The sequence below is a fragment of the Micromonospora sp. CPCC 205561 genome (assembly GCF_036906775.1).
GTDB lineage: Bacteria > Actinomycetota > Actinomycetes > Mycobacteriales > Micromonosporaceae > Micromonospora.
On the sequence record NZ_JBAKHV010000023.1, the window covers coordinates 1 to 57,671 of the forward strand.

The following is a 57,671-nucleotide window of genomic DNA, read 5'->3' on the forward strand; positions in this document are numbered from 1 at the left end:
CGGCGCACGCCGCCGGCGCACCGGCGGCGCTGGCTGGCCGCCGGGGTGGCCCTGGCCGTGGGCGGCGCCGTGCTGGCCGCGGTCGGGGCCGCCGGGACGGCGCCGACGGTGATCCTCGCCGGCCTGGCCCTCGGCGAGCTGGGGCTGGTCTTCGCCACCCCGACCCTGGTCGGTCTGCTCGCCCGCCTCGGGCGCTCGCTGCCGCTGGCCCCCCGGATCGCGCTGCGGGACGCCAGCCGCAACCGGTCCTCCACCGCCCCGGCGATCTCCGCCGTGATGGCGGCGGTGGCCGGCAGCGTCGCCATCGGCGTGTACCTGGCCAGCGACCAGAGCCGGACGAGCGCGATCTACCAACCGACCCTGCCGTCCGGCACCGTGCTGGTGACCTGGTACGGCCCGGACGGTCCACCGCCCCTGGCCTCGATCGCCGGGGCGGCGCGCGCCCATCTGGGCGCCCGCACGGTGGCGCCGCTGGTGGAGGCCGGGTGTGGCACCGCCGAGAAGTCCTGCGCGGTCTCGCCGGTGCTGCCGCCCGAGCGCGCCTGCCCGTGGACGCCGGGCGACCGGCTGAGCCCCGCGGAGCAGCGGCAAGCCCGCGCGGACGCCCGCTGCCGGATCGGCCCGGAGGACCGCCTCGGCCTGTACTTCCAGGTGGTGGTGGACGACGGGACGGCGCTGCCGGCGCTCACCGGGGCGGACCCCGCCGACGTCGCCGCCGCGACGGCGGTGCTGCGGGCCGGCGGCGTGGTGGTGACCAACCCGCGCTACGTGGTGGACGGACGGGTCGACGTCGCGGTGACCCGCTCCGGGCAGTCGTCGCCCGAGGCCCCGGCCGTCACGACCGTCGCCGGCCACCCGCTGCGCACCGGGCTCGGCGTGAACCGGCTGCTGCTCTCCCGGCCGGCGGCCGAGCGGCTCGGCCTGACCGTCCAGCCGCTCGGCTGGGCGATCACCGCCGACGGCGTGCCCGACGAGCACCGGGAGGAGCGGTTCCTCGCCACCGTACGCCCGACCGGGGCGCAGGTGGAGATCGAGCGGGGCGAACCGGTGAACCCCCAACGGCCGCTGCTGCTCCTGCTGGCCGCCGCGGCCGGGGTGATCACGGTGGGCGCCGCGGGCATCGCCACCGGCCTGGCCGCCGCCGAGGGCCGCGCGGACCTCTCCACCCTGGCCGCGGTCGGCGCCGGCCCTGGGCTGCGCCGGTTGCTGTCGCTCTGCCAGTCGGGAGTCATCGCCGTGCTGGGATCGGCGCTCGGCATCGTCGCCGGCCTCGGCTCGGCCCTGATCATCCTGACCGCCGTCAACCGCCGCTACGCCGGGCTCTGGCCGGTCGCGGAGCCGTACCCGGTGGTGGTCCCGTGGGCCACGCTCGGCGTCCTGGTGGTGGTGCCGCTGGTCGCGATGCTCGGCGCGGGGCTGTTCACCCGGTCCCGGCTGCCGGTCGAGCGACGTCTCGACTGACGGGCCGCGAGCGGGCACACTGGTGCCGTGCCCGTACTGGGAGCCCTCACCCGCCGGGTCGGCCACCACCGCTGGTTCGGCGCCGCCGTCCGGCTGCTCGTCCCCGCCGACCGGCTCGTCGGGCGGCTCACCAGGGGCCGGGTGGTCGCGCTCGGGCTCGTCCCGTCGCTCGTCATCACCACCACCGGCCGCCGCTCCGGCAAGCCCCGCAGCAACCCGCTGCTCTACGTGCCCGACGGCGGCGCGTACGTGGTGGTCGGTTCCAACTTCGGCCAGGCCCACCAGCCCGGCTGGGCGATGAACCTGCGCGCCGATCCCACCGCCGAGGTCGCGGTCGCGGGCCGCCGGGTGCCGGTGCGCGCGGAGGTCGCCGCCGGCGCCGAACGGGACCGGCTCTGGAAGCTGCTGGTGACCGAGTGGCCCGCCTACCGGACGTACGCGCGGCGCGCCGGCGGCCGCGAGATCCTCGTCTTCCGGCTGGTGCCCGCCGGGCGCGGCGCGCCGGGCGGGCCGACCGCCCGCGAATAGGGTGGTGCGGTGACCGGCGCCGACGGCGAACTGCACCCGGACGATCCACGGTGGGCGGTGGCCGGACGCGTAGCCGACGCCGTCCGCCGGCGCTTCCCGGCCGACGTGCTCGCCGTCGCGGTGCACGGCCCGCTGGCCCATGGCGACGACGACGGCGGCGGGGACGGCGAGGTCGGGCTGCTGGTGGTCACGTACCGGTCCGGGGGCGGGCCGCCCCCGTCCACCCGGCGGGTCGACGGCGTACTGGTCGACCTGACCGTGGCCGGCGCCGACGACTACCTGCGCCAGGCCCGGATGATCTCGCCGCTCTGGCCGCTCACCGCCGACCGGTACGTCAGCACCAGGGCGCTGCACGACCCGACCGGCTGGCTGCGCACGCTCCGCGACGAGCACCTGGGCCGGCTGGCCCGGGCCCGGCCGGCCGAGTTCAGCACGGCGGCCCGGCGGGCCTGGTACCGGGGCGGCGCGGCGCACGCTCGGGCGGCCCGGCTCGCCGAGTGGTACGAGACCGACCAGGCGCTGCTGATGCTCGGCGAGGCACGGCTGGCGGCGGCCACGGTCACCGGCCTGCTCAGCCGCACCTACTTCCGGGACCCGGGCGACGCGGTGCGCCGGACGGGCCTGGCGGGCGCGGACATGACCGAGGTGGGCGCCGTCCTGACCCGTCAGTCGGACGAGCTGGCGGCGCGGGGCCGCCCCGTCGACGGCACGGTCGACGACCTCCTCGACGGCTGACCTTCCCCGCCCCGGGCCGGAGCGCCGGGCCCGCGCCCGGCGGGCGACCGGACGCGCCGGGCCCGGACGCCGCGCTCAGCCCAGGCCGCCCTGGACGCCGATCAGCGTGCCGACGAGATAGGTGGCGCCGGCAGCCGCCGCGCCCAGCAGGAGCTGGCGCAGGCCGCCGGACCACCAGGCCCGGGCGGTGAACCGGGCGACCACCGCCCCGGCCGCGAAGAGCCCGAGCCCGCCGACGGCGAGCGCCAGCCACAGGCTCGTCGCGCCGAACAGGTAGCTCAGCAGCGGCACCAGCGCCCCGACCGAGAAGAACAGGAAGGACGAGAGCGCCGCCGCCCAGGGGCTGGGCCGATCGTCGGGGTCGACGCCGAGCTCCTCCCGGACGTGCACCCGCAGCGCCTCCTCCGGGTTGCGCCGGACGGCCTGGGCGACCTCCGTCGCGAGGTCGCGCGGCAGGCCACGGGCCATCCACGCCTCGGCCAGCTCGCGCGCCTCGGCCTCGGGGTGCCGCTCCAGCTCGCGGCGCTCCTTCGCCACCTCCGCCGCGACCTGCTCGTTGGCGGAACGGACGCTGGTGTACTCCCCCAGCCCCATCGAGATGGCGCCGGCCACCAGGCCGGCCACGCCGGTGAGCACGACGCTGCGGGGCGACACGCCGCCGCCCCCCACGCCGGCGATCAGGGCGATGTTGGTGACCAGGCCGTCCATCGCGCCGAACACGGCGGGGCGCAGCCAGCCGCCGGAGACGTCCGCGTGGTGCGCCTCACGCAGCGCCGCCGGGCGGTCGGTCACGGGAGGGTGAGGATCTCGTGGCCGTCCTCGGTCACCACGATGGTGTGCTCGAACTGGGCCGTCCACCGGCGGTCCTTGGTGACCACGGTCCAGCCGTCGTCCCACATGTCGTACTCGTGGGTGCCGAGGGTGATCATCGGCTCGACGGTGAACGTCATGCCCGGCTCCATCACGTCGGTGGGGCGGGGGCTGTCGTAGTGCGGCACGTAGAGCCCGCTGTGGAACGCCTCGCCGATGCCGTGGCCGGTGAAGTCGCGTACGACGCCGTAGCCGAAGCGCTTCGCGTACGACTCGATGACGCGGCCGATGACGTTGATCTGGCGGCCGGGGGCGATCGCGCGGATGCCGCGCATCATCGCCTCGTGGGTCCGCTCGACCAGCAGTCGGGCCTCCTCGCTGACCTCCCCTACGCAGAACGTGGCGTCCGTGTCGCCGTGCACCCCGTCCAGGTACGCCGTGACGTCGACGTTGATGATGTCGCCGTCGGCGAGCACGGTGGAGTCGGGGATGCCGTGGCAGATCACCTCGTTGAGGCTGGTGCAGCAGGACTTGGGGAAGCCCCGGTAGCCAAGCGTCGACGGGTAGGCGCCGTGGTCGCAGAGGAACTCGTGCACCACCCGGTCGATCTCGTCGGTGCTCACACCGGGCTTGCAGTGCTCGCCGGCGAGCTGCGTGGCCTGCGCGGCCAGCCGACCGGCGACCCGCATCTTCTCGATGCTCTCCGGGGTCTGCACGTGCGAGCCCTGCCACGGCTCGGGACGCTTCTTGCCCACGTACTCCGGGCGGACGATGTGGGTGGGCACGGGCCGCAGCGGGGAGAGCGTGCCTGGGGTCAGCGGCGCACGGACGGTCATGGCCCAAGCCTATCGCCGCGCGGGCGGTGACCTCCGCCACCGCCCGCCGGTACCGGTTGTTGCCGTGCCGGTCCCGCTGTGCAATTGTGGCTTCCGTGGATCAAGGGGGTGGTGTGTCTCCCGTCTTCTCCGCCAGCGCGGAGATCGACGACGGTCACCTCCACGTCCTGATCACGGGCGAGGTCGACATGGCCACCGCCGACACCATGTTCCAGGCCGTCCTGCGGGAGCCGGCCGAGCGGGTGACGCTGGACCTGCGGGCGGTCACCTTCTTCGACTCGGCGGCGATCCACGCCGTGGTCCGGCTGGCCCAGCAGTTCCCCGGCGCGCTCACCGTGCTTCCGTCGCGGCAGGTCCACCGGGTGCTGGACATCTCCGGCCTGGGCGACCAGGCCTGGCTCCGCCCGGCCTGAGCCCCGCGCCCGGGGGCGGTGGCCCCGGCGCCGGGCCGTGGCGGGCTCAGTCCGCCAGCCGCCGGCGCAGCGTGACCTCGGTCCCCTCGGCCGTACGGCGCACCGACAGCTCCCCCAGCGCCTCGATCAGCGACAGCCCGCGCCCCCGGAAGCCCGACCCGGTCGACTCGCGCCACCGGCCACTGTCCCGCACGGTGGCGACGACCGTGCGGTCGACGATGGTCACCTCGACGCCGATCGTCGGCTCGGCCGGCTCCACCGGGTGCTCGATGGCGTTGGCGGCGGCCTCGGAGACGGCGACCGTCAGGTCGAACAGGTCCGTCTCGGTGACCCGGTGCGCGACGAGGAAGTCCTCCAGCCGCTTGCGCAGGACGCTGAGCCGGGTGGGGTCGGCCGGCAGCCGCAGCGCGAACCGGTTGAGTTCCGTCGCCTCCAGGGCGAGCACCGCGACGTCGTCGCGCAGCGGCCGCCCGGCGACCCGCCGCACCACGGAGTCGATCAGATCGGTGACGTGCTCGCCGGGCGCGGCCGCGTCGTGCCGCAGCGTGGTCAGGGCGGCGTCGATGCCGAGCTGCCGGTCCTCGATCAGCCCGTCGGTGTAGAGCAGCAGCCGGCTGCCCGGGGCCAGCTCCCCCTCCACGGTCCGGTAGGCGGTGCCGGGGATCGCCCCGACCGGCGGCCCGAGCGCCCGGTCGTGCAGGAACGCCACGTCGTCTCCTCGGATCAGCAGGGGGGACGGGTGACCGGCGCTCGCGTACCGCAGCCGGCCGGTGCGCGGGCTGAACCAGAGGCAGACCACGGTCGCGAAGGAGCGCCCCTCGCCCTCGCCCGTGCCGACGAGCCGGTTGAGCCGGCTCAGCGACTCCCCCGGGTCGAAGCCCTCCAGTACGTACGCCCGCAGCGCGTTGCGGAGCTGGCCCATGGCGGCGGCCGCGGGGACGCCCTTGCCGACCACGTCGCCGATCGCCAGCACCAGCTCGTCGTCGCCCAGCGCGATGACGTCGTACCAGTCCCCGCCGACCTCCACCTCGGCGCTGCCCGGCAGGTAGCGGCTGGCGACCACGGCGCCCGGCAGCTGCGGCAGCGAGCGGGGCAGCAGGCTGTGCTGCAACGTGGTGGCGATGCGGTGCTCGGCCTCGTAGAGCTGGGCGTTCTCCAGCCGCACCCCGACCAGCCGGGCGAGCTGGGTGAGCGCGGCCTCGTCGGTGCGGGTCCCGTCGCCGTCCGGGCGCCAGACCCGCAGCTCGCCGAGGCGCTCGCCGCCGGTGCCGGTCAGCGGCTGCACGAACGACGGCTCGATGGAGGCCAGGCCGCCGCCGTCGGCCTCGAAGCGCATCCCGGTGGCCGAGACCACCACCCGGGCGGCCTCGGCCAGGCTCAGGGCGTGCCGGGCGGCGACCTGGAGCACCTCGGCCGTGGAGCGGGCCGTGTTGACGGCCACCGCCGCGTCGGCCAGGGCCCGCAGCCCGCGGATGATCTGGCCACGGAGCTGACCCAGCTCGACGTTGGCCCGGACGCGGGCGATCAGCTCCTGGCCGGAGAAGGGCTTGGTGAGGTAGTCGTCGGCACCGACCGCGAGCCCGGCGACCGCCTCGGCGGAGCCGGCCCGGGCGGAGAGCAGCACGATCGGCACGTGCCGGGTACGCGGGTCCGCGCGCAGCGCCGCGACCAGTCCGAACCCGTCCAGCCGGGGCATCATCACGTCGGTCAGCACCAGGTCGAACGAGCCGTCGACGGCCAGCCGCAGCGCCTCCACCCCGTCGGCGACCGTGACCACCTGCCAGGACGGGGAGAGCAGCCGGCTGACGTGTTCGCGCAGGTCGGCGTTGTCGTCGGCGACCAGGATCCGGCCGGCGGCGCCGCCGGACCGGGTCGGCGCGGGCCCCTCGGCCGGCTCGACGGCGCCGGTCCAGAGCGCCGTCTCCGCCACGAAGAGATCGGCCTGCGTCAGCTCGGCCGGCTCCGGGCGGCCCGTGTCGGCGACGACCCGCTCGGCCGGCAGGTGCCCGGTGCCGAACGGCACGGTCACCGTGAACGTGCTGCCCTCGTCGACGCGGCTGCGTACGGCCACCGTGCCGCCGTGCATCTCGACCAGCTCGCGGACCAGGGCCAGGCCGATGCCGGTGCCCTCGTGGGTGCGCGAGCGCACCCCGGGCACCCGGTGGAAGCGTTCGAAGATCTGCGGCAGCTCCTCCGGCACGATGCCGACGCCGGTGTCGGTGACCTCCAGCCGGGCGACCCCGTCGACGGCCCGGATCCGCACCCGGATCTCGCCGTCGAAGGTGAACTTCACCGCGTTGGAGACCAGGTTGAGCACCACCTTCTCCCACATGTCCCGGTCCACGTGGACCGGGCCCGGCAGCGGCGGGCAGTCCACCACCAGGCGCAGCCCGGCCCGCTGGGTGGCCGAGCGGAACGTACTGGCCAGCCGGGAGGTGTAGTCGGCGAGGTCGGTGGCCTGGTAGCGGGCGGCCAGCCGGCCGGACTCCAGCCGGGAGAAGTCGAGCACCGTGTTGACCAGTTTGAGCAGCCGCCGCGCGTTGCGGTGCATGGCGTTGAGCCGGTCGGTGTAGGCCTCGGGCAGCGCCGGGTCGGCGAGCAGGTCCTCCAGCGGGCCGAGCACCAGCGTCAGCGGCGTGCGGAACTCGTGGCTGACGTTGGCGAAGAAGTTGGTCTTGGCCCGGTCGAGGGCGGCTAGCTCGGCGGCGCGGGCGCGCTGCTGCTCGTACGCCCGCTGCCGGCCCACGGCCCGGGAGATCTGCGCGGCGACCAGGTCGAAGAAGTCGTGGTACTCGTCGGTGAACGCCTGCCGCCGGGCGACGCCCACCGTCAGCGTGCCGACGGTCTCGTTCGCGGCGGTGATCGGCAGCACCAGTGCCTGCTCCGTCGCCTCGGCCGGGGCCTCGGCGAGCAGTTCCGTCACGGCGACGGTGCCGGCGGTGCCGGTGCCGACGACCTCGGCGAGGCGGGCCGGCGAGGCCACGGTGACCGCCGCGGGGTCGACACCGCTGCACCCGGTCATCGCGAGCGCGCCGTCGTCGTCGGGCAGGTGCACCAGCGCGAACGGCACGTCCGGGCGGTACCGGTCCAGCACCGCCGCGGCGGTCCGGCCGAGTTCGGCCCGGCCGTCCACCTCGGCCAGTTCGCTGCCCAGCTCCGTCAGCAGGCGCAGCCGGCGCTCCCCGACCACCCGGCCCGTGGTCTCGTTGACGATGCAGTAGATGCCCTCGACGTCGCCGCCGGGGCCCAGCACCGGGTCGTAGGAGACGTCGAAGTAGGTCTCCTCCAGGAAGCCGTGACGGTCCAGCGGGAACGGGTGGTCCTGCGCGCGGTACGACCGGCCGTCCCGCCGCACGCCCTCCAGCAGCGGCCCGAGCACCCCCCAGGTCTCCACCCAGTACTCCCGGGCCGGGCGGCCCAGCACGTCCGGATGCTTGCCGCCGATGGTGGGACGGTAGGCGTCGTTGTAGAAGGCGAACTCGTCCTCGCCCCAGAACATGACGATCTGGGCGCTGGAGGCGAGCATCATGCCGAGCGCCGAGCAGAGCGCCGCGGGCCAGCGATCGGGGGTGCCGAGCGGGTGGGCGGACCAGTCGTGGCGGCCCAGCATCTCGCCCATCTGCCCGCCGCCGGCGAAGGCGGCGGCCAGCAGCGGAGGGAGTTCCACGTCCCGGACACGGTCGGACGGGGAGCTCGCGTCCACGTCCCCCTGTGCCGAGTTCATGCTGCCTCCCGCTCCGGCCGTCACCGCCTCGGCCCGGTGATCGAACCGTGTCCCGCTTCGTACCCCGACGGTCCAGCGACGTAACGCATACTGCCCGGCCGGCGCTGGTTATGTGCACCCGGCCCGGCCGTCGGCGCCGCGACCGGCGCGCGGATCGCCGGCGCGGCCCTCGTCCGCGGGGCTGACCAGCGCGGACGCTCGGTCCCGTGTACGGGACCATACCGGCGCCGGCCGGACGGCGCCGCGCCGCCGACGGTGATGTGCGACACCCGCCGGACGCGACGGAAGTGCCGTCACCCGCGCCGGGGAGCGGGTCCGCCGCCCCGGGCGGCCCGGACCAGCGCGGCGATCGGCCGGGGGTCCGGCTCGTTCTCCGGGTGCCACTGCACGCCGAGCAGGAAGCGCCGGCGCGGGTCCTCGACCGCCTCGGCCACCCCGTCGTCGGACCAGCCGGTCACCGTCAGCCGGCCCGGATCGGCCACCGCCTGGTGGTGGTAGGAGTTGACCCGCCGCACGCCGGCCATCACGGTCGCGGCCAGGCTGCCCGGGGCGAAGCGCACCCCGTGCCCGCCGTAGACGCCGGGGGCGGGGCGGTGCCGGTCGTGGCCCACCACGTCCGGCAGGTGCTGGTGCAGCGTGCCGCCCGCGGCGACCGCGAGCAGCTGCATTCCCCGGCAGACCCCGAGCACCGGCAGGTCGGTGTCGAGCGCGGCGGAGAGCAGCGTCAGCTCGCCCGCGTCGCGCCCGGGCCGGCTCTCGGTGCGCGGCGCCGGCGGCTGACCGTACCGGGCCGGGTCGACGTCCGCGCCGCCGGCCAGGAGCAGCCCGTCCAGCACCCGCAGCACGTCCGCGTCGCGGTCGTCCGGCGGCAGCACCACCGCCCGGCCACCGGCCGCGGTGACCGCCCGCACGTACGCCTGCGGCACCAGCACCGCCGGCACGTCCCGCCAGACCGCCCAGCCGGCCGGTTCGACGTACGCGGTGACCCCGATGACCGGGCGGCTCACAGCGGAGTGACGTAGGCGCCGGTGATGCCGCCGTCCACCACGAACTGCGCGGCGGTCATGAAGGACGAGTCGTCGCTGGCCAGGAACGCCACCGCGGCGGCGATCTCCGCCGGATCGCCGAACCGCCCCATCGGCACGTGCACCAGCCGGCGGGCGGCCCGCTCCGGGTCGGCGGCGAAGAGTTCCAGCAGCAGCGGGGTGGCGACCGGGCCCGGGCAGAGCGCGTTGACCCGGATGCCCTCCCGGGCGAACTGCACGCCCAGCTCGCGGGTCATCGCCAGCACCCCGCCCTTGCTCGCCGTGTACGCGATCTGCGAGGTGGCCGCACCCATCAGGGCCACGAAGGAGGCGGTGTTGATGATCGAGCCCCGGCCCTGCCGGCGCATGTGCGGGATGACGTGCTTGCAGCAGAGGTAGACGCTGGTGGTGTTGACCCGCAGCACCCGCTCCCAGGCGTCCAGCCCCGTCTCCAGGATGGAGTCGTCCTCCGGCGGGGAGATGCCGGCGTTGTTGAACGCGACGTCGATCCGGCCGTGCCGCTCGGCCACCCCGTCGAAGAGTGCCCGCACGGCCGCCTCGTCGGCGACGTCGGTGGCCACGAACTCGCCCCCGACCTCGTCCGCGGCCCGCCCGCCGGCCTCAGCGTCGATGTCCACGCAGACCACCCGCGCCCCCTCGGCGGCGAACCGCCGCACCGTGGCCAGCCCGATCCCGCTGCCCGCTCCGGTGACCACCGCCACCCGGTCCGCAAGACGATCCCGCACCTGAATCACTCCTCCGTCGAGATGAACACGTTCTTGACGTCGGTGAAGGCGTGCAGCGCGTCCGGACCCAGCTCGCGGCCCAGCCCGGAGCGCTTCATGCCGCCGAACGGCGTCCAGTACCGCACCGAGGAGTGCGAGTTGACGCTCAGGTTGCCCGCCTCCACGCCCCGCGCCACCCGCACCGCCCGGCCCACGTCCCTGGTCCAGATCGAGCCGGAGAGCCCGTACTCGGTGTCGTTGGCGAGCCGGATCGCGTCGGCCTCGTCGTCGAACGGCAGCACCGAGACGACCGGGCCGAAGATCTCCTCGCGCCAGTGCCGGTCCGCGGGCGAGTCGGCGAGCAGCACCGTCGGGGCGTACCAGAAGCCGGGCCCGTCGGGGCGGGAGCCGGTGAACGCCACCTTCGCCCCGTCGACGTACCCGGCAACCCGGTCCCGCCGGGCGGCGGAGATCAGCGGGCCCATCTCGGCGCCCTCCCGGGACGGGTCCTCCACCCGCAGCGCGCGCACCGCCGGTTCGAGCAGTTCCAGGAAGCGGTCGTACACCGATCGCTGGACCAGGATCCGCGACCGGGCGCAGCAGTCCTGGCCGGCGTTGTCGAAGACGGCGTACGGCGCGGTGGCCGCCGCCCGCTCCAGGTCGGCGTCGGCGAAGACCAGGTTGGCGCTCTTGCCGCCCAGTTCCAGGGTCAGCCGCTTCACCTGCGCGGCGCAGCCCGCCATGATCCGGGCGCCGACCTCGGTGGAGCCGGTGAAGCAGACCTTGCGGACGGCGGGATGGGTGACGAACCGCTCCCCGACCACCGAACCGGCGCCCGGGAGTACGGTGAAAACGTCGTCGGGCAGCCCCGCCTCGCGGGCCAGCTCGGCCAGGCGCAGCGCCGTCAGCGGGGTCAGCTCGGCGGGCTTGAGCAGCACGGTGTTGCCGGCCGCGAGCGCCGGCGCGAAGGCCCAGGCGGCGATCGGCATCGGAAAGTTCCACGGCACGATCACCCCGACCACGCCGAGCGGTTCGTGGAACGTCACGTCCAGCCCGCCCGACACCGGGATCTGCCGCCCCGTCAGCCGCTCCGGCGCGCCCGCGTAGTAGTCGAGGACGTCCCGGACGTTGCCCGCCTCCCACCGCGCGTTGCCGATCGTGTGCCCGCTGTTGCGCACCTCCAGCCGGGCCAGCTCCTCCAGGTGCGCGTCGACCACGGCCGCGAACCGCCGCAGCACCCGGGCCCGCTCCCCCGGCGCGACCTCCCGCCACCGCGCGAACGCCGCGTGCGCCCGCCCGATCGCCGCGTCGGTCTCCTCGACCGACGTCGGCTCCACCCAGCCGAGGGCCTCCCCGGTCGACGGATCGACCACCTCAGTCACGCGCCCCACCCCTCTCCCCGCGATCCCGGTCGTCGCCCCGGCGTGCCGCCCACCCCGGCGCGGACGCCGCCGGCCGGACCACGCGGCGCGGGTCAGAGCCGCTCGAAGCCACGGAACAGCTCCCAGTCCGTGACCGCGGCGTCGTAGGCCGCCACCTCGACCCGCGCCTGGTTGGCGTAGTGCGCGGCCACCTCGTCGCCGAACGCCTCGACGGCCAGCGCCGAGCCCTCCCAGAGGGTCAGGGCGTCGCGGAGGGTCGCCGGCACCCGCTCGGCGTCCGGGTCGTCGTAGGCGTTGCCGGTGCACTCCTCGCCCAGCTCCAGCTCCCGCTCGATGCCGTGCACCGCCCCGGCGACCAGTGCGGCGATCGCCAGGTACGGGTTCACGTCCGCCCCCGGCACCCGGTTCTCCACCCGCATGCCCTGCCCGTGCCCGACCAGCCGCAGCGCGCAGGTGCGGTTGTCGGTGCCCCAGCGCAGCGCGGTGGGCGCGAACGACCCGGGCTGGTAGCGCTTGTACGAGTTGATGTTCGGGGCGAACAGGAGGCTGAACTCGCGCATGGTGGCGAGCAGCCCGGCCAGCACCCGCTGCCCCGTCGTCGACAGGTGCGCCGGCCCGTCGCCGAGCATCGCCGAGCGGCCGTCGGCGTCGCGCAGCGAGAAGTGGATGTGGCAGGAGTTGCCCTCCCGCGCGTTCGGCTTGGCCATGAAGGTGATCGACATGCCCTCCTGGGCGGCGATCTCCTTCGCCCCGTTCTTGTAGATCACGTGATGGTCGGCGCAGGCCACCGCCTCGTCGTAGCGGAAGGCGATCTCGTGCTGGCCGAGGTTGCACTCCCCCTTCGCGCTCTCCGGCGTCAGCCCCGCCCCGGCCATCTCCCGGCGGATGCGGCGCAGCAGCGGCTCCACCCGGGCGGTACCCAGCAGCGAGTAGTCCACGTTGTACTGGTTGGCCGGGGTCAGGTCCCGGTAGCCGCGCCGCCACGCGTCCTCGTACGAGTCGCGGAAGAGCACGAACTCCAGCTCGGTCCCGGCGTACGCGGTCAGCCCGTGGGCGGCCAGCCGGTCGAGCTGACGGCGCAGGATCTGCCGGGGCGAGGCGACCACCGGGGAGCCGTCCAGCCAGGCCAGGTCGGCCAGGAGCAGCGCGCTGCCCGGCTGCCAGGGCACCCGGTGCAGGGTGTCGAGGTCCGGCACCATGGCGAAGTCGCCGTAGCCGCGCTCCCAGCTCGACATCGCGTACCCGTCGACGGTGTTCATGTCGACGTCCACGGCGAGCAGGTAGTTGCACCCCTCGCTGCCGTTGGCGACCACCTGGTCCAGGAAGAAGGGCGCGTGGAACCGCTTGCCCTGCAACCGGCCCTGCATGTCGACCAGGGCCAGCACCACGGTGTCGATCTCGCCCTCCGTGACGGCGACCCGCAGCTGTTCCAACGTGAGCGGAGCTTTCCTCATCGGCGGGCCTCCATCACCAAGGTCTACTGGCTAACCGGTCGACCGTCAATGCCCTGCCCGGCGCCCCGGCAACCACCCCGGGCGGCGCCGATCCGGGCGGGCGCGCCGCCCGATGGGCGGCCCGACCGGCGGTCCCGGGGCCGCGAGACCGCGCGGCCCACCGGCCCGCCGTTCCCGGCGACGGCCCGGCGGCCGGACAAATTGCGTTGCCGTGCCGCCCCCGGGCGCCGCATGCTTGAGCCCGTGACCAGGCCCGATCGCGACGGGCCACCGTCGGGCGCTCGGACCGCCCGGCATCGCGGCGGCGCGGGGCACGTCACCTCTCTCTCACCGTACGGCGCCGCGCCGTACCCGACGCCCGCCCCGCGCCGTCGCCCGCAACCGTCATGGTCACTACACCTGGCCCCGGCACCTGCCCCTCCGTACCGCGCTGCCCCGCCTCGTACCGCCCGGCACCGGCTCACGCGAGCAGCAGGCCCGCCACCCAGAGCCCGGCGACGAGCAGACCGGCGAGGAACTCGACCAGCATGGAGAGGCCGGCCGCCGCCACCGCCTGCTTCGTCGCCGGCCAGGCCAGCCGGGAGTCGCCCAGCCGCAGCCGTTCCGCCGCCCACACCCCGCCGACGAAGCCGAGCACCAACCCGATCAACGGGATCACGAAGAAGCCGACCAGCCCCAGCAGGCCGCCGGCGAGCAGCGACGAGGTGGGCACCCCGGTGCGTTTCAGGTTCCGCCCGGGCCAGGCGTACTTGACCACGGTGCCGCCGGCGGCGACCACGGTGGCGGCGGCGAGCACCGCCCAGCGGCCGGGCCCGGCGCCGCCGAAGACCGCCCAGACCAGCACCCCGCCCCAGCACAGCGGCAGCGCGGGCAGGCCCGGCACCACCACCCCGGCGAGCCCGGCGAGGATCGCCAGCCCGGCGATCACGCCGACCGCCGCCTCGCTGTCCGTCACGCTCATGCCGTCGCCTCCCGCCCCCCGCCGCGCAGCCGGGCGGTGATCTCCGCGGCCGGGGCGGGCGGGCCGAAGAACCGCCCCTGCCCGGTGTCGCAGCGCAGCGCGCGCAGCCGCTCGGCCTGCGCCCCGGTCTCCACCGCCTCGGCGGTGACCCAGAGCTCCAGCGCGTGCGCGAGCCGGACCAGCGCGTCGACGATCCGCTCGTCGCGGTGGTCGGCCACCGCCTCGGCGCTCGCGCCCCGGATGCCCTCGACGAACGGCCCGGCCAGCTTCAGGCAGTGGATCGGCAGCCGGCGCAGGTACGCCAGGTTGGAGTAGCCGGTGCCGAAGTCGTCGATCGCCAGTCGTACGCCCAGCGCGGCCAGCCGGTGCAGCGACCGCAGCGGCTCCCCGGCGGTGCCCATCACCGCGCTCTCGGTCAGCTCCAGTTGCAGCAGGTCCGCCGGGAGGCCGGTGCAGGCGAGCGCGTCGGCGACGGTGTCCACGATCCGCGGGTCCTCGGCCTGCCGGGCGGCCAGGTTGACGCTGACCACCAGCCGGGCCCGGGGGAACTCGGCGCGCCACGCCTCCGCGTCGCGGCAGGCCTGCCGCAGCACCCACTCGCCGAGGCGGACGATGAGCCCGGTCTCCTCGGCCAGCCCGATGAACCGGTCCGGCCCGATCAGCCCCAGCTCCGGGTGCTGCCATCTGACCAGCGCCTCCACCGCCAGCATCGAGCCCTCCAGCAGGGACACGATCGGCTGGTAGTGCAGCACGAACTCGCCCCGCTCCAGCGCCGCCGGCAGGCCGGCGGTCAGTGCGGAACGGGCGATGTCCCGGGCGCCGCGTTCCGGGTCGTAGACCGCCCACCGGCCCCGGCCCTCCGCCTTGGCCCAGTAGAGCGTGGTGTCGGCGGCCTTCATCAGCTCGGAGGCGCTCGTCCCGCCGACCGGGCACTCGACGATGCCGACGCTCGCCGAGACCGCGAGCTGGTGCTCGCCGATGCGGACCGGGGCGGAGACCGCGGCCAGGGCCGCCTCGGCGACCCCCACCACGTCGTCGATGCCGGCGCCGTCGTCGACGAGGATGACGAACTCGTCCCCGCCCATGCGGGCCACCAGGTTGCCGCGTGCCGCGACGCACCGGGCCAGCCGCCGGGCGATCACCACGAGCAGCCGGTCGCCGAGGTCGTGGCCGAGGCTGTCGTTGACGGCCTTGAAGCCGTCCAGGTCGAGGAAGCAGACCCCGACCCGGTGGTTCCCGGCGGCGCGGTCGACGACCCGGGCCAGCGTCTCGAAGAACAGGGTCCGGTTGGGCAGGCCGGTGAGCGGGTCGTGCTGCGCCTGGAAGCGCAGCCGCTGCTGGAGTTCGTACCGTTCCGTGATGTCCTCGATCATCGCGACGGTGAACCGGGGCCGGCCGTCGTCGTGGCGGATCAGCGAGACGGAGAGGTCGGTCCAGACCACGCTGCCGTCCTTGCGGTAGTAGCGCTTCTCCACCCGGACGCTGTCGTGCTTTCCCTCGATCAGCGCCTGGTAGAGCTCCCACATCCCGGCCGCGTCGTCGGGGTGGAACAGCGCGGCCACGTTGATCTGCCGCAGTTCCTCGATGGAGTAGCCGAGCATGTCCGCGAACGCCTGGTTGGCGTCGATGATCCGGCCGTCGACGGCCGCGATGCCGATGCCCGTCGCCGCCCCGACGAAGACCGCCCGGAACCGGGCCTCGCTGTCCCGCAGCGCCTGCTCCACCTCGTCGCGCGCCTGCCAGGCCGAGCGGGCGATCCGCTCCTGCTGGGCGAACGTGCGGTCGCGCAGGGCGCGGCCGAAGCCGGCGGCGAGCGCGCCCTGCAACGCCGCGACCCGGCGCGCCGTCTCGTCCCGCTGCGCCCGGCCGGGCAGCACCCGGGCGAGGAACCGGTCGCCGAGCGCCCGCACCGACCAGTCGAGCACCCGCGGCTCGGTCAGGTGCTCCTCGACCAGCGCCCGCCCGACCTCCTCCGCCGGCAGCGGCGAGAACGGCTCGGCGAGCAGCGCCTGGGCCAGCCGGACGGTGTGCAGGTGCAGCAGCCGCTCGGTCTCGGCCGCGCTGAGCGGCACGAAACCGAGTCGGCGCACCGCCCGGGCCCAGTCGGCCGCGTACCGCTGGGCGCCCGACCGGCAGAGGTCGTCGCCGCCGGGGTCCGCGTCGGCGGCCATCGGATCAGGCGGTCGGCTGGTCGTACCGGGCGACGCCGCCGAAGGCGCCGAACCGCTCCGGGTGGTCGTCCACGTCGGAGGGCGAGTCGGGGCGCCACAGCGGCATGTGCACCACGCCCGGCTCCAGCAGCGTCCAGTCGCCGAAGAAGCCGGTGACCTCGGCCCGGGAGCGCAGGGTGATCTCGGTGTCGGTGCGCGACGAGAGGCGCTGCGCGTCGAGCATCTCCTGCGGCTGGTCCTCGAACGTGGAGTGCGAGACGACCAGGTAGCTGCCCGGAACCACGGCGGAGCGCAGCGTGGCCAGCACGTCGCCGGGGCGGTCGGCGTCGGGGATGAAGTGCACCACGCCGGCGAGCAGGATGCCCATCGGCCGGCCGAAGTCGAGCAGGCCCAGCTCACGCGCCCCGGCCAGGATCCGCTCCGGCTCGCGCAGGTCGGCGTGGATCACCCCGGTCAGCTCGTTGCCGGCGAGCAGCTCCCGGCTGTGCGCCACCGCCACCGGGTCGATGTCGACGTAGACCACCCGGGCCTTGGGGTTGGCGTCCTGGGCGACCTCGTGCACGTTGCCGACGGTCGGGATGCCGGAGCCGATGTCGAGGAACTGGTCGATGCCCGCGTCGAGCAGCGTGCGCACGGCCCGGCGCAGGAACTCACGGCCGGCGCGCATCGTGGCCGCCAGGTTGGGGGTCATGCCGGCGATCTGTTCGGCGAGCTGCCGGTCGATCTCGAAGTTGTGCGCCCCGCCGAGGAAGTAGTCGTACACCCGGGCCGCGCTCGGCCGGGAGAGGTCGATCTCGGCGGGAAGTCCGTCCGGCATCTGCACTGCTGCACCCCTGTGTCGTCGCCGCCGTGCGGGAGGTGGCCGGTGTCGGGGTGCGTGCGGGGGCACGCGGGGCACCGGCCGACCCGCGGGTCGTGTGGTGCTGACCACTCTAGGCCGCGAACTCCCGGCTCCGGGAGATCCCATGACCCACTTCGTCGGCACTTCCGGAGACCGTCACGCAACGGACACCGAGCGCGAACCGGACGACCGGCGGCGTCCGGTGCCCGCCGCGACACGGGATGCGGCGCCCAGCCCGGCCGGTCGGACGCGAACGCGCTCCTCGACCAGCCGGTCGGCGCACGGCTCGCGCCGGCCGGCGCCCGCGCCCGGTAACGCCTCGGCGCCGGTCAGGCGGCTTCGAGCAGCAGCGAGATGCCCTGGCCGACGCCGACGCACATGGTGGCGAGGGCCCGCCGGCCGCCCCGGCGCCGCAGCTCCAGCGCGGCCGTCAGCGCCAGCCGGGCGCCGCTGGCGCCGAGCGGGTGCCCGAGCGCGATCGCCCCGCCGTTCGGGTTGACGTGCTCGGCGTCGGCCGGGAGCCCCAGCTCGCGCAGCACCGCCACGGACTGCGCGGCGAACGCCTCGTTCAACTCGACCACGTCGATCGCGTCCAGGCCGAGGCCGAGGCGGTCGAGCAGCTTCCGGGTGGCCGGCACCGGGCCGACGCCCATCACGCGCGGCGGCACGCCGGCCGCGGCGGCCCCGGCGACGCGGGCCAGCGGGGTCAGGTCGTACCGGGCCACCGCCGCCTCGGAGGCGACCAGCAGCGCCACCGCGCCGTCGTTGACGCCGGAGGAGTTGCCGGCGGTGACGGTGCCGCCCTCGCGGAACGGGGTGGGCAGCGCCGCCAGCTTCTCCAGCGAGGTCTCCCGGGGGTGCTCGTCGGCCTCGACCAGCTTCGTCTCGCGCCGCCCCGCCGGCACGGTCACCGGCACGATCTCCTCGGCGAACCGGCCGTCGGCCTGCGCCTTCGCCGCGCGCTGCTGCGAGCGGTACGCGAACTCGTCCTGCTCGGCGCGGCCGACGCCGTACTCGGCGGCGACGTTCTCCGCGGTCTCCGGCATGGAGTCGATGCCCCAGTGCTGCTTCAGCAGCGGGTTGACCAGCCGCCAGCCGATGGTGGTGTCGTAGACCTCGGCGGTGCGGGAGTAGGGAGTCGTCGCCTTCGGCATCACGAACGGGGCGCGGCTCATGCTCTCCACCCCGCCGGCCACCACCAGGTCGGCCTCGCCGGCCACGACGGAGCGGGCCGCGCCGGCGAGCGCGTCCAGGCCGGAGCCGCAGAGCCGGTTGACGGTGCTGCCGGGCACCTCCTCGGGCAGCCCGCCGAGCAGCGCCGCCATCCGGGCCACGTTGCGGTTGTCCTCGCCGGCCTGGTTGGCGCAGCCCAGGATCACGTCGTCCACCCGCGCCCAGTCCACGGACGGGTGCCGGGCGACCAGCTCACGGATCACGTGCGCGGCCAGGTCGTCGGGGCGGACGCCGGCGAGCGCGCCGCCGTACCGGCCGATCGGGGTGCGGACACCGGCCACCAGGTATGCCACGGTCATCGCGCGATCCTTCGGGGGTGGGAAGGGGCGGGGAGCGGGCGGCCCGGGTCCCGGGACGCCCCGCCGCCAGGATATCCGCGCGCCCGCCGGATAGGTTGGCGGCATGGCCCGGGCCCAGTTCAGCGCAGAGACCAGCGGCGGCGGCGAGTTCGTCCGCCAGCCCAACCGGTTCACCGGCCGGGTGACGCCGGAGTCCGACTCCCCGCCCGGCGGCGGGCCGGACGCGCGGGGCCGGTGGCCGCTGGAGCCGGGCCGGTACCGGCTGATCTGGTGCCGGGCGTGCCCCTGGGCGCACCGGGCCCGGATCGTGCGCGGGCTGCTCGGCCTGGAGGACGCGATCTCCCTCGGCACCGTCGACCCGATCCGCGACGAACGGGGCTGGCGGTTCGGCCTCGACCCCGACGGGTTCGACCCGGTGCTCGGCGTCGGCTTCCTCTCCGAGGCGTACCTGGCCACCGACCCCGACTACACCGGGCGGGTCACCGTGCCCGCGCTGGTCGACACGCGCACCGGCCGGGTCGTCACCAACGACTACCCGCAGCTCACCCTGGACCTCTCCACCGAGTGGCGCGGCCTGCACGGGCCGGGCGCGCCGGACCTCTACCCGGTCGAGCTGCGGCCGGAGCTGGACGCCCTGATGGCGGAGATCCACCGGGACGTGAACAACGGCGTCTACCGGTGCGGCTTCGCCACCTCGCAGGCCGCGTACGACGAGGCCTTCGGGGCACTCTTCGCCCGGCTCGACGCGCTGTCGCAGCGGCTGGCGGGCCGGCGCTACCTGATGGGCGACGCGATCACCGAGGCCGACGTGCGGCTCTTCACCACCCTGGTCCGCTTCGACGTGGCGTACCACGGGCACTTCAAGTGCAACCGGCAGAAGCTCACCGAGCTGCCGGTGCTCTGGGCGTACGCGCGGGACCTGTTCCAGACGCCGGGCTTCGGCGAGACCGTCGACTTCGACCACATCAAGCGGCACTACTACGGCACCCACCCGGCGATCAACCCGACGGGGATCGTCCCGGCGGGCCCCGACACCTCCGGCTGGACCACCCCGCACGGGCGTGGCTGAGCCGCACCGGGCCCGGCCGACCAGCACCCCGCGCCGGGTCGCCGCCGCGTCGGCCGCCGCCTGCGTCGTCGTGGGGGCGGTCGCGGTGACCGTCGCCGTGGTCGCCGGTCCCGGCCCGGGGCTTACCGGGTACGTCAGCGAGGCGGGCGTCACCGACAGCGGGTACGCCCCGGCGTACCGGATCGGGGTCTTCGCCCTGGCCGCCGGGGTGCTGCTGCTCGCCGTGGCGCTGCCCCCGATGCTGCGGGTGGCGGCGGCGCTGCTCGCCGCCGGGAGCCTCCTCGCGCTGGTCTCGGGGGCGGTAACGTGCAGCGCGGGTTGCCCGCTGCCGCCGTTCGAACGGGCCACCACGGCGGACCTGGTGCACGGCGGGGCGAGCATCCTCACGGTGGCCGCGGTGGTCTTCGCGATGCTGGCGGTCGCCCTCTCGCCCCGGGCCGGGCGGTCGCTGCGCCGGCTGGCCGCCGGGGCGGTCTCGGTGGCGCTGCCGCTGGCGGGGGCGACCGCCGTGGCCATGGTCACGGTCGGCCGCGGCGCGCTGATCGCGGTCCTGGAGCGGGCGCTGCTGCTGGTGGCCGTCCTCTGGGGCGCGGCCACCGCCATCGCCATCGCCCTGCGCCGCCGGTGAGGCGGGCGCCCCGCCGGGGCCCGCGGCGGGAAGCTCCACCCCCGCCCGCCGGCGTGTAAGGAGCGTCACCGGCACAGGTCCTTCCGCCGCATCGACGGGCGGGGCTAGCCTCGGCGGGCGATGACCAACGTCTGGCACCTCACCGTGCGCCTGTATGTCGACCTCCGACTGCAGGCCAGCGGCGTCTGTCCGGCGCAGCCGCTCTCCTGACGCTGCCCCGTTCCGACCTCCAGACCCTGGGAACATCCTCATGGCTTCCGCCCTGCGCAAGATCCCCTTCTCCGTGCAGATCCTGCTCGGCCTCGTGCTCGGCGTGGCGCTCGGCTTCCTGGCCCGCGCCAACGACCTGAGCTGGCTCACCGGCACCCTCGACACCGTCGGCGGCCTCTTCGTCCAGCTGCTCAAGCTGGCCGTACCGCCGCTGGTCTTCACCGCCATCGTGGTCAGCGTGGTCAGCCTGCGCGGCGTGGCCAACGCCGCCCGGCTGGCGCTCCGGACGCTGCTCTGGTTCGGCGTCACCGCGCTGATCGCGGTGGGCGTCGGCATCGGGCTGGGCCTGCTCACCGACCCGGGTCGCGGCGTCAGCCTCGACACGGCGGGCGCCACGGCGCCCACCCGGACCGGCTCCTGGACCGACTTCCTCACCGGCATCGTGCCGACCAACCCCGTCGGCGCGTTCGTCGACGGCAACGTGCTCCAGATCGTCTTCCTTGCCCTCGTCGTCGGCGCCGCGGCGCTGCTGGTCGGCGAGAAGGCCGAGCCGTTCGTGGCGATCAACCGCGCGCTGCTGGAGATCGTCCAGAAGGCGCTGTGGTGGGTGATCCGGCTCGCCCCGATCGGCACCCTCGGCCTGATCGGCAACGCCGTCGCCTCGTACGGCTGGGACCTGGTGGCCCCGCTGGCGAAGTTCACCACCGCCGTCTACGTCGGCTGCGCGATCGTGCTCTTCGTGGTCTACCCGCTGCTGCTGGTGGCCGCCGGCCGGCTCAACCCGCTGCGCTTCTTCGCCGGCGCCTGGCCCGCGATCGAGCTGGCCTTCGTCTCCCGCTCCTCGGTGGGCACCATGCCGGTGACCCAGCGCTCCGTCGAGCGGCTCGGCGTCCCCCGCGAGTACGCCTCCTTCGCGGTGCCGTTCGGCGCCACCACGAAGATGGACGGCTGCGCCGCCGTCTACCCGGCGCTGGCCGCGATCTTCGTCGCCCAGGTCTTCGGGGTGGACCTCGGCGTCACCGACTACCTGCTGATCGCCTTCGTCTCGGTGGTCGGCTCCGCCGCCACCGCCGGGCTCACCGGCGCGATCGTGATGCTCACCCTGACGCTGAGCACGCTGGGCCTGCCGCTGGCCGGCGCCGGCCTGCTGCTGGCCATCGACCCGATCCTGGACATGATCCGCACCGCCACGAACGTCGCCGGCCAGGCGCTGGTGCCGACGATCGTCGCCGCCCGCGAGGGCACCCTGGACCGGGCCGCGTACGACTCCGCCGGTCGCCGGTCGCCGCTCGCCCCGGCGGACGCCGACGCCGGCCCGCGCCGGTCGGAGGAGCTGAGCCCGGTACCGGTCTGAGGGCCCCGCCCGCGACCCAGCCCACCCGCGCCGCGCCCGGCGCGACCCGACGAGTCGGGGAGGGCCCCGCCCGGGGGTCCTCCCCGCACCCGGAGAGGATGACCGCATGAGTGTCCTGTTCACCCCGCTGACCCTGCGCAGCGTGACCCTGCCCAACCGGATCGCGCTGGCGCCGATGTGCCAGTACACGGCCGGCCCGGACGGTCTGCCCACCGACTGGCACCTGGTGCACCTGGGCGCCCGGGCGGTCGGCGGCGTCGGCCTGGTGATGACCGAGGCCACCGCCGTGCTGCCCGAGGGGCGGATCAGCCCCCAGGACACCGGGCTCTGGTCCGGGGCCCACGTCGACGCCTGGCGGCCGGTCACCGCGTTCGTCGCCGCGCACGGCGCCGTCCCGGTGGTGCAGCTCGCGCACGCCGGGTTCAAGGCGTCGACGTACCGACCGTGGGCGCCGCGACGGGGCGGGGTGCCCGACGCCGAGGGCGGCTGGACGCCGGTCGGTCCGGGGGCCGCGCCGTTCGTGCCCGACTACCGGACGCCCACGGCGCTGGACGAGGCGGGGATCGCCGGTGTGGTCGAGGCCTTCGGGGCGGCTGCCCGCCGGGCGGTCGACGCCGGGTTCGCCGCCGTGGAGATCCACGCAGCGCACGGCTACCTGCTGCACGAGTTCCTCTCCCCGCTGACCAACCACCGCGACGACGGCTGGGGCGGCGACCGGGCCGGGCGGATGCGGTTGGCCCTGGAGGTGGCGCGGGCGGTCCGCGCGGCGGTCGGCGAGGACGTGCCGGTGCTGACCAGGATCTCGGCCACCGACTGGGAGCCGGACGGCTGGACGGTCGAGGACAGCGTGGTGCTCGCCGGCGAGCTGGCCGGCGCCGGCGTCGACCTGGTCGACTGTTCGTCGGGCGGCGCGTCGACCACGGCGGCCATCCCCGTCGGCCCGGGTTACCAGGTGCCGCTGGCCGCCCGGGTGCGCCGGGAGGCGGGCGTGGCGACCGGCGCGGTCGGCCTGATCGTCGAGCCGGAGCAGGCCGAGGGGGTCGTCGCCGCCGGCGACGCCGACCTGGTCCTGCTCGGCCGAGAGCTGCTGCGGGACCCGTACTGGCCGCACCGGGCGGCCGCCAAGCTGGGAGCCACTCCCACCTGGCCCGACCAGTACGCCCGCGCCTGACCCCGGTCCGCGCCCGTCCGGACCGTCGGGCGGGCGCGAAGGGTGCGGTCAGCCGGCCAGGTGGGACCACTCGGCTTCGAGGTCGCGCCAGGGGCCCTGGGCGGCGACCCCGCCGGAGTGGAGCACCACCACGTGGTCGGCCCGGACCAGGGCGGCCCGCTTCGAGGTCGAGCCCACCACGGTCACCCCGTGCTCGCGCAGCGCCTGCCAGAGCGCCAGCTCGGTGGTGACGTCCAGCGCCGAGGAGACGTCGTCGGCCACCAGCAGCTCCGTACGCGGGGCGAGCGCCCGGGCCAGCGCGAGGCGCTGCAACTGCCCGCCCGACAGCCGGGTGCCCTTGTGCCCGATCAGCAGTCCGAGCCCGCCCCCCGTCGCCGCCAGGTCGTGGTCGAGCTGGGCGGTGGTCACCGCCGCGGCGGCGTCCACCTGGTGGCCCAGGGTGACGTTGTCGGCCACCGTGCCGGAGAGCACCCGGGGCAGCTGGCCGACGTAGCCCACCTGGTTCGGGCGCAGGAACAGCTCCGGCTCGGTGACCCGCTCGCCGTTCCAGGTCAGCCGGCCCGTGTGCGGCGCGATGCCGGCGAGCGCCCGCAGCAGCGACGACTTGCCCGAGCCGACCGGCCCCACGATCAGCACCAGCTGGCCGCGTTCCACCGTCAGGTCGACGTCGCGTACCGCCACCGTCCCGTCGCCGTGCCGGACGCCGAAGCCGGTCAGCTCCAGCCGCCGCAGCGGGCGCCGGGGCGGCACGGCCGGCACCGGGGCGGTCCCCGCGCCGAGGTCCACGGCCGGCACCGCCGCCGAGTAGGCCTCCACCCCGGTCATGGCCACCGTCCGGCGGGTCCAGACCCGGGCCGAGGGGATCTGCGAGATCAGCGACGCCGTCGTCCAGGCGAACCAGCGGGCGGCGGCCAGGGTGGCGACCGCGACCAGGGTGGCCCCCGCCGACAGCTCCCCGGCCAGGAAGAGCGCCCAGGCCCCGATCGGCAGCAGGCCGCTGACCAGCGCCGGCGTCGACCGGGACCAGACCTGCACCGAGATCTCCCGGCGCTGCCGGTCGCTGCGGACCACGTCGAGGTCGGCCAGGTGGGCCAGGACCGGTCGGGTGGCGCCGGCCAGCTTGACCGTACGGGCGGCGGAGAGCGAGGACACCAGCGCCGTGGCGAACGCGGCCCGGGCCGCGACGGTGTCCCGCGCGGAGCGCTCCAGCCGGGGCCCGAAGAGCGTGGCGGCCAGCCCGGAGACCAGCATCGTGCCGGCGAAGAAGAACCCCGGCACCAGGCTGCCGGTGACGGCGGTCATCGCGACCAGGAGCAGGAGTGAGATCGCCTGGTCCATCAGGTTGTCGGCGAGCTGCACCACCCGCTCCGTGTCGCCGCCCTGGGCCACCACCTCGGCCGGCGTGTGCCCGCTGACCCGGCGCGGCCCGGTCTGCCCGTGCACCAGGCGCAGGCTGATCCGCAGCATCTGCCGGACCCACCACTGCGGGAACCGCAGGTTGGTGAAGTACGGCACCGGCAGGGTGATCAGCAGGCCACCGACGATGCCCAGCGCCGGCAGCCACGGGTCGCCGGCGCCGTCGACCAGGTCGGCCCAGAGCCAGGGCAGCACCGGCCCCTCCAGCCCGAGGAGCACGAGCAGCAGGAACATCGACAGCGAGGCCAGCCCGTAGCGCGGGTCGTTGAGGCAGAGCCGCAGGATCTCCCGCAGGCCGCGCGGCCCGCGGGGCGTCGGGGCCTCGACCCGGGCCGCCCGCGGTGGTTCGCCGCCGGTTTCGGCGGCGACGGACGACTCCGCCGGCGGCCCGCCGGGCGGAGCGGCCGACGCTCCGGCCACCGCCGGGGCCGGCGGGACGGCCGGCGCCGCGTCGTCGCCCGGGCCGCCGAGCGGCCACGGCTCCGACGGGCCGGTCAGCAGGTCCACCCCGCCGGAGCGGCCTGCCGGTGCCGAGTGCGCGTACGCGGTGGCGTGGCTGGTGGCGAGCAGCTCGGCGAAGCGCTCCGACGAGTGCAGCGGCCCGGCCTCGACCACCGCGCCGTCGGCCATCACCACCACCTCGTCGCAGCGGCGCACCGAGGAGAGGCGGTGCGCGATGACGACGCCGATCCGGTCCCGCAGCAGCCGCTCGGTCGCCTGCTGCACCCGTGCCTCGGTCACCGGGTCGAGCCGCGCCGTCGCCTCGTCGAGGATCACCACGTGCGGGTCGCGTACGAGGATCCGGGCGAAGGCGACCAGCTGTTCCTGGCCCGCCGAGAGCACGTGCCCGCCGTCGCCCAGCCGGGTGTCGAGGCCGTCGGGCAGCTCGGCGATCCAGCCGGTCAGCCCCAGCTCCCGCAGCGCCCGGGCGGCGGCGTCGAGCAGCTCCGGGTCGAACAGGGCGACGTTCTCGGCGAGGGTGCCGGCGAGGATCTCGGTGCGCTGGGGCACCACGGCGATCCACCGGCGCAGCAGCTCGACGTCGAGGTCGCGGAGGTCGGCACCGGCCAGGAAGACCGTCCCGGGCGGCACGTCGACGGCCCGGGTGAGCACCTTGGCCAGGGTGGACTTGCCGGAACCGGTCCGGCCCACCAGCGCGTAGGAGCGGCCCCGGGTGAACGTCAGGTCGACGTCGCGCAGCGCGGGGCCGCGCCCTGGGTCGGCGCCGGCGTAGCGGAAAGTGAGGCCCCGGACCACCAGGTCCCCGTCGGTCGGGGCGGCGCCGCCCGCGGGCTCCTGCGGGGAGTTCGCCAGCAGCTGCACCCGACCCCACGCCCCCAGGGCGTACTGGAGTTCGGGGACCATCCGGCTGACGTGTTCGACGGTCATGCCGAACCCGATGGCGAGCAACCAGACCGCGGTGAGCCGGGCGCCGTCGACGCGGCCGGTGACCAGCGCCCACGCGCCGCCGAGCACCACGGCCGCGATCCCCACCTGGGTGACGCCGGCGGCCACCGTGGTGACCTGGGCGGACATCCGCCACACCCGGGAGCCCCGAGCGAGCACCTCCGCCGCCCGCCGGGCGTAGAGGCGCAACACGTACGGCCGGGCCAGGCTGGTGCGCACGTCGTCCTGGCCGTGGACGGCCTCCTCCATCACCGCGGCGAGGTCGGACCAGGCCTCCTCCTCGGCCATCCGGGCCGGGCCGATCCGCGCGGCCGGCTTGCGCAGGACAGCCGTCAACGACACGGTGAGCAGCAGCATCCCGACGCCGGCCGGCCACCACACCGCGAGGGCCAGGAGGGTCGACAGCACGCCGGCGGCCAACGCCTGCGCGATCCGTACGCCCTGGTTGCGTACCGCGGCGGCGACCTGGTAGACGTCGCCGTCGATGCGGTCGAGCAGCTCGCCGACCGGGGTGGTCTCCAGGGTCGGCAGGTCCTGCCCGAGCGCCACCCGGCACAGCCGACGCCGCACGTCGGCGGACCAGTCGGCGGTCAGCCCGGCCATCAGCAGGCTCACCGCGAGGTCGGTCAGGACGGCGGCGACCAGCGCCACGGCGAGCAGCGCGAAGAACCCGGCGGCGCGGTGCACCAGGACGGGGCCGGCCAGCGCGGCGGCGGCGGCCTGACCGCTGGCGCCGAGCACGACGAGGCAGGTCACGATCGTCATTCGGCGGGGCGAGGTGGCCCACAGGTCCCGGAGCAGACGCACGGTGAAGTCCCTTCGGGCAGGCCTGGGGGCGGAGCATCCAGCCTGCGCGGTGCCGCCGCCCGACTCAACGCATTTACCGGCTGTCCGGCGTGCCGGCGGGGCCGGTTCACCCGTCCGGCGCCGGTTCACCCGTCCGGCGCCGGTTCACCCGTCCGGTCCCGCCGGGCCGGCGGTGCCGCCCACCGGCGGGGCGCTCAGAAGAGCACGGTGGCGAGCGTGCCGACCGGGCGGAAGCCGCAGCGCTCGTAGACCCGGCGGGCGGGCAGGTTGAAGTCGTTGACGTAGAGGCTGACGGTCGGGGCCACCCGCAGCAGCGCGTCGCGCACCACCGCCGCCATGGCCGCCGAGGCGATGCCCCGGCCCCGCCACTCCGGGGCCACCCAGACGCCCTGCACCTGGGCGGTCCGGCGGGTCACCACCGCCAGCTCCGCCTTGAACACCACCTGGCCGTCGACCAGCCGGGCGTACGCCCGGCCGGCCCGGACCAGGTCGGTGACCCGCCGGCGGTAGCCGCGCCCGCCGTCGTCGACGAGGGGCGAGACACCGACCTCCTCGGTGTACATCGCCACCGCCGCCGGAAAGAGCCGGTCGATCTCGTTGCCGCGGACCCGTCGCACCTCCGGGTCCGCCGGCAGCGACGGCAACGCGTCGGTGGCCAGCAGCGGCTGGTTGGGGCGTACGGCCCGGGCCGGGCCCCAGACGTCGGAGAGCCGCTCCCAGAGGCCGAGCACCGCGTCGGCCCGGCCCACGATCGACGAGCAGAGCCGCTCCTCGCCGGCGAGCAGGTCGGCGTACGCGGCGACGGCCGGCTCGGTGGCGAGCACCGGGGTGAGGTTGCCGCCGACCCAGCAGATCGACTCCAGGTTGCGGCGGGTGCCGTAGCCCAGCACCCGGCCCTCCGCCCGCCACCAGGCGAGGCCGCGCGCGGTGATCCGCTCGGCGACCTGCGCGCCCGCGTACGGGTCGAGGTCGAGCAACCGCTCGACCGCGCGGCGCTCCGACTCCCCGAGTTGCCGTACCGGCACCGTCAGCACGGATACCAGCCTGCCAGATCCGCCCCCCGCCGCGCCGGCCGAGTGACGAGCGGGACCACGCCGCCGCCACCGGACGGGGCCGGCACGCGACGGCGGGGCCGGTCAGCGCCGCGACGGGCCGGTCGCCGCACGCGCCGGGCCGGTCAGTGCACGGTGACGGTGGCGCCGCCGGGAAGCAGGCCCCGCAGCTCCTCCGGAAGCTCGGCGCCCATCTCGTCGGCGATGCGCAGCGCCTCCTCGATCAGGGTCTCCACGATCTGCGCCTCGGGCACGGTCTTGACCACCTTGCCCTTGACGAAGATCTGGCCCTTGCCGTTGCCGGAGGCCACCCCGAGGTCGGCCTCGCGGGCCTCGCCCGGGCCGTTCACGACGCAGCCCATCACCGCGACCCGCAGCGGCACCGGCAGCCCCTCCAGGCCGGCGGTGACCTCCTCGGCCAGCTTGTAGACGTCGACCTGGGCGCGACCGCAGGACGGGCAGGAGACGATCTCCAGGCCCCGCTCGCGCAGCCCGAGCGACTCCAGGATCTGGTTGCCGACCTTGATCTCCTCCACCGGCGGCGCCGACAGCGAGACCCGGATCGTGTCGCCGATCCCCTCGGCCAGCAGCGCGCCGAAGGCGACCGCCGACTTGATGGTGCCCTGGAAGGCCGGGCCCGCCTCGGTGACGCCCAGGTGCAGCGGGTAGTCGCACTTCTCGGCGAGCTGGCGGTAGGCCCGGATCATCACCACCGGGTCGTTGTGCTTGACCGAGATCTTGATGTCGCGGAAGCCGTGCTCCTCGAAGAGCGAGCACTCCCAGAGCGCCGACTCGACCAGCGCCTCGGCGGTGGCCTTGCCGTACTTGGCGAGCAGCCGCTTGTCCAGCGAGCCGGCGTTGACGCCGATCCGGATGGGCACGCCCGCGTCGCCGGCCGCCCTGGCGATCTCCTTGACCTTGTCGTCGAACTGGCGGATGTTGCCCGGGTTGACCCGGACCGCGGCGCAGCCGGCGTCGATGGCGGCGAAGACGTACTTGGGCTGGAAGTGGATGTCGGCGATCACCGGGAGCTGCGACTTCTTCGCGATCGCCGGCAGCGCCTCCACGTCGTCCTGGCTCGGCACGGCCACCCGGACGATCTGGCAGCCGGACGCGGTCAGCTCGGCGATCTGCTGGAGCGTGGCGTTCACGTCGGAGGTGAGGGTGGTGGTCATCGACTGCACCGACACCGGCGCGCCCCCACCGACCGGGACCGAGCCGACCATGATCTGGCGGCTGAGCCGACGCGGGGCGAGCGGCGGGGGCGGCACGGAGGGGATACCGAGACTGACAGCGGTCACTTCAGGCACTCACCTTGAGAAGAGCGTGATCGGGTTGACGACGTCCGCGGTGATGGTCAGCAGCGTGAACACGCCACCGATCAGGATCACCGCGTACGTGAGGGGCATGAGCTTGAGGTAGTCCACCCGCCCGGGGTCGGTGCGGCCGATCCGGGCGTAGAGCCAGGAGCGGGCCCGCTCGAACCAGGCGATGGCGATGTGCCCGCCGTCGAGCGGCAGCAGCGGCAGCAGGTTGAACACGCCGATGAAGAAGTTCAGCGAGACGAAGAGCATGAAGAACAGCAGCCAGGCGTCGTTCTCGACGGCCTCGCCGCCGAGCCGGCTGGCGCCGACCACGCTGATCGGGGTGTCGATGTCCCGCTCGCCGCCGGTGATCGCCGTCCACAGGGCCGGCACCTTCTGCGGGATGCGCTTCATCGCCTCGAAGGTGTTGACCGCCATGTCGCCGGTGAAGTCGGCGGTCGCGCCGAAGGCCCCCACCGGCCCGTACGTGACCCGGGTCGGGGTGCTGGGGACGAGGCCGACGCCGAGCGCGGCGACCGCCGTGACCTGGCCCTTCGGGTCGTCGAGCGGGGGCCGCTGGGTCTGCGCGAGCACCGTGCTGGCCGTGGCCGGCTGGCCGTCGCGGACGTACGCGATCCGCGCGGTGTCGCCCGGCTTGAGGGCACGCAGGGTGGAGAGCAGCTGGCCGTAGTCGGCGATCGGCGTGCCGTTGATCGCGGTGATCCGGTCGCCGTCGCGCAGCTGCGCCTGGGCGGCGGGGCTGGCCGGGTCGGTGGTGGTGCACTCGCGCAGCGTGTTCTCCGGGACCACGCACTTCGACAGCTGGATGACCGCCGGCTCCTTGCGGATCTCGGCCTCGGTGCTGGGGAAGTCGGGGTTGGGCAGGCCGGCGGAGACCGCGATGATCCAGAGGGCCACCAGCGCGAGGGCGAAGTGGGTGATGGAGCCGGCGGACATCACGATCGTCCGCTTCCAGACCGGGAACCGCCACATCGCGCGCGGCTCGTCGGCCGGGTCGACGTCGTCGTCCTGCGGCGTCATCCCGACGATCTTGCAGAAGCCGCCGAGCGGGATGCCCTTGACGCCGTACTCCGTCTCGCCCCGCCTGAACGACCAGAGGGTGGGGCCGAAGCCGACGAAGTAGCGGGTGACCTTCATGCCGAAGGCCTTGGCGGTGAGCATGTGCCCCGCCTCGTGCAGGCTCACCGAGACGAGGATCGCGAGGGCGAAGAGCACCACCCCGAGCAGGTACGCCATCAAGCTCCTTCCACCGAACCCGCGATGATCTCCTGCGCGTGCGCGCGCGCCCACGACTCCGCCGCGAGCACGTCCTCGACGGTACCTGGTTCGTCGAAGTCGGGAGCGTCCTCCAGCACCCGCCGGAGGGTGTCGACGATGCCGAGGAAGGGCAGCCGCCCGGCCACGAAGGCGGCCACGGCCTCCTCGTTCGCCGCGTTGTAGATCGCCGGCCGGCAGCGTCCGGCCTCGCCGGCGGCCTTGGCGAGCGCGACCGCCGGGAACGCCTCGTCGTCCAGCGGCGCGAACTCCCAGGTGAAGGCCCTGGTCCAGTCGACGGCGGCGGCGGCGTCGGCCACCCGGTCGGGCCAGCCGAGGCCGAGCGCGATCGGCAGCCGCATGTCCGGCGGGCTGGCCTGGGCGAGGGTGGAGCCGTCCACGAACTCGACCATCGAGTGGATCACCGACTGCGGGTGCACCATCACGGCGATGTCGGCGTACGGCACGTCGAACAGCTCGTGCGCCTCGATCACCTCCAGCGCCTTGTTGACCATCGTGGCCGAGTTGATCGTGACGACCGGCCCCATGTTCCAGGTCGGGTGGGCCAGCGCCTGCTCGGGCGTCACCCGCGTCAGCTCGTCGCGGCGCCTACCCCGGAACGGGCCGCCGCTGGCGGTGACGACCAGCCGCCGCACCTCACCCCGGGTGCCGCCGCGCAGGCACTGGGCCAGCGCCGAGTGCTCCGAGTCGACGGGGACGATCTGCTCCGGCCGCGTCACCGCGGCCTTCACCAGCGAGCCGCCGGCGACGAGGGACTCCTTGTTGGCGAGCGCGAGCGTACGCCCGGCGCGCAGCGCGGCCAGGGTCGGCGCGAGCCCGAGCGAGCCCACCACGCCGTTGAGCACGACGTCGCAGGGCCACTGCGCCAGCTCGGTCATCGCGTCCGGGCCGGCCACGATCTTGGGAAGCTTGAAGTCCCCGCTGGCCCAGCCGCGCCGGCTCGCCTCGGCGTAGAAGGCGAGCTGAAGGTCCTGCGCGGCGGACGCCTTCGCCACGCCGACCGCGTCGACCCGCAGTTCGAGGGCCTGGGCGGCGAGCAGCTCGACGTTGCCGCCACCGGCGCCGAGCGCGACCACCCGGAACCGCTCCGGGTTGCGCCGCACGATGTCGATGGCCTGGGTGCCGATCGAACCGGTGGAGCCGAGCAGAACAAGATCACGTGAGGAGGTCACCGGGTCATTCTTCCCCACCATCGCCGTGCCCCCGCCGGGAGCCTCAGCCTTCCGCGTCGGGCTGCTCCTCCGATGCCTCCGCGCTCCTCCGGCGCCTCCTCGGCGAGGAGATCCGCCGGGTCGACCGCGAACGCGAAGGGCCCGGTCATGGTGAAGGTGCCGCCGCGGCCGGTGCCCAGCTCCGCCCGGCCACCGGCCCCCGCCGCACGGGATCGCGCACCGGGCCCGCGCCGGCAGGCCGTAGCCCGGACCAGGGCGCCGCCCCGCCCGCAGGGCGGACCGGGCGCCCGCAGGTTTCTTTCAATACATCGACGCCTGTGGTTGAATTCCGACATGCGAAGAGGTCTCGTCTGGCTGGCGGCCGTGCTGGTCGCCGCCCCACTGCTCGTCAGCCCGGGCGTGGCCCAGGCTGCCACCACCACACCGGCGCTGGTCATCGCCAGCGACTTCCCCGACCCCGACGTCGTCAAGTTCGGCGCCACCTACTACGCGTACTCCACGAACAACGGCCACGGCAACGTCCCGGTCGCCACCGCCGGCTCGCTGACCGGGCCGTGGACCCGGCGGGCCGACGCGATGCCGACCCTCGGCGCCTGGGCGAACGGGGGCCTGACCTGGGCACCCGACGTGTCGCAGCGCGCCGACGGGCGCTACCTGCTCTACTACACCGCCCGCAGCCGGGCCACCGGCCGGCAGTGCCTCGGCGCCGCGCTGGCCACCTCGCCGCTCGGGCCGTTCACCTCCGTCGGCACCGGGCCGCTGGTCTGCAACGCCGGCGAGGGCGGCGACATCGACGCGGCGAGCTTCACCGACAGCACCGGGCTGCGCTACCTGCTCTACAAGGACGACGGCAACGCCATCGGCCAGCCGACGAGCCTCTGGTTGCAACAGGTCGCGGCGGACGGCGTGACGCTCCAGGGCGCCCGGGTCGAGCTGCTGCGCAGCGGCCGCGCCGAGGAGGCGGGCATCATCGAGGCACCGGTGCTGACCAAGGTCGGCGCGCAGTACGTGCTGTTCTACTCGCTCGGCGGCTACGGCGGCGACGGCTACCAGACCAGCTACGCCACCTCGGCCTCGCTGACCGGCCCCTACACCAAGGCGTACCGCTCGCTGATGACCACGGCGTCGCTGGACTCGGCCGTGCGGGGGCCGGGCGGCGCGGACGTGGTACGCGAGGCGGGCGGCGACCACATCGTGTTCCACGGCTGGATCAACAACTACTCCGCCCGCGGCATGTACGTCGCGGCGCTGGGCTGGGCCGGCGGGAACCCCGTGGTGCGGGGCAGCCGGGTGCGCTACGAGGCCGAGCGCGGCGGGCTCAACCGGTGCGCGGTGCGCGCCGCCCCGAACACCTCCCAGGGACAGGTGGTGGCGTACATCGACCACGCGGACAGCTGGGTCGAGGTCACCGTCTTCGCACCCCGGGCCGGCGGTTACCGCGCCCACGTCGCCTACGCCGCCGGCTACGGCGACGCCCAGCACACGCTGACCGTCAACGGCGCCAACCCGAAGGTCGTCTCCTATCCCAACACCGGCTGGGACGTCTGGCGGCAGGCGGGCGTCGACGTCACGCTCAACGCCGGTTTCAACACGCTGCGGTTCACCCACCTGAGCCGCTGGGCGGAGCTCGACTTCGTCGAGGTGGCGTAGCGCCCGCGCGCCCCGGCCGACGAGGGCCCGGCTCACCGGGCTCCGGGGCCCGGCTCACCGGGCCGCCGGGCCCCCGTCGACGGGCGCGGTCAGCACGAAGGTCTCCAGGGACTCGCCGCCGTACCAGTCCGTGCGGCGGCCCACGTGGGTCATGCCGGCCCGTCGGGCCACCGCCAGCGACGCGGTGTTGCCCGGCGACACCACGGCGTAGACCTCCCGGCCGCCGGCGGCGAGTTCCCGCGCCGCCGCGGCCCGGGCCGCCTCGGTGGCGTACCCGTGGCCCCACGAGTCGGGGTGCAGGTGCCAGCCCACCTCGATCTCCTCGGTCGGCACGTTCTCGTCGCGCCCGGGCAGCGGCTTGAGCAGCACGGTGCCGACGACCACGCCTGTCTCGCGGACCTCGATCGCCCAGGTGCCGTACCGGCCGCCGTGCCCCGCGTGCCGCCTTTGCCACATCGCCAGCCGGTCGGCCGCCTGCGCCGGGTCGGTCAGCGGCAGGCCGGGCGCGCCCAGCCAGCGGGCGACCTCCGGCCGGGAGTAGATGTCGAAGATCCGGGACAGGTCGGCAGGGTCGGCGGTCCACTCCCGCACGACCAGGCGTTCCGTGCTGAGAACTGTCATCACGGCGATCCTAGTGAGCGGCGGTTCCCGGCCCGGGCCGGGAACCGGCACGACCCCCCGGACACTTATGATGATCTATGTAAAACTCTTACGATCATCGATCGGTATTGGTTGAATACCTTCACCTGCCACGCCCCCCGTACCTCTCTGACCCTCGGAGGCACTTCCGTGAGACTCGCCACCGCCGCGCGCGCCCTGGTCGCCGGGCTGACCGGGGCCACCCTGGTGCTGCTCGGTCCGGCCGGATCCGCGTCCGCGGCGACCACCACCGTGGACAACGCCACCGCCGGACGCTTCACCGCCAGCGCGAACTGGGGCACGTCGTCCTGGTCCGCCCAGAAGTACGGCACCGACTACCGGTTCGCGACGCCCTACACCGGAGGCAGCGACGCGGCCTGGTTCACCGCGTCCATCCCGGCCGCCGGCGCCCACCTCGTCGAGGTGTGGTACCCGGCGGACGCCGGCTACAACAGCGCCACCCCGTTCGTCGTGGCGACCACCGGCGGCAACCAGAGCGTGGTCGTCGACCAGCGCTCCAGCGGAGGCCGCTGGGTCAGCCTCGGCACCTTCACGCTGGCGGCCGGCGACTACCCCGTGGTCGGCGTCAGCCGCTGGAGCAGCAGCCCGGGCTACGTCGTCGCGGACGCCGTCCGGATCACCAGCACCACCGGCGGCAACCCCGCCTTCTCCCTGCCCCTGCCGAAGAACGTGCTGCCGCGCGGCGAGTACGACGACCCGCACCACGACTACCCCGCCATCGACCTCGCGGTCGGCACCGGCACCAGGGCGTACGCCGTGCGGGCCGGCACCGTCACCATCATCAACGACAGCTCCTGCGGCCAGGGCGTCAACCTCACCGGCACCGACGGGGCGGTCTACACCTACTGCCACTTCTCGGCGTGGTCGGTCGGCAACGGCGCGTCCGTCGCGCCCGGGCAGCAGCTGGGCCTCACCGGCAACACCGGCAACTCCACCGGGCCGCACCTGCACTTCGGCATCCGCACCGGCAGCACCCGGCGGTGCCCGCAGAACTTCCTGCTGGCGATCTACGACGGGGTGACCCCGCCCGCGGCGACGAGCCTGCCCACCAGCGGCTGCTCGTACGCCACCCGCGGCACGGGCCAGCTGTCGCCGCTGGGCTGAGCACCGTCGCACCGGCCCGGGCCGGAGCCGCCGGAGCCGTCCCGCCCGGCGGCTCCGGCGTACCTCGGACCTCGGCGGCGATCTCGCGAGTGACGCGGGCCGGTACGGGGAAAGAAGCCGCGATGGGCGGCGGATGGCAACGGGCGAAGCGGATCACCAGTGCGGCGTTCCGCCCGCTGCGAGGCAGGGACCTGTCCCTGCACGCCGCCGCCATCACCTTCTACGGGGCGATCGCCGTGGTGCCGGTGGCGCTACTGGCGATCTGGCTGACCGCGCTGCTGGCGGGAGCCGACCGGGTCCGCCGGCTCACCTCGTACGCCGTGCGGACCCTGCCGGACGAGATCGGCGCGCCCGGGGCGGTGCAGGCGCTGGTCGGAGCCGGGGTGGAGTTGACCCCGCTGCTGGCGCTGGCGTCGCTGCTGCCGGCGTCGCTGTACGGCGAGGGGCTGCGCCGTGCCTTCGTCTCGGTCGCCGTGCCGCGCAGCGAGGAGTCGCTGGTCGGCTGGCGGGGAAGGCTGCTGCTGCTGCCCCTGCTGGCCCCGGCCCCGGCCCTGCTGCTGTCGATCCTGCTCGCGCTGCCGACGACCACCGGGCTGGTCCGCCAGGGCGGGTGGAGCGGCGCGCTGGGCGTGGTGCTCTCCTTCCTGGCGGTCTGGCTGGTGCTCACCCCGGTGCTGCTCTGGGTGTTCCGCGCGGTCGGCCCCGCCTCGCCGGACTGGCTCTCCACGCTCGGCGTCGGATCGTTCACCGCCGCCAACCTCTCCGGTTTCCTGCACGGCTTCGTGCTCTTCGCCTCGCTCCCGCTCGACCTCGGGGTGCCGTTCGGCGGCTTCGACGAGATCGGCGCGGGGGTGGCGGTCCTGCTCTGGCTCTACCTCTTCCACGTGATCGTGCTGGCCGGCTACTCCGCCACCCTCGCCCTCTCCCGCTGGCGCGCCCGCCGCGGCGGCGTGTCGACCGACGGGGGCGCGGCCCCGCCCGCCGACGGGGTCGGCGCCGCGCCCGGCGACCGGGCCGAGGGTCAGGGCCGGAACGGGCCGGCGTGACCTACTGGGCCACGCCGCCACGGGAGTCGGTGCCCCGTCGGCGCCAGGGCCGACGGGGCACCGACGCGAGCCCCTACTTGGTGAACGCGGGGTGCCGGGTCTCCTCCGGTGCCGACGGACCGGGATCGGCCGACTCGTGCAGGCCGAAGCGACGGTAGACCCGGCCGAGCGGGCCGGGGGCCCACCAGTTCCAGCGCCCGAGCAGCCGCATGGTGGCCGGCACCAGCAGCGCCCGGACCAACGTCGCGTCCACCACGATCGCCACGATCATGCCGATCCCGATGAGCTTGATGTACGCCATCTCGCCGGTGGCGAAACCGGCCACCACGATGATCAGCAGCAGCGCGGCCGCGGTGATGATCCGCCCGGTTTGCTGTAGGGCGGTGGCCACCGAGGCGGTGTTGTCGCCCGTGCGGTCCCACTCCTCGCGCACCCGGGAGAGCAGGAACACCTCGTAGTCGGTCGCCAGCCCGAAGAGCACGGCGAGCATGAGGATCGGATTGCTGGGCTCGATGAACCCGGTCGGGGTGAAACCGAGCAGGTCGGCGAAGTGCCCGTCCTGGAAGATCCAGACGACCACGCCGAACGACGCGCCGATCGACACCAGGTTCATCAGCACCGCCTTGACCGGCAGCACCACCGAGCCGAAGGCGAGGAAGAGCAGGACCAGGATCGCGGCCGCCATCAGCAGGGCCATCCAGGGCAGCCGGTCGGCGAGGCCGTCGATCAGGTCCAGGTCGACGCCGGGCCGGCCGCCGACGAGCACCTCGGCGCCGGCCGGCGCGGGCAGGTCCCGCAGCGCCCGGACCACGTCGTGCGCGGTGTCACCGGTGGGCTCGCCCGGGTACGTCACGGTCAGCAGCGTCGACGTCCCCCGGTTCGCCGCCACCTGCACCCCGGTCACGCCCGGCAGCGTGCCCACCCGCTCGGCGAAGGGGCGCACCTGCTCCGGTGAGGCCCCGGAGACCAGCACGTCGATCGGCGCGATGGTGCCGCCGGGGAACTCCGCGGCGATCCGCTCGGAGACCACCCGCGGCTCGGCGGACGCGGGCAGCACCCGGTCGTCGAACCCGCCGAACTCCATCCGCAGCACCGGCGTGGCGAGCAGCAGGAGCAGCACGGTGACCCCGACCAGGTAGCGCACCGGGCGGCGCATCACGCTGTGCGCGATCCTGGCCCAGGCGCCGCCCGTCCCCCCCGCCGCCGACCGCCCCCGGCCCGCCCGACGCCGCCACGGCAGCGGTACGCGCAGCGCGTCGATCCGGTGGCCGAGCACCGCGAGCAGGGCCGGCAGCACGGTCAGCGCCGCCAGCATGGCGACCAGCACGGCGGCCATCCCGCCGAGCGCCATCGAGCGCAGGAACGCCTGCGGGAAGATCAGCAGACTGGCCATGGCGGTCGCGACGGTGAGCCCGGAGACCAGCACCGTCCGCCCGGCCGTGGCCATGGTGCGCCGGATCGCGTCGGGGGTGTCGTGCCCGGCGGCCAACTCCTCGCGGAAGCGGCTCACCACGAACAGGGCGTAGTCGACCGCCATGCCCAGGCCGATCAGGGTGATGACGTTGATCGCGAAGACCGACACGTCGGTCACCATGTTGAGCAGCCGGACGGCCACGAACGCGCCGAGGATGGCGAGCCCGCCGATCAGCAGGGGCGTGCACGCCGCCACCAGCCCGCCGAAGATCAGCACCAGCAGCACCAGCAGCACCGGCATGGAGAGCAGCTCCGCGCGGGTGATGTCCTTCGTGGTCTGGGTGTTCGACTCGTACAGTGCCGCCGTCGCCCCGCCGATCTCGGTCCGTACGCCGGGTGCCGCGAGGGCGGGGCGCAGCTCCTCGTACGCGGCGGCCTTGTCGTCCTTGTCGGCGGCCCTAAGCTGGACCAGCGCGTAGGTGGCCCGGCGGTCGGTGGAGAGCAGCGTCGGGGCCTGGGTGTCGTACCAGGTGGTGACGCTGGTGATCTCGGGGTGCGCACGCATCCCGGCCACGGTGGCCGCGACCGGGTCCCGGAAGGCCGGCTGGTCCACCGTCGCCCCGTCGCTGGACCAGAGCACCACCAGGTCGGCGCCCTGCGGCCCCAGCTCCCGGGTGATCCGCTCGGCGGCGCGACTGGACTCGCTGGCCGGGTCGTCGAAGCCGCCGCCGGTCAGCTGACCGAAGACACCGACTCCCCAGGTCGAGCCGACCGCGACGAGCACCACGGCGGCGGCCAGCACCGACCAGCGCAGCCGCACCACCATCTGTCCCCACCAGGCGAACATTCGCCTCCTCCTCCACGGACGGCTAGGGTGTTAGCATCACTCATTTGAGTGAACGCCGTTAACTATGGCAACGGCGGTCGATTCGGTCAAGGAGCCAGCCGGATGGGCGCACCGAGCCGACGGGAACGCCTGCGCACGGCGACCGTCACCGAGATCAAGAACGGCGCGCGGCGGCTGCTGGTCACGGGCGGGGTCGACGCCATCTCGCTACGGGCCATCGCCCGCGACATGGGCATGACCGCGCCGGCCATCTACCGCTACTTCCCCAGCCTCGAAGCGCTGGTCGCGGAGCTGACCGGCGACCTCTACGACGAGCTGCGGCTGCGGCTGGAGGCGACCCGGGACGACGCCGGGGCCGAGCCGATCGCGCGGCTGCTGGCCATGTCCCGGGCGTTCCGCGCCTGGTCGGTGGGGCACCCGGCCGAGTTCGGGCTGGTCTTCGGCGCGCCCGTGCCGGGGCGCACCGCGTTCGTCGACGGCTGCGTCACCCGTGACCGTCCCGGCGCCCGCTTCGGCGCGGTCTTCATCGAGCCGATCCTCGACCTCTGGCGCCGGGCGCCCTTCCGCGCCCCGCCCGCCGAGCTGCTGAGGCGGGGCCTGGGCGAGGGCCGGCTGGAGCCGCTGCGGCTCAGCCACGGCGAGATTCCCGTCGAGGTCGCGTACGCCTTCCTCGCCGGCTGGACCCGGCTCTACGGGCTGGTGGCCATGGAGGTCTTCCACCAGTTCGACTGGGCCGTCACCGACGCCGAGGCACTCTTCGAGCTGGAACTGGAGACGTTGACCACCCAGTTGCTGCCCGAGGCGCCGGCCGCGAAGGGCTGACCGGCGGGCCCGGCGGCGCTAGGCTCACCCGGCATGGGTGACGAGCTGCCGACCCGGGCCGACGTGGTGATCGTCGGCGCCGGGCACAACGGTCTGGTGTCCGCGATCCTGCTCGCCCGCGCCGGGCTCGACGTGCTGGTGCTGGAGGCGGCGGACGTGATCGGCGGGGCCACCCGCACGGAGGCGCCGTTCGCCCGGGTGCCCGGGCTGCGCCACTCCACCGGGTCGTACCTGCTCGGCCTGATGCCGCCGGAGCTGCTCGCCACGCTGGACGTCCGGATCCCGGTGCTGCGCCGCGACCCGCACTACTTCCTGCCCACCCCGGGCGGGCCGGGCTCGCCGTACCTGCTCTTCGGCAGCGACACGGCGGCCAGCCGGGCACAGCTCGCGCGGTTCTTCTCCCCCGCCGACGCGGCCGCCGACGACGCCCTCCAGGCCGAGCTGGCCGCGCTGCGCGACGACCTCGCCCCCGCCTGGCTGGCCGAGCCGCTGCCGGTCGAGCAGACCGCCGAGCGGTACGTCCGGCCGGCGCTGCGGCAGGTCTTCGTCGACCTCGTCCGCGGCTCGGTCGCCGACCACCTGGCCCGCTTCGACTTCCGCTCCGAGCTGCTGGTCAGCATGTACGCCGTCACCGACGGCCTCTCCGGGCTCAACGCCGGCCCCGACGACCCCGGCACCGGGCACAACTTCCTGGTGCACAACATGTGCCGGCTGCCGGGCTCCGACGGCACCTGGATGATCGCCGAGGGCGGGATGGGCACCGTGTCGCGCACCTTCGCCGACGCCGCCCGGGCCGCCGGCGCGACGATCCGCACCGGCGCGCCGGTCGGCGCGATCACCGTGGACGGCGGCGCGGCCAGCGGGGTGGTCCTCGCGGACGGGCGGGAGGTCGCCGCGCCGGTGGTGCTCGGCGCCTGCGACCCGTACCGGCTGATGGAGCTGCTGCCCGACGGCGCGCTCCCGGCGCCGCTGGCCGACCGGATGGCGGCGGTCCGCCGACCCGGCACCACCCTCAAGCTCAACCTCGCGCTGACCGGCCTGCCCCGCTTCTCCTGCCTGCCCGGGGACGCCCCGAGCCCGTTCGGCTCGACCATCCACCTGCTGCCCGGCTCGGACTCGCTGACCGGCGGGGCCGGCGAGTCGCCGATGGCGGCGCTGCGCGCCATGTGGGCGGACGTCCGGGCGGGGCGGCTGCCCGAGGAGCCGACCATCGAGTGGTACCTGCACACCACCGTCGACGAGTCACTGTCGGACGGCCGGGGGCACCACTCCTCCGCGCTCTTCGTCCAGTCGGTGCCGTACGCCCCGGCCGGCACCACGTGGGACGAGGCGCTACCCGGCTACGTCGACCGCCTGATCGCGATCTGCGAGCGGTACGCCCCGGGCACCGGCGATTTGATCGCCGACGTCGTGCCCCTCCCACCGCCCGGCATCGAGGCGCACTTCGGCATCACCGGCGGGCACATCCACCACGTCGACAACACCGTCTCGTTCACCGACCGGATGCCGTACGCCACCGGCGTCGACGGCGTCTACGCGGGCAGCGCCGGCTGCCACCCGGCCGGCAGCGTCATCGGCGCCGCCGGCCACAACGCCGCCCGCCGCATCCTCACCGACCTGACCCCCTGACCCCCACCCCGCACGCCCCCCACGCCCCCCACGCCCCCGCGCGCCCCCCACGCCCCACGCCTCCACGCTGCGCGATCTTGCACTTTCGGCCGGCAGTTCGCCGCCTACGTCGCTTTTGTCGGGACGGCAAGTGCAAGATCGACGCGCCGCCGAGGACGCGGCGACGCGGCGACGCGGTACCGAGGACGCGGCGCGGCGCCGGGGATGCGTCGGGGAGGCGTCGGGGCGGGCGGCGGTCAGGGGGTGGGGGATTCGGCGCGGTGGGCGCGGATCTTGTGGCCGACGCTGGTGAGGCAGCGGCCGCTGCCCAGGTCGAACCTCCAGCCGTGCAGCTGGCAGGTGAGCTGGTCTCCGTCGACGATGCCGAACCGGGTCAGGTCGGCCTTCAGGTGCGGGCAGCGCCGCTGCACCACCCAGTCGCCGAGGGTGATGTCCTCGGCGTCGCTGGAGCGCTCGTGCTCGTCGTACCAGCCCTCGGCGTACTGGAGCCGCTCGGTGGAGAGGCACTTGAAGAACGCGTAGACGAACTCGTTGTACTGGCCGATGCGGGCCGCCGAGAAACGGCAGGAGAGGAAGAGGGAGTTGACCCAGTCCACCTCGCCGATGTGCAGCAGGTGCTCGATCAGCGCCCGCTCGGTACGGAACCGGTAGCGGACCTTCTCGTCGGCGTACGGGCGGACCTGCTTGCCCGGGAAGTCCACGACGATGGACTCGACGGTCTCCCCGTCGTACCCCACCAGGTCGAACCGGACGGGCCCGCCGACCCCCTTGGCCAGGTAGATCGACTCATCCAGCAGCGGCTCGACGCGGCGCTGCATCTCCTTGAGCACGTCCACGTCGGGGTGCCGCCAGGACGCCTTCTCGGCCTCGATGACCGGCCGCTTGCGCTCCCGCATCTCCTCCAGGTGCGCGACCTTGTTCGCGAAGAACTCCTCCACCGGCACCGGGTGGACGGTCTCGCAGCTCCCGGTGGTGATCTCGGCGACGCTGCCCGGGAGCAGCACGACGCCGTTGGTCCCGCCGACCTTCGCGTACTCGCTGAGGAAGACCGACTGGTCGGGGAAGATGTTGCCCTCGTCGCCGTGGATGTCGTTGAACTGCCACAGCTCGTCGTCGAGGAAGCAGGGCGGGCCGGCGATCGGGAAGACGTGGTCGGCCTTGAGGTCGTCGATGTAGCGCCAGGTGCGGTCGAACTGCCGGTCCCGCTTCTGCTTGCCGAACGCGGTCTTCGCCGCCTGCGGCAGCTCGTAGACCATCGGGTACCAGATCGCGCCGGAGAACTGGAGCATGTGCGCGTGCACGTGGCCCAGCTCGGCGAAGACGCTCAGGTCGGCGGGGCGGGCGTCGTTCTGGTTGAGCAACCGGACCCCGTCGTACTCCACCCAGAGCGAGGAGTCGCCGATCGGGCCGTCGGTCGGGCTGGTCAGCGCCTGGATCATGACCTTCAGGCCGCCGTCCAGCTCCACGACCTGCTCGTTCGGCGCCTTCAGGAACTTGGTGAAGCCCAGCTCCCGCAGCTCGTCCTCCATCTCGGAGGTGGGGAAGGCGGGCAGCAGCACGGTGGCGTCCTTCGACACGAAGCGCTTCAGGTGCGCCGCGTCGAAGTGGTCCCGGTGCAGGTGGGAGACGTAGAGGTAGTCGACGTCGCCGAGGGCCTCCCAGTCGAGCAGGGAATTGTCCGGGAACGGGAACCACGACGCGAAGTAGGCCGGGTTGACCCACGGGTCGCACAGGATGCTGCCCGCGGCCGTGTCGATCCGCATGCTGGCGTGCCCCGTACCGGTCACTCGCACCGCAGTTCCCCCTCAAAACGACAAACAAGGTGTACGTCAGAACGCTACCGGAGGGAGTCTGGCCCCCGCCCCGCGACGCCGGTAGAGGCGACCCGCCCCACCGCGAGGGGCCGGACGACCCGGCCGGCCGGGTGCGGCACCGGTGTCCCGTGCGCCGACCCGCCGGGCGCCGGGCCGACCGACTCCCGCCGAGCGGCCGGTCCCCCGCTCCGCGTCGCGGCCCCGAGCGTCGGAGGTCGTCCGCACGGGTCGTGTGTCGCCCTGTCAGGCCGGACCCAGCGCCGACCCCGGCACGGGGCGTGCCAGACTAACCGGAGATCCGATCGCGAGGGAAGGACCGACAGTGGCAGGAAGCGAGCCGGTAACGTCGCCAGACCAGCACAGGCCCGGGCACCGCAAGTCCGGGCGGATCGGCGCGGTGGTCTCCGCGCTGGCCCTGCTGGCGATGCTCTGCGGCAACCACGAGGGCAGGGTCGAGAACATCTGGCTGGTCGGCCTGGCCGTACTGCTGCTGGTCATCGTCATCGGCGACACCGTGCTGCGGCGCAACGGCCTGCGGTCCTGACCGCTCCCGGGCCGGCCGGCGTCGCACCGGTCCGCGCGCCGGCGGCGAACGCACGAGGGCCCGCCCCCGATCGGGGAGCGGGCCCTCGCCGTTCGCGGGTCAGCGCCCGAACAGGATGTCCTGCACGTCCTTGAGCGCGGCGTCGACCTCGGCCTCGAAGTAGCCGCCGGGCACCAGCGCGAAGCGCAGCGTGTCCAGGTCCTTCGGATTCACCGGCATCGGGTTGCGTCCCTGCATGCCGCCCAGCAGGGTGTCGAAGAACCGGTCGACCTGGTCGGGGTCGTAACCGCTGCCGAACCGGCGCACCTGGAAGCTGCGGCGGATCTGGTCGACGCGGTAGAGGTCGCTGCCGGGCGGACCCGCCATCGGCGGACCGACCATCGGCGGCGGACCGGCCATCGGCGGACCGGCCATCGGCGGGCCCGCCATCGGGGGCGGACCGGTCACCGGCGGGCCCGCGTTCGGCGGGCCGCCGAAGCCCTGCTGCGGCTGAGGGGGCGGCCCGGCCGGGCCGCGGCGCAGCTCACGCAGTTCCCGCTCGGGCATCCGGATCTCGGCGGTCATGTCGGCACGGGCACGCCGACCGGCCTCGAAACCGTCGAAACGCGGCTCGTCGCCGTATCCGTCGGGAGCGTCGCCGTACCTGCCCGGCCCGTCGCCGTAGCCGCCGGGACCACCTGGGCCACCGGGGCGGGCGGGGGCGCCGGGGCCTCCCGGGCCACCGGGGCGGGCGGGACCGCCGGGACCGCCCGGACCGTCGCCGTACATGCCCGGGCCGTCGCCGTAGTCGCCGTGCCGGCCGGGACCGTCGCCGTAGCCGCCGGGGCCGTCACCATAGCCGGGGCCGTCACCGTAGCCGCCAGGGCCGTCACCGTAGCCGCCCGGGCCCGCGGGCAGGCCACGCGGCGGCGGGGCGCCGTGCCCGACCGGGCCGCCCGGTCCCATCGGGCCGGGACCGCCGGGGCCGCGGGGCGGCTCGTAACCGCCCCGGGGGGCGTCGTACCCGCCGGTGAAGGCGCCGGTGGGCTCGTCGTAGCGGCCGTAGCGGTCGGCGGGCGGGCCGGCCTGCGCCGGCATCGGCCGGGGCGGCATCGGCTGCGGCACGGGCGACATGCCGCGCTCGTCGCGCACGGGCGGGCCCATCCGGTCGGGCGGGCCCAGGCGGTCGGCGTCGCGGGGATCGCCGCCTCGGCCACCCGCGCCGCCGCGCTCCTCCAGCTCGGCCAGCTGCCGCTCGACCCGATCCAGGTGCAGGTCGACCTGCCACTCGTCGTAGCCGTTGAAGCGGACCCGGAAGACGACGTCGTGGACCTCCTGGGAGGCGACGGGGGCGCCGACCGGCTGACCGTCGAGCGTGGCCTCGACCCGGTCCAGGAACGCGTCGACCTCGTCGACCTTGTATCCCCGGCGGAGCGCCTTACGCCGGAAACGCTGACCCTGACTCGCCACTATGTCTCCTGGTCTCGTTCGCTACGCCCGGTCACGCCTTCTCCCCGGCCCGGTCGGTGTCGCTGTCACTGTCCTCGGCGGCGGCGAGCTGCCCACACGCTCCGTCGATCTCGCGACCCCGGGTGTCCCGCACCGTGGTCGACACCCCGGCCTCGCGCAGCCGCCGGACGAACTCGCGCTCGACCGGCTTCGGGCTGGCGTCCCAGCGGCTGCCCGGAGTGGGATTGAGCGGAATGAGATTCACGTGGGCCAGCTTCCCGGCGAGCAGCCGCCCGAGCAGATCGGCTCTCCACGGCTGGTCGTTCACGTCCTTGATCATCGCGTACTCGATCGACACGCGACGACCCGTCCGGGCCGCGTAGTCCCACGCCGCGTCCAGCACCTCGGACACCTTCCAGCGCTGGTTGACCGGCACGAGTTCGTCGCGCAGCTCATCATCGGGGGCGTGCAGCGACAACGCAAGGGTCACCGAGAGGTCTTCGCTGGCCAGTCGCCGCATGGCCGGGACCAGCCCGACCGTGGAGACCGTGATGTGGCGCTGGGACAGGCCGAGCCCCTCGGGCGCCGGCGCGACCAGCCGCCGGATCGCCCCGATCACCCGGGAGTAGTTGGCCAACGGCTCGCCCATGCCCATGAAGACCACGTGCGACAGGCGCGGCGGCGAGCCCGCCACCGCGCCGGAGGCGGCCACGCCGGCCAGGTAGACCGCCTGGTCCACGATCTCGGCGGTGGAGAGGTTACGGGTCAGCCCGGCCTGGCCGGTGGCGCAGAACGGGCACGCCATGCCGCAGCCGGCCTGGCTGGAGATGCAGACCGTGATCCGGTCCGGGTAGCCCATCAGGACGCTCTCCACGAGGGAGCCGTCGTGCAGCCGCCAGAGCGCCTTGCGGGTGGCGCCGTCGTCGCAGGCCAGCTCGCGGACCGGGGTGAGCAGCCGGGGCAGGAGCCGGTCGGCGAGCTTCTCCCGCGTGGCGGCCGGCAGGTCGGTCATCTGTCCCGGGTCGCGCACGAGGCGACCGAAGTAGTGGGTGGAGACCTGCTTGGCGCGGAACGCCGGCTCCCCCAGCTCGGTGACCAGGGCGCGGCGCCCGGCGAGGTCGAGGTCGGCGAGGTGACGGGGAGGCATCGCGGGCCGCCGCCCGGGGGCGTCGGGGTCTGCGGGGATCAGGGGCAGGCTCGTCATGGCGCGTCCAGTCTGTCACGCCGGACTGCCGACACACCCGTCCGGAGGTGCCGAATCGCCCCCCGCCGCCCGGGCGGGACCGCTGACGACGGGTGATTCACGACTCACTCCAGCACCGGGACGAAGACCGCCAGGAGCAGGTACGCGGTCGGCAGCGCGAAGAGGATCGAGTCGAGCCGGTCCATCAGACCGCCGTGCCCGGGGAGCAGATTGCTCATGTCCTTGACCCCGAGATCCCGCTTGATCATCGATTCGGCCAGGTCGCCGAGGACGGCGGCGACGGAGAGTGCCACCCCGAAGAGCGCGCCCCACCACGGGGCCACGTCGAGGAGCAGCCAGAGCAGCAACGCGCTGCCCAGCGCCGCGGCGGCGACCGAGCCGGCGAAGCCCTCCCAGGACTTCTTCGGGCTCACAGAGGGGGCCATCGGGTGCTTGCCGAAGTTCACGCCGGCCGCGTACCCGCCGGTGTCGGAGAGGACGACCGCGGCCAGGGTCACCAGCACCCGCAGGTGGCCGTCCTGCGGCACCGCCGCCAGCAGCGCGGCGAACCCGCCGAGGAACGGCACGTACACGGCGATGAGGGTGGCGGCCGTCAGGTCCCGTTGGAAGCCGCCCGGACCGTCGCCGAGCCGCCAGACCATCGTGCCCAGCACCGTGACCAGCAGGCCGAGGCTCAGCGCGTCGGGGCCGGCGAACCAGGCCAGCCCGACCGTGAGCACCCCGCCGGCGGCCAGCGGCACCAGCGGTGGGTGCGCGCCGCTGCGCCGTACCGCGCGGGTCATCTCCCAGATGCCGATGCCGACCGCCCCGGCCACCACCACCAGGAACGCCGACCGGTAGAAGAAGAGTGGCACCACGATCAGGGCGCCGAGGCCCACGCCGACGGCGATGGCGGCGGGCAGGTTGCGCCCGGCCCGGCTCGGGACGGGCTGCTGGGTCGGTGGCCGGTCCAGCCCGGCCCGGCGCCGGCCGCGCTGCCGCCGGCCCGGGGGCGGCGCGGGCTCCGACTCCGGTTCCACGTCCCGCACGGGCGCGAACTGCGCGGTCGCGTACTCGGAGTCGTCGGGACGGTCGTGGTGGCCGTTCGGCGAGGCCGGACCGCCGCCCGCCGCGTCGGCGTACGCCAGAGGGTGTTCCGGTGCCTCGGCGTACGTCTCAGGGGCCACGGCGGCACCGCGGCGCCACGGGCCGGGCTCGATCTCGGGCTCAGGCCAGGGCAGGGCGGGCGCGGAGGCGTCGGGGCGGTCCCAGCCGCGGGGCTCGGCGCTGCCGTGGGGATCGAGGTGGGCCATCACGCACCGAGCGGGACCGGTACGAGATCCACCAGATGACGCACAACCACAACCATTCCCCTACCGCGCGACTGTTCCGTCCGGTCGACCCGCCCGACGGCCGGCCGATTCCCACCGTTCACCCCAGGGTGGCCGGGAATCCTGCCGAGCCTACTGCACCCACCGCTCCCGCACGTCGGACCGGCCCCGCGCCCGCCTCCGGACGACGACGGCACCGGTCCCCGCCGTCCGGGAGCGGGCGGCGGGTACCGGTGCCACGATGCCGTCGTCGCCGGTCGATGCCGGCGTGCGGCTCACACCTCGAGGAGTTCGTTCTCCTTGTGCTTGACCAGGTCGTCCACGGCGGCGGCGAAGCGCTGGGTCAGGTCGTCGAGTTCCTTCTCGGCGCGCCGGCCCTCGTCCTCGCCGACCTCGCCGTCCTTGACGAGCCGGTCCAGCTCCTCCTTGCCCTTGCGGCGGATGTTGCGGATGGCCACCTTGGCCTCCTCACCCTTGTGCCGGGCAACCTTGATCATTTCCCGGCGGCGTTCCTCGGTCATCTGCGGGAGCAGGATGCGCAGCTGGTTGCCCTCGTTGTTCGGGTTCACGCCGAGGTCGGAGTCGCGGATCGCCTTCTCCATGGCGTTGATCTGCGAGTTGTCGTACGGCTTGATGATCACCATGCGCGGCTCCGGAACCCCGATGGAGGCCATCTGGGGCAGCGGCGTGGGGCTGCCGTAGTAGTCGATGCTGATCTTCGAGAACATTGCGGCGTTGGCGCGACCGGTGCGGATCGCGCCGAACTCCTCCTTGGCGTGCTCGATGGCACGCTCCATCTTTTCCTCGGCCTCGAGGAGGGTGTCGTCGATCACCGGTCTCCTCGCCTCCTTCTGTGCTCGTCGTGGGCTTGTCGTCTCGGAGGGACCGCTGAGGTCGGGTCGTGCGACCGCTCAGGCGGTGATCAGGGTGCCGATCTTGTCGCCACCCACGGCCCGGATGATGGTGTCGTCGCCCTGCGCACCGAAGACCAGCATCGGCAGGCCGTTCTCCATGCACAGGCTGAACGCGGCGGCGTCGGCGACCCGAAGGTTACGCCGCAGCACCTCGGAGAAGGTGATCGAGTCGAACTTGCTCGCGGTCGGGTCGACCCGCGGATCGGCGGTGTAGACGCCGTCCACGCCGTTCTTGCTCATCAGCACCACGTCGGCGCGGATCTCCAGGGCCCGCTGGGCGGCCACCGTGTCGGTGGAGAAGTACGGCATGCCGGCGCCCGCGCCGAAGATCACCACGCGCCCCTTCTCCAGGTGCCGGATGGCGCGCAGCGGGATGTACGGCTCGGCGACCTGGGCCATCGTGATCGCGCTCTGCACGCGCGTCTCGATGCCCTCCTTCTCCAGGAAGTCCTGCAGAGCGAGGCAGTTCATCACGGTGCCGAGCATGCCCATGTAGTCCGCCCGGGCCCGGTCCATGCCACGCTTCTGCAGCTCGGCGCCCCGGAAGAAGTTGCCGCCGCCGACCACCACCGACACCTGCACGCCGCGGCGCACGACGGTGGCGATCTGTCGGGCGATGGCCTGCACGACGTCCGGGTCCACGCCGATCGCGCCCCCGCCGAACACCTCGCCGGAGAGCTTCAGCACCACCCGGCGGGCCCGGCCGGGGGGCGGCGCCGTCGGATCGTCCGCCGCCAGACTCCGGTCATCCACAACCTGCGTCATCCACCCCGTCCTTCCCCATGCGTACGCCCCGTACGCCCGTACCCGCGAAACTGCCGTAGCCGACCCTATGTGACGAGGAGGCCGCGGTGCCTGTCACGTACACCGGCGGCCTCCTCGTCGACGTTCCCTGCCCGTGGGCGCGCCAGGCGCCCCGGGGCGGCTCAGGCCTGGCCGACCTCGAACCGCACGAAGCCGGTGACCTCGATGCCGGCCTCGGCCAGCAGCTGCTTCACCGTCTTCTTGTTGTCGGCGACCGACGCCTGCTCGAGCAGGACGTAGTCCTTGAAGAACGCGTTCACCCGGCCCTCGACGATCTTCGGCAGGGCAGCCTCGGGCTTGTTCTCCTCGCGGGCGGTCTGCTCGGCGATGCGCCGCTCGGACTCGACGACGTCGGCCGGCACCTCGTCACGGGTGAGGTACTTCGGCCGCATCGCGGCGATCTGCATCGCGACGCCACGGGCGTCCGAGTCGGACGCCTCGTCGCCGGCCTTACCGGCGTACTGCACCAGCACGCCGACCGCCGGGGGCAGGTCCTGGCTCTTGCGGTGCAGGTAGACGGCGGTGGTGCCGTCGAGCTTGGCGAACCGGTTGAGGACGAGCTTCTCGCCGATCTTGGCGGACTGCTCCTGCACCACGTCGGCGACGGTCTTGCCGTCCAGCTCGGTGGCGAGCAGCTCCTCGGCGGTGCCGACGCCGCTGCGCTCGCCGTGCTCGACCAGCCGCTGGGCCAGCTCGATGAAGGCGTCGGTCTTGGCGACGAAGTCCGTCTCGCAGTTGAGCTCGAGCAGCGCCTGGCCGGAGTGGGCGATCAGACCGTTGGCGGCCGTACGGCCGGCCCGCTTGCCGACGTCCTTGGCGCCCTTGACGCGCAGGATCTCGACGGCCTTGTCGAAGTCGCCCTCGGCCTCGGTCAACGCCTTCTTGCAGTCCATCATGCCGGCGCCGGTGAGGTCGCGGAGCTTCTTGACGTCCGCGGCGGTGAAGTTGGACATGGCTCTCTCTTCGGTATTGAGACTGCGGGTGGTTGGTCCTGTTTCCGTTACCCGGGTCCGGGCGCGGGCCCGGCGTACCCGCCGCTCCCCGCCGTCCGACAGAACGAACGGCGGGGAAGCGGCGACGCGGTCACTCCGCGGCGGCGACCGCCGGCTGCTCGGTCGGCTGGGCCGGCTCGGTGGACTGAGCCTGCTCGGCCGGCTGGGCGGGCTGGGCCTGCTCGGTCGGCTGGGCGGGCTGGGCCTGCTCGGTCGACTGGGCGGGCTCGTCGGCCTTCTTCGGCTCCTCGAGCAGCTCGCGCTCCCACTCGGCCAGCGGCTCGTCCGAGGCCACGCCCGGCTCCGGCTTCTCGTCGGTGCCCCGACGACGGCCGGAACGGGCGATCAGGCCGTCGGCGACGGCGGCGGCCACGACCCGGGTCAGCAGCTCGGCCGAGCGGATCGCGTCGTCGTTGCCCGGGATCGGGAAGTCGACCTCGTCGGGGTCGCAGTTGGTGTCGAGCACCGCGATCACCGGGATGCCCAGCTTGCGGGCCTCGTCGACGGCGATGTGCTCCTTCTTGGTGTCGACCACCCAGATCGCGGCCGGGAGCTTCTGCATGTCCCGCAGACCGCCGAGGGTACGGGTCAGCTTGATCTTCTCGCGGGAGAGCTGCAGGGTCTCCTTCTTGGTGTAGCCGGCGGCGGTGCCGCTCAGGTCACCCAGGGCCTCCAGCTCCTTCATCCGCTGCAGCCGCTTGTAGACCGTCTGGAAGTTGGTCAGCATGCCACCGAGCCAGCGGTGGTTGACGTACGGCTGGCCGACCCGGGTCGCCTGCTCGGCGATGGCCTCCTGGGCCTGCTTCTTGGTGCCGACGAAGAGGATGCTGCCACCCTCGGCGACGGTCCCGCGCACGAACTCGAAGGCCTTCTCGATGTAGTCGAGGGTCTGGCGCAGGTCGATGATGTAGATACCGTTGCGCTCGGTGAAGATGAAGCGCTTCATCTTCGGGTTCCAGCGCCGGGTCTGGTGCCCGAAGTGGACACCGCTCTCCAGCAGCTGACGCATGGTCACGACGGCCATGGTGGGGTACTCCTCGTGGTCCCTGGTTGTCCCGCCCGGCCAGGCGGCCGGGCGTCCTGGCGCCCGGTCGGCGGCCATGGCGGGCCCGACCAAGATCGGGACCAGGGAGACCGTCGCCCCACGACGACTCGTGGAGAGGGCGCGCGAGGTCGACCGCGCGAGGCGGTCGCCAGTCGACCAGTGTACGCCCCTCCCCCGCCGCCGACGCCGCGGGTGCGAGAAGGGGCCGAATCCCCCATTTCGGGCGCCCGCCTCCGCTCATCCCCGGCCACCGAGCGGGCACGCCCGGTACGCTCGGCCAGCGCCACGTCGGCGAGAGCCCGCCGCGTCCGCGAGAGCCCGCGCCGCGTCCGCGAGAGCCCGCCCTGCCGCGGGCCGGCCCGCGGCAGGGCGGAGGGCGGAGGGCTCAGCCGACCGCGAGGGCGGCCGCCAGGAAGAGCACCAGGCCGACGGTCAGGTAGGCCGTCGGCGGACGCAGCCAGCCCCGGCTCCCCTCCGCCAGCGAGAGCCCGCCGGTGCGCAGCCCGTAGAGGCCGATCGCGAAGATCGGCAGGCCGCACACCAGGAAGATCCCCACCACGACGTCGGCCGCCGGGACCGGGTCGCCGGTCACGCCGCTCAGCAGCACCCGGAACGCCGGCACCTCGAAGACCAGCACCAACAGGGTGAAGAGCGCGGCCAGCGCCGGCCGTCGGGTGCGGTACACCCCGTCGCCGCCGGGCCCGCCCGGGTGCGGGACGACCACCGACGGGTACGCCGGCAGCTCGCCGGGCGGAAGGTCGGCGCGGGGCGCGATCGGCGGCATCGGCCCGGTCGGCACGTCCAGCGGGTGCGGCATCCCCGCCGCCCGGGCGGGCTCGACGACCGGTGCCGGCGCCGGGTCGGCGGCGGCCTCGGCCGGCCGGTTGGGTCCGACGATCGGATAACCGCCCAGCGGGGCCGGGCGGGCCGGCTCCGTCGACCGCTCGACGGGACCCGCGCCGGCCAGGGCGTCGGCCGCCGACGTCGACACCGCGTCGCGGGCCTCCCTCGACTCCCGGGCGGCACGCCGGCCGGGGCGGTCGGCGGGCAGCTCCCCGGAGACGTCCGGGTCGGCCTCGGCCCGTCGCGAGCGGCTCGTCCGGTATCCCTCGGTCTCCGCCCGGCTCTCCCCGTACGACGGGGCAGCGCCGAAACGCCCCGGGTCGCCCTCGCCGTACCTCGCCGACTCCGACTCGGCGCCGGCGAAGCGGCCGGAGGTCTCGGCGCCGGCGAAGCGGGCGGGGTCCTCGGGGCTGGCGAAGCGGCCGGGGTCGGAGGCGGTGACCGCGAAGCGGCCGGAGTCCTCCGGGCTGGCGAAGCGACCCCGCTCGACGTCCCCGGCGCCGAGGCCGCCGGAGCCGGGCTCGACCGCGCCGAAGCGCCCCGAGTCCGGCTCGACCGCGCGGAAGCGCCCCGAGTCCGGCTCCGTCGACGCGCCGAAGCGTCCCCGTTCACCGCGCGGGATCGCCGCGAGCTCGCCGTAGCGGTCGTCCTCCGCGGGACGGCGCTGCTCGGGGGTGTTCAGGTCGCCGTCCCGGTACCGGGCCTCGGCCGGGCCGCGCCACTCCGCCTCCCCGTAGCCGCGCTCCCGGTCGCGGTCGCGGTCCCGGTCGGCGTGCCAGCGCGACTCCTGATCTTCGCCAAAGTTCCGTCGTCCGTCCACGCCGGCACCGTATGCGACCGACTCGGCGGACGCCATTCGCCCCCGGCGGCGACCACGCCCCGGTCGCCCGGGTCACCGCGATCGCACGAGGGGTGACGGTGCGGCACCGCCCGGGTACGCCGCCGGCGATCCGCCTAACACGGTCCGGGCATGATCGTCCGCCCGTCCACAGTGGCTCCGCCGTCCACAGGACGGCGGGGCCGGGACGGCGAGACGCCGTCCCGGTCGGGCACCGTGCCGGACATGACGAAACGGAACCAGGCGGTCGGCGCGTACGGCGAGCGCTGCGCGGTCCGGCACCTGATCGGGGCGGGCCTGCGCCCCGTCGCCCGGAACTGGCGCTGCCGGGCGGGAGAGATCGACATCATCGCCTGGGACGGGCCGGTGCTCGCCTTCTGCGAGGTGAAGACCCGCCGCACGGACGGCTTCGGTCCCCCGGCCGAGGCGGTCGTGCCCACCAAGGCCCGTCGGTTGCGCGGCCTCGCCGCCCGATGGCTCGCCGACACCGGCACCACCGCCGACGAGGTGCGCTTCGACGTCATCTCGGTACTCCTCACCGGCGCCGGCCCCGCCCGGGTCGAGCACCTCAAGGGCGCGTTCTGAGATGGGTCGGCGCGACGGGGCGCGGTCCCGCGCCGAGGGCTCGGCGGTGACGCCGTGAGCTACGCCAAGGTGCTCTGCGTGGGCCTGGTCGGCGTCACCGGGCACCTGGTGGAGGTGGAGGCCGACCTGGCCGCGGGCCTGCCGGCGGTGGTCATCTCGGGGCTGCCCGACACCGCCCTGCACGAGGCGCGGGACCGGGTCCGCGCGGCCGTGGTCAACTCCGGTCAGCGGTGGCCCAACCGGCGGATCACCCTCAACCTGCTCCCGGCCGACCTGCCCAAGTTCGGCTCCGCGTTCGATCTGGCGATCGCGGCGGCCCTGCTCGGCGGCTCCGGGGAGCTGCCGCTGCTGCCGCTGGAACACGTCGTGGTGCTGGGCGAGCTGGGCCTCGACGGCACCGTCCGGCCGGTGCGCGGCGTGCTGCCGATGGTCGCCGCGGCCGCCCGGGCCGGCGTCGGCAAGGTCATCGTCCCGGCGGGCAACGCCGCCGAGGCGGCGGTCGTCCCCGGGGTCCGCGTCCGGGCGGTCGACACGCTGCACCGGCTGGTCAGCTTCGTTCGCGACGGCTCCCCCCTGATCGAACCGGAGTCGGACGACCCACCGCCGGGCGGCGGCGGGCCCGACCTGGCCGACGTCGCCGGGCAGGGGCTGGGCCGCAGGGCGCTGGAGGTGGCCGCGGCCGGCGGGCACCATCTGGCGCTGGTCGGGCCGCCGGGTGCCGGCAAGACCATGCTCGCCGAACGCCTCCCGTCGATCCTGCCGGAGCTGGACGACGAGGCCGCGCTGGAGGTCACCGCACTGCACTCGATCGCCGGGCTGCTTGCGCCGGGCGGCCGGCTGCTGCGCCGCCCGCCGTTCCAGGCACCGCACCACACGGCGACGGTGCCGTCGCTGGTCGGCGGGGGTTCGGGGCTGGCCCGTCCCGGCGCGATCTCCCTCGCCCACCGGGGAGTGCTCTTCCTCGACGAGGCGCCCGAGTTCAGCAGGGGCGCGCTGGAGGCGCTGCGCCAGCCGCTGGAGAACGGCCGGGTCCGGTTGGTCCGTAGCGGAGGCGGCGCCGAGTACCCGGCCCGTACGCAACTGGTGCTGGCGGCCAATCCGTGCCCGTGCGCCCGGCCGGCCGGGGACGCGTACTGCGAGTGCCCGCCGCAGGCCCGCCGGCGCTACCTCAGTCGGCTCTCCGGGCCGTTGCTGGACCGGATCGACGTGCAGGTGAAGCTGCCGCCCCTCCGGGCCGCCGAGCTGATGGAGACCACCGTCGAGAGCGAGGCCTCCGTCACCGTCGCCGCGCGGGTGGCGGCGGCCCGCCGGGCGGCGTCCGCGCGCTGGACGGCGCTCGGCCTCCGGCTCAACGCCGAGATACCCGGCCCTCACCTGCGCCGCCCACCCTGGCGGCTGCCCGGGCCGGACACCGCCGAGCTGCGGGCCCGGCTCGACTCGGGGTCGCTGTCGGCCCGCGGCTTCGACCGCACCATCCGGCTCGCCTGGACGATCGCGGACCTGGACGGTCGGGACCGCCCGGACCGGGAGGACGTCCGGGAGGCCATCCAACTGAGGACGGGGGATGCGACGTGAGCACCGACGAGGAGACACTGGCCCGGGTGGCGCTGACCTGGCTCACCGAGCCGGGCACCCGCTCGGTGCACCGGCTGGTCGACCGGCTCGGCCCGGTGGCGGCGCTCGACCTGCTGCTCGACGGGGGCGCGCCGGAGGAGACGCTGCGCAACACCGTCGCGGCCCGTCGCGCGGCCGGCGACGCCAGGGCCGTGGCGGCGGAGGCGCTGGTCCGCTCGGACCGGCTCGGCGCCCGGATCGTCGTCCCCGGCGACGACGAGTGGCCCGTCCGGGTCGAGGACCTGCGCCGGCTCCGGCTGCCCGACGCCTACCGACGCGTCGACGTCGAGACCGCTCCTCCGCTCTGCTTCTGGGTGCGCGGCTCCTGGCCGCTCGGGGAGGCGTTCGACCGCTCCGTCGCGGTCGTCGGTGCCCGGGCGGCCACCGGGTACGGCACCCACGTCGCCACGGAACTCGGCTACGGGCTGGCCGACCGGGGCTGGACCGTCGTCTCGGGCGGCGCCTTCGGCATCGACGCCGCCGCCCACCGGGGCGCGCTCAACGCCGGCGGCGTCACCGTGGCCGTGCTCGCCTGCGGCGTGGACCGCCCGTACCCGATGGGGAACGCGGCGCTGTTCGACCGGATCGCCGACACCGGGCTGCTGGTCAGCGAGTGGATGCCCGGGGCGGATCCGCTTCGACCCCGGTTCCTCATCCGCAACCGGGTGATCGCTGCGGGCACCGTCGGCACCGTGCTGGTGGAGGCCGCCGCGCGCAGCGGCGCCACGCAGACCACCCATCGGGCGCTCGCCCTGCGCAGGCCCGGCATGGTGGTGCCCGGCCCCGTCACCTCGGCGATGTCCGTCGGCGCCCACGAGACGCTGCGGGAGCACCCACACGCCCGGCTCGTCACCGGGGTAGCGCAGGTGCTGGAGGAGGTCGGGCGGATCGGCGACCTTGCGCCCGTGCCCCGCGGCCCGCAGCGGCCGGCCGACCTGCTCGACGACGACGCCCGGGCCGTCGTCGAGGCGATGCCGCGCCGGGGCGCGGTCGGCGCGGACGTCCTCGCCGCGCGCGCCGGCGTGCCTGTCCGTACCGCGTTGCGCAAGCTGTCGATGCTGGAGGAGTTGGCCCTGGTGACCCGTCGCGACGACGGGTACGCCCTCACGCCGTCGGCCACCGCGAGCGCGCCCGCCCCGCGCCCGGCGCCCCCGGGTGCACCATGAACCCGGTCAGTCGCCCTCGAAGCGGATCTCCATCTCACGGTCCTGTCGGCAGCGCCGAGCCAACCGGTCCAGCCGGCGCACGTGTGTCATCTCCGGCGTCGACCGGGCCACCTCGGCGAGGCAGCGCAGCTCGGCGAGGAGCTGCGGCGCCTGGCCGGCCGACACCACCAGCTCCCCGACCGGGTCCACCCGGTCGAGTAGCGGGGTGCGCCCGGTGCCGCGGACCCGGCCGACGAGACCCAGCAGGACCTCGTCGGGATCGGGCAGCACCTCGGCCGGCACCACCCGGCGCCCGCCGGAGCCCGACGCCACCGCCCGGTAGAGGACGACGTCAACCCCCATGCCCGGTCCCCCTTCGTCGAGCCCGGTCCGTCGCCGAGCGAGCACGACCGGAGCCGACCCCCGCCGGTACCACCAGTCTGCTCGCCACGGTGGCCGCAAGCCATCACCCGCGCACATGCCGGAACAACGCACACCTGCACCAGCGATCCGGGGCCCGGGCGGGCGTCGTCGTCGCCTACGGCCGACGCCCGGGACACACCGCCCGCGGGTCGCCACCGTCCCGGCCGGCCGGCAGACCCCGGTAGGCCCGCCGACGCCACCGGTCGCCCCTGGGCCGGTCGCCCCTCGGCCGGTCGTCCAGAGGCCCGGCGGCCCGCCGGTGGCCCTGGGCCGGTCGCCCACGAGCCCGGCGGCCCGCCGGTGCCACCGGTCGGCCGTAGGCTGGTGCCGTGCGGCCCGAGGACCCGCCGTCCGCCGCCGCCGAGACCGCGAGCCGCCCGGTCCGCTCGTCGGCCGCCCGGTGGCAGGGGTTCGGGGAGCCGCACGCGACCGTGGTGGGGAGCGAGGGAGTCGCGATGAGTCGGGAGTCGAACGGCACCCGCTCGACCCATGCGGCGCTCCCGTCGGAGATGCGCGAGGCGGTGGACGACTTCGCCGGCCACCTGGCCGGAGTGCGCAACCGGTCGGCACACACGGTTCGCGCGTACGTCGGCGACGTGGTGTCGCTCTTGGATCATGCCCACCGGATGGGCTGCGCCGAACTGGCGGAGCTGGACCTCACCGTGCTGCGCAGTTGGCTGGCGAAGCAGCGGACGATGGGTGCCGCACGGACGTCGCTCGCCCGGCGGGCGGCTTCGGCGCGGACGTTCAGCGCGTGGGCGCACCGCTGCGGCCTGCTCCCCGCCGACGTGGCCGGCGCCCTCTCCAGCCCACGCGCCCACCGCGACCTGCCGACCGTGCTCCGCGCCGACCAGGCGGCGGCCCTGGTGGAGGCGCCGGGCCGGCACGCCCCGGACGAGGCCCCGCCACCGGTCGAGGGCGACGCCCGACCGACCGCACCGACCGGGGCCGCCCCGCGAACCGACCCACCCGTCGAGGCCGCCTCCCCACCCGGCGAGGACGGTGCCCGACGGGCCGCACCGGCCGGGGCCACGCCCAGGTCACCCACGGAGGACGATTCCCGAGCGAACTCCCCGGGAGCGCCGGAGCAGCCTCCCCAGGCGCCGGACGAGGCCGCCGCGGTGCTGCTGCGGGACCGCGCGCTGCTGGAGCTGCTATACGGCACGGGGGTGCGGATCAGCGAGGCATGCGGCCTCGACGTCGCCGACGTCGACCACGCGCGACGGGTCGTACGCGTGCTCGGCAAGGGCGGCCGGGAACGCGCCGTGCCGTACGGGGTGCCGGCGCAGCGGGCACTCGACGAGTGGCTACGCCACGGGCGACCGGTGCTGGCCGCCCCGCACTCGCGTGAGGCGCTGCTGCTCGGCGCGCGCGGCGGACGGCTCAACCCGACGACGGCCCGACGGATCGTCGGCGGATACGCCGAGGCCGCCGGCCTGCCCCCGATCAGCCCGCACGGGCTGCGGCACTCGGCGGCGACCCACCTGCTGGAGGGCGGCGCGGACCTGCGGGC

45 protein-coding genes and 1 pseudogene (1 of these 46 running past the window's edge) are annotated in these 57,671 nt (G+C 74.8%); 18 read left to right on the plus strand and 28 right to left on the minus strand.

The window, feature by feature from the left end:
• The 3 genes and pseudogenes from V6V16_RS14235 to V6V16_RS14245 form a co-directional block, all read left to right on the plus strand.
• Nucleotides 1-1,461: pseudogene (locus V6V16_RS14235) on the plus strand (ABC transporter permease); the annotation flags it as partial.
• A 27-nt stretch (nucleotides 1,462-1,488) separates the two neighbouring features.
• Nucleotides 1,489-1,989, plus strand: coding sequence for a nitroreductase/quinone reductase family protein (locus V6V16_RS14240; RefSeq protein WP_334562495.1), 501 nt, complete (start codon nucleotides 1,489-1,491; stop codon nucleotides 1,987-1,989).
• Between the two features lie 9 nt (nucleotides 1,990-1,998).
• The gene (locus V6V16_RS14245; RefSeq protein WP_334562496.1) at nucleotides 1,999-2,724 is read left to right on the plus strand and encodes a nucleotidyltransferase domain-containing protein; all 726 of its coding nucleotides are present in this window, start codon (nucleotides 1,999-2,001) and stop codon (nucleotides 2,722-2,724) included.
• A 75-nt stretch (nucleotides 2,725-2,799) separates the two neighbouring features.
• Here V6V16_RS14245 and V6V16_RS14250 read toward each other — a convergent pair whose 3' ends face one another.
• Nucleotides 2,800-3,516, minus strand: coding sequence for a VIT1/CCC1 transporter family protein (locus tag V6V16_RS14250; RefSeq protein ID WP_334562497.1), 717 nt, complete (start codon nucleotides 3,514-3,516; stop codon nucleotides 2,800-2,802).
• Nucleotides 3,513-4,370 (minus strand): type I methionyl aminopeptidase, encoded by an 858-nt coding sequence (map, locus tag V6V16_RS14255; RefSeq protein ID WP_334562498.1) that lies wholly within the window; start codon nucleotides 4,368-4,370, stop codon nucleotides 3,513-3,515. The genes V6V16_RS14250 and map overlap by 4 nt, the downstream gene beginning before the upstream one ends.
• A gap of 113 nt (nucleotides 4,371-4,483) precedes the next feature.
• Between map and V6V16_RS14260 the strand changes: the two genes are divergently transcribed.
• Nucleotides 4,484-4,783 (plus strand): STAS domain-containing protein, encoded by a 300-nt coding sequence (locus V6V16_RS14260; RefSeq protein ID WP_334562499.1) that lies wholly within the window; start codon nucleotides 4,484-4,486, stop codon nucleotides 4,781-4,783.
• A gap of 46 nt (nucleotides 4,784-4,829) precedes the next feature.
• Here V6V16_RS14260 and V6V16_RS14265 read toward each other — a convergent pair whose 3' ends face one another.
• The 9 genes from V6V16_RS14265 to pcaF all read right to left on the minus strand — a co-directional run bounded on the left by V6V16_RS14265 (nucleotide 4,830) and on the right by pcaF (nucleotide 18,598).
• Nucleotides 4,830-8,507, minus strand: coding sequence for a SpoIIE family protein phosphatase (locus tag V6V16_RS14265; RefSeq protein ID WP_442934085.1), 3,678 nt, complete (start codon nucleotides 8,505-8,507; stop codon nucleotides 4,830-4,832).
• Between the two features lie 293 nt (nucleotides 8,508-8,800).
• Complete coding sequence (locus V6V16_RS14270) at nucleotides 8,801-9,514, minus strand: gamma-glutamyl-gamma-aminobutyrate hydrolase family protein (protein ID WP_334562500.1); 714 nt, start codon at nucleotides 9,512-9,514, stop codon at nucleotides 8,801-8,803.
• A complete protein-coding gene (locus tag V6V16_RS14275) occupies nucleotides 9,511-10,278 on the minus strand; it encodes a 3-oxoacyl-ACP reductase (protein WP_334562501.1) in 768 nt (255 codons plus the stop codon). Before V6V16_RS14275 ends, V6V16_RS14270 begins: the two co-directional genes overlap by 4 nt.
• Nucleotides 10,279-10,283: 5 nt before the next feature.
• Complete coding sequence (locus V6V16_RS14280; RefSeq protein ID WP_334562502.1) at nucleotides 10,284-11,639, minus strand: aldehyde dehydrogenase family protein; 1,356 nt, start codon at nucleotides 11,637-11,639, stop codon at nucleotides 10,284-10,286.
• Nucleotides 11,640-11,731: 92 nt separating this feature from the next.
• Nucleotides 11,732-13,093, minus strand: coding sequence for a glutamine synthetase family protein (locus V6V16_RS14285; protein ID WP_334562503.1), 1,362 nt, complete (start codon nucleotides 13,091-13,093; stop codon nucleotides 11,732-11,734).
• A gap of 460 nt (nucleotides 13,094-13,553) precedes the next feature.
• Nucleotides 13,554-14,054 carry a DUF456 domain-containing protein gene (locus V6V16_RS14290; protein ID WP_334562504.1) on the minus strand — a complete coding sequence of 167 codons (501 nt, stop codon included), beginning with the start codon at nucleotides 14,052-14,054 and terminating at the stop codon, nucleotides 13,554-13,556.
• On the minus strand, nucleotides 14,051-16,225 hold the full coding sequence (locus tag V6V16_RS14295; protein WP_334562505.1) for a putative bifunctional diguanylate cyclase/phosphodiesterase: 2,175 nt from the start codon (nucleotides 16,223-16,225) through the stop codon (nucleotides 14,051-14,053). The genes V6V16_RS14290 and V6V16_RS14295 overlap by 4 nt, the downstream gene beginning before the upstream one ends.
• A gap of 4 nt (nucleotides 16,226-16,229) precedes the next feature.
• On the minus strand, nucleotides 16,230-17,048 hold the full coding sequence (locus V6V16_RS14300; RefSeq protein WP_334562506.1) for an SAM-dependent methyltransferase: 819 nt from the start codon (nucleotides 17,046-17,048) through the stop codon (nucleotides 16,230-16,232).
• Nucleotides 17,049-17,395: 347 nt separating this feature from the next.
• Complete coding sequence (gene pcaF, locus V6V16_RS14305; protein WP_334562507.1) at nucleotides 17,396-18,598, minus strand: 3-oxoadipyl-CoA thiolase; 1,203 nt, start codon at nucleotides 18,596-18,598, stop codon at nucleotides 17,396-17,398.
• A gap of 103 nt (nucleotides 18,599-18,701) precedes the next feature.
• Between pcaF and V6V16_RS14310 the strand changes: the two genes are divergently transcribed.
• The 4 genes from V6V16_RS14310 (at nucleotide 18,702) to V6V16_RS14325 (ending at nucleotide 23,030) form a co-directional block, all read left to right on the plus strand.
• Nucleotides 18,702-19,667: a glutathione S-transferase family protein gene (locus tag V6V16_RS14310; protein WP_442934086.1), complete on the plus strand. Its 966-nt coding sequence runs from the start codon at nucleotides 18,702-18,704 to the stop codon at nucleotides 19,665-19,667.
• Complete coding sequence (locus V6V16_RS14315) at nucleotides 19,660-20,295, plus strand: DUF998 domain-containing protein (RefSeq protein ID WP_334562508.1); 636 nt, start codon at nucleotides 19,660-19,662, stop codon at nucleotides 20,293-20,295. The genes V6V16_RS14310 and V6V16_RS14315 overlap by 8 nt, the downstream gene beginning before the upstream one ends.
• Nucleotides 20,296-20,557: 262 nt before the next feature.
• Nucleotides 20,558-21,859 carry a dicarboxylate/amino acid:cation symporter gene (locus V6V16_RS14320; RefSeq protein ID WP_334562558.1) on the plus strand — a complete coding sequence of 434 codons (1,302 nt, stop codon included), beginning with the start codon at nucleotides 20,558-20,560 and terminating at the stop codon, nucleotides 21,857-21,859.
• A 106-nt stretch (nucleotides 21,860-21,965) separates the two neighbouring features.
• Complete coding sequence (locus tag V6V16_RS14325; RefSeq protein WP_334562509.1) at nucleotides 21,966-23,030, plus strand: NADH:flavin oxidoreductase/NADH oxidase; 1,065 nt, start codon at nucleotides 21,966-21,968, stop codon at nucleotides 23,028-23,030.
• A 48-nt stretch (nucleotides 23,031-23,078) separates the two neighbouring features.
• Here the strand turns inward: V6V16_RS14325 and V6V16_RS14330 are convergent, their stop codons facing one another.
• The 5 genes from V6V16_RS14330 to dxr form a co-directional block, all read right to left on the minus strand.
• The gene (locus V6V16_RS14330) at nucleotides 23,079-26,660 is read right to left on the minus strand and encodes an ATP-binding cassette domain-containing protein (RefSeq protein ID WP_334562510.1); all 3,582 of its coding nucleotides are present in this window, start codon (nucleotides 26,658-26,660) and stop codon (nucleotides 23,079-23,081) included.
• Nucleotides 26,661-26,854: 194 nt separating this feature from the next.
• Nucleotides 26,855-27,694 (minus strand): GNAT family N-acetyltransferase, encoded by an 840-nt coding sequence (locus tag V6V16_RS14335; RefSeq protein WP_334562511.1) that lies wholly within the window; start codon nucleotides 27,692-27,694, stop codon nucleotides 26,855-26,857.
• Between the two features lie 143 nt (nucleotides 27,695-27,837).
• Nucleotides 27,838-29,013, minus strand: a complete 1,176-nt coding sequence (gene ispG, locus V6V16_RS14340) for a flavodoxin-dependent (E)-4-hydroxy-3-methylbut-2-enyl-diphosphate synthase (RefSeq protein ID WP_334562512.1) — start codon at nucleotides 29,011-29,013, stop codon at nucleotides 27,838-27,840.
• Nucleotides 29,014-29,022: 9 nt separating this feature from the next.
• Nucleotides 29,023-30,273, minus strand: a complete 1,251-nt coding sequence (locus V6V16_RS14345) for a M50 family metallopeptidase (protein WP_334562513.1) — start codon at nucleotides 30,271-30,273, stop codon at nucleotides 29,023-29,025.
• Nucleotides 30,273-31,484: a 1-deoxy-D-xylulose-5-phosphate reductoisomerase gene (gene dxr / locus V6V16_RS14350; RefSeq protein WP_334562514.1), complete on the minus strand. Its 1,212-nt coding sequence runs from the start codon at nucleotides 31,482-31,484 to the stop codon at nucleotides 30,273-30,275. The genes V6V16_RS14345 and dxr overlap by 1 nt, the downstream gene beginning before the upstream one ends.
• A gap of 333 nt (nucleotides 31,485-31,817) precedes the next feature.
• On the opposite strand from dxr, the gene V6V16_RS14355 reads away from it, so the two are divergent.
• Nucleotides 31,818-33,134, plus strand: a complete 1,317-nt coding sequence (locus tag V6V16_RS14355; protein ID WP_334562515.1) for a family 43 glycosylhydrolase — start codon at nucleotides 31,818-31,820, stop codon at nucleotides 33,132-33,134.
• Between the two features lie 54 nt (nucleotides 33,135-33,188).
• On the opposite strand, the gene V6V16_RS14360 is transcribed toward V6V16_RS14355, so the two are convergent.
• A complete protein-coding gene (locus tag V6V16_RS14360) occupies nucleotides 33,189-33,755 on the minus strand; it encodes a GNAT family N-acetyltransferase (protein WP_334562516.1) in 567 nt (188 codons plus the stop codon).
• Between the two features lie 168 nt (nucleotides 33,756-33,923).
• On the opposite strand from V6V16_RS14360, the gene V6V16_RS14365 reads away from it, so the two are divergent.
• Both V6V16_RS14365 and V6V16_RS14370 read left to right on the plus strand, forming a co-directional pair.
• Entirely contained in the window at nucleotides 33,924-34,898 is a 975-nt protein-coding gene (locus V6V16_RS14365) for a golvesin C-terminal-like domain-containing protein (RefSeq protein WP_334562517.1), read from the plus strand.
• A 122-nt stretch (nucleotides 34,899-35,020) separates the two neighbouring features.
• A complete protein-coding gene (locus tag V6V16_RS14370) occupies nucleotides 35,021-35,944 on the plus strand; it encodes a YhjD/YihY/BrkB family envelope integrity protein (protein ID WP_334562518.1) in 924 nt (307 codons plus the stop codon).
• A 73-nt stretch (nucleotides 35,945-36,017) separates the two neighbouring features.
• Here the strand turns inward: V6V16_RS14370 and V6V16_RS14375 are convergent, their stop codons facing one another.
• Nucleotides 36,018-38,204 carry an MMPL family transporter gene (locus V6V16_RS14375; RefSeq protein ID WP_334562519.1) on the minus strand — a complete coding sequence of 729 codons (2,187 nt, stop codon included), beginning with the start codon at nucleotides 38,202-38,204 and terminating at the stop codon, nucleotides 36,018-36,020.
• A gap of 102 nt (nucleotides 38,205-38,306) precedes the next feature.
• On the opposite strand from V6V16_RS14375, the gene V6V16_RS14380 reads away from it, so the two are divergent.
• Together V6V16_RS14380 and V6V16_RS14385 are read left to right on the plus strand one after the other, a co-directional pair.
• The gene (locus tag V6V16_RS14380) at nucleotides 38,307-39,026 is read left to right on the plus strand and encodes a TetR/AcrR family transcriptional regulator (protein ID WP_334562520.1); all 720 of its coding nucleotides are present in this window, start codon (nucleotides 38,307-38,309) and stop codon (nucleotides 39,024-39,026) included.
• A 33-nt stretch (nucleotides 39,027-39,059) separates the two neighbouring features.
• A complete protein-coding gene (locus V6V16_RS14385) occupies nucleotides 39,060-40,655 on the plus strand; it encodes a phytoene desaturase family protein (RefSeq protein WP_334562521.1) in 1,596 nt (531 codons plus the stop codon).
• Between the two features lie 236 nt (nucleotides 40,656-40,891).
• Here V6V16_RS14385 and V6V16_RS14390 read toward each other — a convergent pair whose 3' ends face one another.
• Nucleotides 40,892-42,448, minus strand: a complete 1,557-nt coding sequence (locus tag V6V16_RS14390) for a Rieske 2Fe-2S domain-containing protein (RefSeq protein WP_334562522.1) — start codon at nucleotides 42,446-42,448, stop codon at nucleotides 40,892-40,894.
• Nucleotides 42,449-42,791: 343 nt separating this feature from the next.
• On the opposite strand from V6V16_RS14390, the gene V6V16_RS14395 reads away from it, so the two are divergent.
• A complete protein-coding gene (locus tag V6V16_RS14395) occupies nucleotides 42,792-43,013 on the plus strand; it encodes a DUF2631 domain-containing protein (RefSeq protein ID WP_334562523.1) in 222 nt (73 codons plus the stop codon).
• A gap of 99 nt (nucleotides 43,014-43,112) precedes the next feature.
• On the opposite strand, the gene V6V16_RS14400 is transcribed toward V6V16_RS14395, so the two are convergent.
• From V6V16_RS14400 to V6V16_RS14435, 8 genes are all read right to left on the minus strand, one after another.
• Nucleotides 43,113-44,462 carry a DivIVA domain-containing protein gene (locus V6V16_RS14400; protein WP_334562524.1) on the minus strand — a complete coding sequence of 450 codons (1,350 nt, stop codon included), beginning with the start codon at nucleotides 44,460-44,462 and terminating at the stop codon, nucleotides 43,113-43,115.
• Nucleotides 44,463-44,493: 31 nt separating this feature from the next.
• On the minus strand, nucleotides 44,494-45,645 hold the full coding sequence (rlmN, locus tag V6V16_RS14405) for a 23S rRNA (adenine(2503)-C(2))-methyltransferase RlmN (RefSeq protein ID WP_334562525.1): 1,152 nt from the start codon (nucleotides 45,643-45,645) through the stop codon (nucleotides 44,494-44,496).
• A 104-nt stretch (nucleotides 45,646-45,749) separates the two neighbouring features.
• The gene (locus V6V16_RS14410; RefSeq protein ID WP_334562526.1) at nucleotides 45,750-46,937 is read right to left on the minus strand and encodes a phosphatidate cytidylyltransferase; all 1,188 of its coding nucleotides are present in this window, start codon (nucleotides 46,935-46,937) and stop codon (nucleotides 45,750-45,752) included.
• A gap of 293 nt (nucleotides 46,938-47,230) precedes the next feature.
• Complete coding sequence (frr, locus tag V6V16_RS14415) at nucleotides 47,231-47,788, minus strand: ribosome recycling factor (RefSeq protein WP_334562527.1); 558 nt, start codon at nucleotides 47,786-47,788, stop codon at nucleotides 47,231-47,233.
• A gap of 78 nt (nucleotides 47,789-47,866) precedes the next feature.
• Nucleotides 47,867-48,634: a UMP kinase gene (gene pyrH / locus V6V16_RS14420; RefSeq protein WP_334562528.1), complete on the minus strand. Its 768-nt coding sequence runs from the start codon at nucleotides 48,632-48,634 to the stop codon at nucleotides 47,867-47,869.
• Nucleotides 48,635-48,795: 161 nt separating this feature from the next.
• Nucleotides 48,796-49,626 carry a translation elongation factor Ts gene (tsf, locus tag V6V16_RS14425; RefSeq protein ID WP_334562529.1) on the minus strand — a complete coding sequence of 277 codons (831 nt, stop codon included), beginning with the start codon at nucleotides 49,624-49,626 and terminating at the stop codon, nucleotides 48,796-48,798.
• A gap of 130 nt (nucleotides 49,627-49,756) precedes the next feature.
• On the minus strand, nucleotides 49,757-50,689 hold the full coding sequence (rpsB, locus tag V6V16_RS14430) for a 30S ribosomal protein S2 (protein ID WP_334562530.1): 933 nt from the start codon (nucleotides 50,687-50,689) through the stop codon (nucleotides 49,757-49,759).
• 406 nt (nucleotides 50,690-51,095) lie between these two features.
• Complete coding sequence (locus V6V16_RS14435) at nucleotides 51,096-52,373, minus strand: hypothetical protein (RefSeq protein WP_334562531.1); 1,278 nt, start codon at nucleotides 52,371-52,373, stop codon at nucleotides 51,096-51,098.
• 243 nt (nucleotides 52,374-52,616) lie between these two features.
• On the opposite strand from V6V16_RS14435, the gene V6V16_RS14440 reads away from it, so the two are divergent.
• The 3 genes from V6V16_RS14440 to V6V16_RS14450 are packed head-to-tail and all read left to right on the plus strand — an operon-like array spanning nucleotide 52,617 to nucleotide 55,756.
• On the plus strand, nucleotides 52,617-52,976 hold the full coding sequence (locus V6V16_RS14440; RefSeq protein ID WP_334562532.1) for a YraN family protein: 360 nt from the start codon (nucleotides 52,617-52,619) through the stop codon (nucleotides 52,974-52,976).
• 54 nt (nucleotides 52,977-53,030) lie between these two features.
• Entirely contained in the window at nucleotides 53,031-54,551 is a 1,521-nt protein-coding gene (locus V6V16_RS14445) for a YifB family Mg chelatase-like AAA ATPase (RefSeq protein WP_334562533.1), read from the plus strand.
• On the plus strand, nucleotides 54,461-55,756 hold the full coding sequence (locus tag V6V16_RS14450; protein ID WP_442934087.1) for a DNA-processing protein DprA: 1,296 nt from the start codon (nucleotides 54,461-54,463) through the stop codon (nucleotides 55,754-55,756). Before V6V16_RS14445 ends, V6V16_RS14450 begins: the two co-directional genes overlap by 91 nt.
• Before the next feature lie 6 nt (nucleotides 55,757-55,762).
• Here the strand turns inward: V6V16_RS14450 and V6V16_RS14455 are convergent, their stop codons facing one another.
• Nucleotides 55,763-56,098 (minus strand): hypothetical protein, encoded by a 336-nt coding sequence (locus tag V6V16_RS14455; RefSeq protein WP_334562535.1) that lies wholly within the window; start codon nucleotides 56,096-56,098, stop codon nucleotides 55,763-55,765.
• Between the two features lie 515 nt (nucleotides 56,099-56,613).
• On the opposite strand from V6V16_RS14455, the gene V6V16_RS14460 reads away from it, so the two are divergent.
• Nucleotides 56,614-57,671, plus strand: partial view of a tyrosine recombinase XerC gene (locus tag V6V16_RS14460; protein ID WP_334562559.1) — the 5' portion only. The gene runs 109 nt beyond the window's last position; 1,058 of the gene's 1,167 nt are visible here — the first part of the coding sequence; it begins with the start codon at nucleotides 56,614-56,616; its stop codon lies beyond the right edge, outside the window.

What these genes read in the sequence shown, in the direction of transcription:
- V6V16_RS14285 (WP_334562503.1), bottom strand. Translation starts at nt 13,093, where the DNA reads ATGAGGAAAGCTCCGCTCACGTTGGAACAGCTGCGGGTCGCCGTCACG.
- V6V16_RS14380 (WP_334562520.1), top strand. Translation starts at nt 38,307, where the DNA reads ATGGGCGCACCGAGCCGACGGGAACGCCTGCGCACGGCGACCGTCACC.
- V6V16_RS14295 (WP_334562505.1), bottom strand. Translation starts at nt 16,225, where the DNA reads ATGGCCGCCGACGCGGACCCCGGCGGCGACGACCTCTGCCGGTCGGGC.
- pyrH (WP_334562528.1), bottom strand. Translation starts at nt 48,634, where the DNA reads ATGACGCAGGTTGTGGATGACCGGAGTCTGGCGGCGGACGATCCGACG.
- V6V16_RS14455 (WP_334562535.1), bottom strand. Translation starts at nt 56,098, where the DNA reads ATGGGGGTTGACGTCGTCCTCTACCGGGCGGTGGCGTCGGGCTCCGGC.
- V6V16_RS14375 (WP_334562519.1), bottom strand. Translation starts at nt 38,204, where the DNA reads ATGTTCGCCTGGTGGGGACAGATGGTGGTGCGGCTGCGCTGGTCGGTG.
- V6V16_RS14410 (WP_334562526.1), bottom strand. Translation starts at nt 46,937, where the DNA reads ATGGCCCACCTCGATCCCCACGGCAGCGCCGAGCCCCGCGGCTGGGAC.
- V6V16_RS14360 (WP_334562516.1), bottom strand. Translation starts at nt 33,755, where the DNA reads ATGACAGTTCTCAGCACGGAACGCCTGGTCGTGCGGGAGTGGACCGCC.
- V6V16_RS14370 (WP_334562518.1), top strand. Translation starts at nt 35,021, where the DNA reads ATGGGCGGCGGATGGCAACGGGCGAAGCGGATCACCAGTGCGGCGTTC.
- rpsB (WP_334562530.1), bottom strand. Translation starts at nt 50,689, where the DNA reads ATGGCCGTCGTGACCATGCGTCAGCTGCTGGAGAGCGGTGTCCACTTC.
- V6V16_RS14385 (WP_334562521.1), top strand. Translation starts at nt 39,060, where the DNA reads ATGGGTGACGAGCTGCCGACCCGGGCCGACGTGGTGATCGTCGGCGCC.
- tsf (WP_334562529.1), bottom strand. Translation starts at nt 49,626, where the DNA reads ATGTCCAACTTCACCGCCGCGGACGTCAAGAAGCTCCGCGACCTCACC.
- rlmN (WP_334562525.1), bottom strand. Translation starts at nt 45,645, where the DNA reads ATGACGAGCCTGCCCCTGATCCCCGCAGACCCCGACGCCCCCGGGCGG.
- V6V16_RS14265 (WP_442934085.1), bottom strand. Translation starts at nt 8,507, where the DNA reads ATGAACTCGGCACAGGGGGACGTGGACGCGAGCTCCCCGTCCGACCGT.
- V6V16_RS14440 (WP_334562532.1), top strand. Translation starts at nt 52,617, where the DNA reads ATGACGAAACGGAACCAGGCGGTCGGCGCGTACGGCGAGCGCTGCGCG.
- V6V16_RS14345 (WP_334562513.1), bottom strand. Translation starts at nt 30,273, where the DNA reads ATGGCGTACCTGCTCGGGGTGGTGCTCTTCGCCCTCGCGATCCTCGTC.
- V6V16_RS14325 (WP_334562509.1), top strand. Translation starts at nt 21,966, where the DNA reads ATGAGTGTCCTGTTCACCCCGCTGACCCTGCGCAGCGTGACCCTGCCC.
- pcaF (WP_334562507.1), bottom strand. Translation starts at nt 18,598, where the DNA reads ATGACCGTGGCATACCTGGTGGCCGGTGTCCGCACCCCGATCGGCCGG.
- V6V16_RS14355 (WP_334562515.1), top strand. Translation starts at nt 31,818, where the DNA reads ATGCGAAGAGGTCTCGTCTGGCTGGCGGCCGTGCTGGTCGCCGCCCCA.
- V6V16_RS14290 (WP_334562504.1), bottom strand. Translation starts at nt 14,054, where the DNA reads ATGAGCGTGACGGACAGCGAGGCGGCGGTCGGCGTGATCGCCGGGCTG.
- V6V16_RS14310 (WP_442934086.1), top strand. Translation starts at nt 18,702, where the DNA reads ATGGCCCGGGCCCAGTTCAGCGCAGAGACCAGCGGCGGCGGCGAGTTC.
- map (WP_334562498.1), bottom strand. Translation starts at nt 4,370, where the DNA reads ATGACCGTCCGTGCGCCGCTGACCCCAGGCACGCTCTCCCCGCTGCGG.